The sequence below is a fragment of the Niallia sp. genome (genome assembly GCF_031978665.1).
In the GTDB taxonomy this organism is placed as follows: Bacteria; Bacillota; Bacilli; order Bacillales; family Cytobacillaceae; genus Niallia.
Window position 1 is genome coordinate 25,537 of sequence record NZ_DALZDK010000001.1, and the last position, 57,671, is coordinate 83,207.

Genomic DNA, 57,671 nt, shown 5'->3' on the forward strand with positions numbered 1-57,671 from the left:
AAATACAATCCCTTTTTCTCCACTATATTGGAGTCAAGGGTAGCTACTGGAAGCATTAAACCAGTGATGATAGGTAAAATCAAGGTTATAATCGTTAATCCACGTTTCCACCAGCTATTATCTTCATGGGAATGATCGTGGCCGCAATGCTCACAGGTATCTTCATGAGTCTGCTTATCCTTTTTCACATAGTTATAGACACAAATAATAGTAAAAAGAACAAATATATAGATAGCTGATTCTGAAATATACGAATACTTCATATTAATATATTTCGAGATATCGCCAGTTGCATGTAAATGTAAAAATAAATAAGTAAAGCCGATTAACACAAATATCCGTAGCATGATTTTTCACCTCTTTATAGGAAAATTGTTACAAGAAACACAATGATGGTAATAAGGCTTGTTAGTAAGATAACAAACTTAGCTTTAAACGTGCTTAAAAGCATCAATGTATTCTTTATATCTAACATTGGACCAAACACTAGGAAAGCAAGGATAGAGCCTTCAGAGAAGCTGTTTCTAAAGCTCGCTGCCACAAACGCATCTGCTTGCGAACAAAGACTTAAAATAAAGCCAAGTCCCATCATCACCAAATGAGAAGAAGCCGGACCAGTACCTATTGATACAAGGGTAGAGGTCTTAATAAATGTTTGTACTGCCGCTGCGATAAACGAGCCAATAACCAAATATTTTCCAACAGTGAAAAATTCATCTATAGAGTGTTTAAACATCGCTTCGATTCGACCTTTAAACGAGTGATTGTGGGTATGTTCTGGCACGTGATTTTTTAATGGGGATTGCTTCACCGTTTTTTGCAGAGCAAGTCCAACTAGTATCGAACAAACAAGTGCCACCAAAGAGCGAAGAATCACCATCCTCCAGCTATTCCCAAAGGCAACATAGGTTGAGAAAATAACAACCGGGTTAATAATTGGACCAGTCAGCATAAAAGCGATACTTGCTGGTAGCGGAACACCTTTTAAGATTAACCGTCTTGTAATCGGAATAATACCACATTCACAAGCTGGGATTATACTTCCGATTAATGAAGCAAATAAAATCGCAAGAATTGGGTTCTTCGGCATAATTTTTGCGATAAATTCTTCTGAAATAAAAATTTGGATAATTCCAGAAATAAGAACCCCTATTAAAATAAAGGGCAAAGCCTCAATAATGATACTGATAAAAATTGTATTTAATTGTAATAACGTTTCAACATTCATTGTTAATAATACACCTACTTTTTTGGTAAGAATACATGAGTTCATTATTATAAAAAACAATTATTAAAATTAGATGAGAACAAAAGGAAGCCTCATTATTGATACCATTTATTTATTGCAAACGAATACATTAACCCTTACATTAAATAGTAGAGAAGAACAAATAGAAGGGAAGGTGAATGGAACTGAAAGCAAAGCTTTTACTCTTTGTAATGGGGTTGTTTCTTTTGTTATTGTTCGTTGCATGTAGTTCCCAAAATTCAAAAGAATCAAAAGATCTCAAGCCAAGTGAAACAAATCAAGAACAAAAAAAGACTAATCTACCTTCTAAGTATATAACTAGCCTAGTGGAAGATGCAAAAAAAGGAATGACGGATACAAGTACCTTCAACGTATTTACCAGTACCATGAAAGAAGTAAAGAGCCAGTGGGGAGAGCCGCTTCAAACAGACCATGTAGGGAATGGCTATTACGCAACCTATGAAGATAAGGATACCGTATTTGGATATACGGAAAATGGGGAAATTTATGATATTCGTTCTTACAAAAAGCAATTAAATGCAATCTCCTTATCTGAATTAAAAGAAGAATTAGGGGAACCAGTAGAAATTAGAACAGGAGAAGATGAACAAATAATTGTTTATAACCTTGAAGAAGATATTCAGCTTAAGTTTATTATCTTAAATAAAACAGAAAGAGTGGACCATTTATCTGTTTATAATGAAGAAAGACTCGAGCAACATGATTATGTATTAGATATTAAAGGTAACTCAAATCAACTTACAAATAGTGCCTGGCAAACGATGCAAAATTGGAGGAATGAAATTGTGAAATTTAAAGAAAATCAGCCCAATTTATATATAAATGGACGAAACGAAAAGAAGATTTCTTTAACCTTTGATGACGGTCCTGACGAAATTGTTACACCACAAATTATCGGAATATTACAGAATTACAATGTAATAGGGAATTTTTTCTTTATTGGCAGCGAAGCAGAAAAGTACCCACAGGTAGTCAAGAACGCCTATGAAAATGAAAATTTAATATTAAGCCATAGCTATCACCATGTTGATTTGACTACGTTAAGCAGCACAGCACAAGAAGATGAAATTAATAAAGCAGGACTTGCTATTCAAGCGATTATCGGCAAAGAACCGGCAATGATTAGACCACCGTATGGGGAAACAAATGAAATATTAATCGAAAATGCCAAAGATAAAGGCTACTCTGTTATTATTTGGTCAATCGATACACTTGATTGGTCACAAAAGGATGCAAAAAACATTATCAAGAATGTCACGGATAATTTGCGAAATGGCGATATTATTTTAATGCATTCTGATTCAGAAAAAGCAGAAACAGCTAAAGCGTTACCTACTATAATTGAAGCTGTGCAGGAACGTGGATTTGAAATTGTAGGGTTGGATGAACTGCTGGGAGTAGAGGCATATCAGTAAGCGGCCATGGTCTCTATATAAAGCCTTAGGTTCAGGTGGACAGCTACAAATTCTCATTAACCAAATGCTAAGGTTCCTATCAACTATCATAATATTTGCAGACTATAACATATGAAATTATTAAACGAGTGATAATTTTACAGGTAAGTTACTCAATAAGCATGTAATTAAAGAATAAAAAGGGGGGCGACTATGTTAGAACGAGACAGAAACGGAAAAATCATCATTCTTAATGGTGCTCCTAGATCTGGAAAGTCCAGTATTGCTTCTGCCATTCAAAACTTATTTGAAGGAGTTTGGATGAATCTAGGAGTTGATCAATTCATGTCTACTATTCCAGATAAATATCAACCTGGAATAGGATTACGTCCTGGTGGGGAAAGACCCGATCTTGAACCTCTTATTCTTAAAATGTATCTTACTCTATATAAGACTATTGCTTTATACAGCAAAGCAGGTCTTCATATCATCGTTGATATAGGACATCATAATGGATATTCTCAGCCTTTAGACATTCTTCCAAAGTGTGCTAGAATACTCACGGAACATAAGGTTTTATTTGTTGGTATTCATTGTCCTATCGAAGAAATAATGGAGCGAAGAATGAAAACTGGGTATGCCGCATTCACAAATGACGGTAAAATACCAAAATCGATTTTATTATGGCAACAGGAAGTTCATAAACCTGGTATTTATGATTTAGAAGTAGATACATCTCAGCGTACTGTCGAAGAGTGTGTCAATGTAATAAGAGAGCGACTTAAAGAGGATCTACAACTAGAAGCTTTCAAGTACATAGCGCAAATGAATGAGTAGAGGATGTCTTAATCCTAAAAATCAACTAATAAATAAGTGGGCATACAATCAACTTGTTTGCCCACTTATTTATTAGTTTTAAGGAAATGGGGATCTACACAAGTTTAGACAATTCTTCAAGTGACTCTTTTATTGTAGATAATTTAGTGATTTCTAAATAAGATCATTTGTTCTCAACTCGGTAAATCCGTACTTTTCTGCATTTTTATTATTCGAAGAAATTGACTGATAGTGGAAGAATGTTCCTGATTCTCCTTACGATTGCATAGAAAAACAGGACGTTTTATTTCAATCCCTTTAACTTTTACTATCCCTACTTCATTACGCTTCAAATGCTCCTCCACAGCTAGTGAAGGGGCCAACATCACACCATATCCAGCAATAACAAAACGTATCGATTCACTTATAATATATTAAGGTTAAGTTTAGGTATAATTATTACTGTGTCAGTATACTTTTAGTGATCAAACAACGTTAGCTAAGTATTAAGAAACTTAGTCTAGTATTTTAATAAGCAAAGGAAGACTACATGAAAATGGATTTCTTAAAATTAATTGAGGAAAGACATTCAGCTAATACTTTATAAAAGGGTTAAAAATAACAGCAGAAGATTTAAAACCAATATTTAATGATGTTAATTGGCACCTTCTGCTTTTAATTTACAGTATACAGAATATATCGCAGTCCTAGATGATGTCCTTAAAGAAAAAATTTGAGATGCTGCTTATGGACAATATAAAGTCCAAACAACATCCGGTGTAATACTTGTAGTTGCGGATAAATTAGCATACCGCCAAACGCAGAAAATTCACGAAGGAATGAGAAATTTAGGTATTATTTCTGAGTTCGAATTAGATGCTATGGTGAATAATAATCATCAGTTTTATGAGGGACTAGGCGAAGATTTTAGAAGAAGGACGCAATTCGCAATGCCTCTTTATCATCATCATCGATGCTTTTTATGTTATCTGCAAAGAATCGTTGATCGGATACTTGCCCGATGATTGGATTCGATTCAAAAAAATAAGAGAACTACTTCGAATTCCTGACACACATGAAATAGTTTTAATGATTACCATTGGAAAAGAAAATATAACTAATAGGCGTATACGTGTGTATCGAAAACCGGTGGAAGAATTCGTTCAATTATTTAGGAATAAATTGTATATACTCAGAACTAAAAGGGGCGTTGTTCCAGAAAGAATTAATGGTTTTTATTTATGTTTCTCTGACACTAAGAATACCAGAATCCTGAAAAAAGAGCCATGAAAAAACAACTTTGTGAAGAAATCAACTTAAACCAAAGGGAGTTTTAGTGAAATAAAAGGATTAATTATTATCGATAAAGAGAAAATAGGAATGTCTACAAAATTAAGACATTCCTTAAAATATTCGGGTAGTATTTAATTTTCAAAATAGAATAAATTTTCGTATAATAAATATTAACGCTACAATATTTTCTAATCATAAACGTCTAAAATCTTGATATATAAGGGATTAGACGTTTTCTTTATTATACCATAATTAAGATAAAGAAAGATAAACGCTCGATTTATGAGTTAACGCTTAAAATAGCTTATTATAGAGAATCGTTTATTTATCAAGGAAGGTTAGCATCTAAGAAAATTGTAATTTACAGAAGTAGTGTCAGTAACTTATTTTCCTAAAGATCAACTAAGATATTCCTTAGATAATAATCCTTTTTTATCTAAGTTACCCTCCAACCGTAAGTGGGAAGTGTTTTATCGTTTTATTGATTTATTGATTTGTCAAGATTCTCTCTTAATCGCTTCATATCTTCTTTAGGTGGTAAGCCAAACATACGTGAATATTCCCTGCTAAATTGTGACGGGCTTTCATATCCAACTCGGAATCCTACATCTGCAGCATCTGACGATTCCGATAATAACAAACTCCGAGCCTCTTGTAATCTCAGTTGTTTTTGAAATTGGATGGGACTCATTGCTGCTACTTCTTTAAAATGACGATGTAAAGAAGAAACACTCATGTTTGCTATATCTGCGAGATCCTCAATCTTAAACGACTTTTCATAATTATTCATAATAAATTCAATTACGTCATTTATTTGATTAGTCGAACTTCCTTCTATTGCAATTTGTTTTAGTAATTCTCCATGTTCCCCTTGCAAAACTCTATAAATAATTTCTTTTCTTATCAGAGGAGCAATTACTGGAATATCTTTTGGATTATCTAAGAGCCTCGCTAATCTAGTTACTGCATCTAACAGTGAACACTCTATTTTGCTAACATACAGACCTCGTTTGGCATTTTTTTTCTTTTCAGCTTCCACTTGAAATTCACGTAAAACCTCTAATATTTCACTCGGTGTAAATTCAAGTTTAAGAGCAAGATAAGGTTCTTCAATAGAGGCTTCCGTAATTTGAGCAGTAATTGGTAGGTTAACGGATGCTACAAGGTAATCAGCAGGTCCGTATTGAAAACGCTCTCGCGACAATAAAACTTCCTTCATTCCTTGAACAATAATACATAAAGATGGATTGTAAACTCCGTAACTTGGTCCAATATTGCTAGAGTAACGGGAGAAAAATAAAGAGGGAATAATAGTTTTTTGAGAACCGTCCTTTCCAGTATGACCCTCTATAATTTTTATGAGTTCAATTCTTTGTCTATATATTTGTTCAAACATAACAATTCTCCTTTAATTTCTTCATATCTAATGATCCCATTATAAGACTAATTTGTTTTCTGCGTAAATGGGTATGAGAGGAATAAGCAATCATTTGACAGCATTGTGATATCAGAAGTGTTTTTAAGTGATGCATAATAAGAGTACACAGGAAATTTGCGCCATTAGCAGGTAAACGTGTTTATTTAATAATTCAAGGAACGGAACCTAGTGATGCTATTCCCATTATTAGAAATGTAATAGCGCATTTATGTCATCGTTTTAACATGGAGTACATGTGTTTAGCCACCAGTTCCTGTGATACTGACAAACTGCATAAACTTATCATTAGTTAAAGGAAAGGAAGGGGTAAATATGCAAAAGCGTATACTTGGAAATAGCGGATTAGAAGTCTCAACAATAGGTCTTGGTTGTATGGGGATGAGTCATGGTTATGGACCAGCATCGGATAAGAAAGAAATGATTTCGTTAATTCATGCAGCAATTGATCGCGGCGTTACTTTTTTCGATACCGCCGAAGTTTACGGACCATATATAAATGAGGAATTGGTTGGTGAGGCTCTTAGACCTTTTAAGGAAGATGTGGTCATTGCCACTAAATTTGGAATTCAAATGGAAAAGGGAAAGCAGGTACTTGATAGCAAGCCAGAGACTATAAGGAAATCAGTTGAAGGTTCTCTTAAACGATTAAGCATAGACACTATTGATCTCTATTATCAACATCGGGTTGACCCAAGTGTGCCAATCGAGGAAGTAGCCGGTGTTATAAAAGACCTAATCAATGAAGGTAAGGTTAAACATTGGGGGCTTTCTGAAGCAGGTGTTGAAACGATACGTAGAGCGCACTCTGTTCATCCATTAGCAGCAATTCAGAGTGAATACTCCATGATGTGGAGAAGTCCTGAAGATCAACTTCTGCCTACCCTTGAAGAGCTAGGAATTGGCTTTGTACCGTTCAGTCCTCTGGGGAAAGGGTTCCTTACTGGGAAAATTGAAAAAAATACAATATTTGATAGCTCAGATTTCCGTAGTATTGTTCCACGTTTTAAACCTGAAAATATGGAAGTTAATCAAATATTGGTTGATCTAATAAAGAAGATTGCAGTTGAGAAGGAAGCTTCACCAGCTCAAATTGCATTAGCATGGGTACTTGCTCAGAAGCCATGGATCGTTCCGATTCCCGGCACAAGAAAACTGGAACGTCTAGAAGAAAATATTGGAGCTGCAGAGGTGGAACTGACTTCCCAAGAACTAGTTGATTTGAACGACGCTCTATCAAAGATCGAAATTTCAGGAGAGCGTTACCCATCAGAGTACGCGAATAGAGTGGGAAAATAAAAGAGGCTAAATATTAAATTATTGAGACAAGGAAAAAACATCCCTAACACCTCCTGAATCATATCGTATTAATATAATATGATATGATTCAGGAGGTGTTTTCTATAGGAACGAGAGTCATTAACAAGAAGAAGTGATATTTTATGGGACACTTCACGATTGGCTGTATTTAGAAGATGTTTCTAGTTCTATACTAGTGGCGAGAGAATAAAGGAAGACATGTATTAACTTAACTATGCAGGAACAAGTTTAAACAGAAGGAGTTTTCTTACTTGATACTTCCGATTTTCCATGGTACTTACTACTCCACAGAATAACAAATGAAAGTATGACAAGCAGTAAACATACCAAGTTAACAAAACGGAATCCTATGAATGTGGCGATCAAACCGCCGCCTAGATTCCCCACTAATCTCCCAATAGTAGAACCGTTAGAATAGATTGTTGCTGAAATCCCAGGTGAATTGGGCATTAAATCCGTAAAATAACTAAGTCCATTTCCCATTACGATTGCAACAAAAATAGCTTGAATAAGTTGTGCTGCTATTAAAATCCAAGAATGGGTGGCTATAGTTAGTACAAGAAAGTATATACCGGCTATAAAGCAGCTAATTATCATTAAGGAATGATTTGTTATTCTGCTACTTAATGCACCTAGGGAAATCATAATTGGGATTTCTAATCCTGCACAAACACTGACTACTATCCCCACCTCAGCATAGCTTCCATTGAGTTCATTCACAATAAAAAGAGGCGTGTTTATTGCATTAATAGCATTAACTGCAAAAAGAAGAATAAAGGCAATGAACGGATATTTTACTTCCTTACTTTTTAGTAATGGGACGGATGTTTTTCCGTTATGATTTTTACCTTGAAGAGTATTGTTTTGATTTTGTAAAAAGAAGAATACAAGAGATGCAATAAACAGAAATATAGCAGAGGTACCAAGAAATAGACCACTATAACCGGCTGCGCTTAATATGATTGTCCCAATTAGTGGCCCAATAAGGAATCCTAGTGAAACAAGTGACCGAAGCGTTGATAGCGCAAATGTCTTATCATCCGTTTTGCTTGTATTTGCTGACTCTTGAGCGAATGCGAAGATTTGGGGCATTGCAGCAGCTCCGATCCCGTTAAAAAGAGTGACCATAATTAACAGGAGAAAATAGCTATCAAAAATTAAATAAGAAGAATAGCCTAATGCGGAAGAAAGCATAGCAATAACAATTATCCTTTTCCGATTAATTCCACTATCCGAACACTTAGCAATATATGAGTTCATTAATACACCACTGAGTGAGCTAATAGCCATGAAAATCCCAAATCCTCCCGCACTCATCCCAATTTCTTCAGTAGAATACAAAGATAAATATGGCATTGTAATTGAGATACCACTCCCGACGAGAAGCATACAAATCATAAAAAGACTGTAACCTTTAATTGAGAATAGCTTTTTTATTCGCAGTATCATTGATTTTCGCCACCTTATTTGTTAAAAACTTTTGTGTTGTATCCTTAATACAATGAAGATTTGAGTATTAACACACCACTTCTATTCACTGATGCTTGTATTTTTATTATATAAAAACCAAAAAAGAGAACGTTATCACATTTCTCTCGGATTATTGCCTATTCCTTGCATTAAATAAGCAATCATGATTTTAATGACATTAGAGATGGGTTTTCAATAGTCTCTTAATAGCATTCAAAGACAAAACATAAGGCACTCACTTGAGTAGTTGAAGGAGAAAACACGTGACAGCTGCTTTGGAGTGTTTCAAATGAACGACTTAGAGGAATGTGAACAAGCTATTTATAATGCTATTATGGCTGGTTATCGTCTCATAGATACAGCAGCTTCTTATCAAAATGAAAAAGCAGTAGGAAGAGCGATAAAAAGAAGTGGTATACCTAGAAAGGAATTATTTATTACAACAAAGCTTTGGGTACAAGATACAGGCTATGAAAACACGATGAAAGCATTTGAAAAATCGTTAACTAATCTTCAATTAGACTATTTAGATTTGTACTTAATTCACCAGCCATATGGCGATATTTATGGTTCATGGCGAGTATGGAGGAATTATTTCAAGAAGGAAAAATTCGCGCGATTGGTGTGAGTAACTTCCACTAACTTCCATATGGATCATCTGGCAGACTTGTGATTCCGGCAGTAAATCAAATGGAAACCCATCCGTTCAACCAGCAAATTGAAAGTGCTCACTACATGAAAGAGAACAATGTACAAATACAATCTTGGGGTCCTTTTGCAGAAGGGAAAAATAACATTTTAAAGAATGAGATTTTAGTTTCCATTGCAGAACAATATAACAAATCAGTTGCTCAAGTGATTCTACGTTGGTTGACTCAAAGAGGAGTTGTAGCGATTCCTAAGTCTGTTCGTAAAGAAAGAATGAATGAGAACTTTAATATATTTGATTTTGAATTGTCTCAAGCAGATATGGATAAGGTTACCGCTCTAGACACAAAAGAAAGTTTGTTCTTTTCTCACAGAGATCCTGAAATGGTTAAGATTCATCCTGAAGTCCTTTGGGATTAGAAAGCATAACTTTCGCAAGTCCTCTTAAAAGCTCCCATTATAAACAAATTTTCTAAGGGATTTATAATGTTGCTAGGATTATGTAATTATCTGAGATAATTTTGATACCGTTTGCGAATTGTTTTGTTGAATAATTAAGGTGAATGAACAGAGACCAATGTTGAATGGGGAAAAAGATATTCTGTGTGAAGTACCAATCGATTAAGATTCAGTGTGAAAGGAGGGTTAACTTAAAAAATTCATTACAATGATGATAAGTCTGATACTAGTTATCATTATTATTGCTGCATGTAGTAGTCAAGGTAATTCAGTGAATTCAATTAGAAATGAAAGTGAGGCAATTATGTAAACAGGTAAAACGATATCTATTCCCAAAAAGTATACAACGGTTGCGAATCATGAGGGAACTATAGTAGAAATGAAATACGAGACACTCAATTATTCAAGTGGGAATGAACCCATCACAAAACCAGCATATGTATACTATCCCCTAATGGCATCAAGGGTACTGCTCGGTGTAGGTTTAGGTATATTTGTCGTAACCGCCTATTCTATCTCAGCAAAACTTGCATCACATAGGCAGTTTAAAGTAGTACTAATAGTAATTAATTGCTTCTTTAAATTATGTTTTTTATACTCCACGTGATATCAATTACATTAAGAGGTTTATGCAAATATTTAAGACAAATGTGATACCGGAGTTATTCGGATTTAGTGGATAATTACTGTATGATACAGCTAGATACTATTAATATAATAGATATTAAAAGGAGTAGATACTAATGAAAAAAATATTAGAGGTATCGGAAAAAATTTGGGATGCAATTCAAAGAGAAAAAGTAGATGTCTTAGTTGATTTAGTGCATCAAAATGCCATGTTTGTTCATATGGGAGTTACATTATCACGGGATGAAGAAATAGATATAATAAAAAGAAGAGGAATTATTTATAAAGAAATTGATTTTCAAGAAAGTACCATCAAAGAATTGGATTCAACAGTTGTTTTATTAAATAAATTAAAATTAACAGCTATCGTAAATGGAAATGAAGTAACAAATCCTTTTGTAGTAACAGAAGTATATACCAAAAACGGAGAGATATTTAAATTAGCATCAATGTCTTACACAAGAATAGTTTATTAATAAAATGATGTTTATTTATTTGTTTGTTAATAAATATACGCAGTACTTTTGAATAACGGTAATTAGTAAAGCTGTGTTACTCCGGAGATACTAATTTATCAAATGGATTCAAAATAGAACTGTTAAGGATGGAATGAAGATCTAAGAATAACTATTAATAAATTCAATATGCCAAAAGAATAAATCATAGCAATTTTTTTAATCGAAGTCACAAGATATTTAGTATTTTTGTGTCACTCGTCAATTTAAACTAGAATAAAGAATACACCCCCTAGTTGAAATCTTTATTCTAGTTTACATAATATATATTATACACAGCAATTAAAATCTAATTAAATTCTATCTCATAACAAAGTATACTTTAGATAGTGAGACAAATTGAAAAATTTTTATCTCATATTGTGTATTTCATTATTAATAAATCATTGGCTTCATTTTGAACCAGAAAAAATTTTTATTTACATTTTAAATAATTCTTTAAGATTTTTACTATAACGTAGACTTAGTTTAAATGATCCTTATAAATAGTTTTAACTATGTAGGAAAATTTTGTTTCACAAACGTTTAACCTTTTGAGCTATTTGCATCCAATTTATGCCTTATTACTACTAAACACTTTAAAACGAATTGTCATGATTTTAGAATCAATCACTACTCAGATCAACTTTATCTACATATTATCCATATTGCATTGCTACATTATGTTTTACTTAATATGTGATTAATCCTTTAGACTTTAAAAAACCAGAAAACAGTCTTTTAACACTGCGTTCTGGTTTTTGTCTATAAATTATAATGTTTCTTTTTCTGCGATTAACTTTTGATAAAATGTTGCATTAGACGTATAGATATATGGAGTTAACCATAGGAACCCAATTCCTAATGATAATAGACATAAAATGCCCCAACCGATAAAGCTTAAGTTTAACAGGAAAAACTTCCATTTATAGCCTTTCATTCTTTTTCTGCTTTCTGTAATTGCTTCAAAAACGGAATACTCTGGATGATCTTTTAATATCATGAAGGTTTGTGAATATGCTAGCCCCTTGATAATTCCTGGAATTAATAATAATAAAGACCATAAAAATGTAAATATGCCAACCATAATAGTTGTTCCAATCACTTTTAGTGCTAATTTTGTGTCTTTGTATATCGAAAAAATCTGCGGAACCTCAGGGCTTTTTTTTCTCACAATCTCTAGATAAAACCAACCAATGGATACTGATAAAGGGATTAAAATAACACTAATTATGGTACTTAATGCTGAGGCCAACGGTGGTGTGGAATCTTGATTAAACCAATTCATGATACCTCCACTAGCATAAACCTCTATCGATAAACTTAAAATCGTACTTAAAATGAAATATAAGAATGTTAGTCCGACTACCTTTCCCCATTCTCCTATCAATGATTGTCTTGCTTCATACTTGATTGCTGAAATTTTCAAATCATATCCTCCTCTATGTAAAATGACAGCTGAATTGTAGACTGCCCATTTTATTATATCGATTTTTTTGTAATTATAAAGAATAATTTGATATATTTTCCATAAATTCATAATATTGAAGTAGTTGTCTTTTTGAATTTTCGATTATACGCTGTTTCCCCTCCCATCTCTTCTTTTCCCTCTTGATTAACTTTAAGCTCACCTATACTCAGTACTATTTATACAATGATTTTATTAAAAAGTTTCAACACTTCACATTGTTTAAGTCCATACATAAGGTGTAAAATTAAATAGACATATAAAATTGAGTGTTTTTTATAAAATCAACAGTTAGCATAAGATTGAGTAATAAATAGGTAAAAAAATACAGCATTATTTTAGGGGGATCATACATTGAATATACACATTAGTGATACTGCTTTAACATGGTTTAAGGATGAAGTTGGTTTAAAACCCGGAAGTTATGTGCGCTTTTATCCAATGATATATGGAAATAGTCCTGTCCAAGAGAACTTTTCATTAGGTTTCTCTATTGAGGATCCTGTTGATGCAATTGCTAGTACCGAAGTTGCGGGGATTCAATTCTACGCCGAGGAAACAGACGTTTGGTATTTCAATGGACATGACTTATATGTGAAATATAACGAAGCGATGGATGAAGTGGAATATGATTATAAATTACCAAAATAATAGGTAAGAAACTAGATAACCGTCGGTAGAACTGGCGGTTATCATAAAATTTAACGCTATTTAGCCAACAGTTTATTCTTCAATAAATTCCCCAGGCTGTAAGGTTGGAATACTCGATAGCACAACCGTTTCTGGATACTTAATCCCTGCGCCTGTATTTAAACAAACAACAACTTCTTCTTTTTTAATCCATCCTTCTTTTCTTAACTTTTCAGCAGCTGCAAAGGTTGCTGCTCCTTCTGGACAAATATAATTGCCTTCAAGCTCTGCGACTAGCTTTTGCGCTGCTAATAACTCATTCTCCGATACAGCAACCGCGCATCCATTTGTCTTATACAAACTTTCTAGTACAAGAAAGTCACCTAATGCTTTGGGAACATTTATGCCGAAAGCACAAGTTTCCGAGTTTTTATAAAAGGTAGATTCTGCCTCCCTTTTTTTCCATGCTTGCACAATAGGCGAACACCCTTCTGCTTGTACAGCTACTAATCTAGGAAGCTTGTTATCTGTTATCCAACCGAGCTCTTGCATTTCTTTCAAAGCCTTATAAATGCCGATAATTCCAACCCCTCCACCCGTAGGATATAAAATAACATCGGGAACTTCCCAATTAAATTGCTCCACAATCTCATACCCCATCGTCTTCTTTCCTTCAATTCGGTATGGTTCTTTCAAAGTAGAAGCATCATAAACTCCTTTTTGAGCAACTAATTGCCCAACTATTTTGCCGGCATCACTTATTAGTCCCTCTACTAAATGCAAATCTCCCCCAGCTATATAGACTTCTTTTCTTGTAATAGCAGGAGCATCTACAGGCATCACAATTGTTGCTTTGATGTTTGCCTTTGCAGCATAAAGCGCCCAAGCTGCACCAGCATTACCATTTGTAGGCATAGCAAGCTGTTCTACCCCAAGCTCTTTTGCTTTTGAAATCCCGACACTGGCCCCTCTTGTTTTAAATGATCCTGTTGGGATGATTCCTTCATCTTTTATGTATAAATTAGAAAGCTGATAATGCTCGCCTAATCTTGGCATTTTTTCTAATGGCGTGCATCCTTCCCCTAAAGAAACTACATTTTCTTCTGCTGTGACTGGTAAAAGTTCATGATAGCGCCATAAACTAGTTGGACGTCTTTCGATTGTTTCCTTCGAAAGATGTTCTTTTACTTTCTGTAAATCATAACGAACCAATAAAGGTGAACCACATTCACATAGCTGCTGAATTTTAGTAACCTCTAACGTTGCTTGGCATTTTGGACATTCTAAATGTGACACATAGCTATAAGACATTGTTTTCCTCCAATATAAGATTATTCGGTACATGTTTGTGAGGTAAATAGAATCGATTCCTTAACTAACAAAAAAACCAAAAGAGTCCCAAAATAGGACGCCTTTGGTTTTCCAATCAGCAAGAGTTATCTATCTACCATTATATTAAAAAAATTCAGATTATACCATTTCTTTTCACTAATTAATTCTTTTTAGTTCTTCCATTAGCATTTCATTCGTAATCTCGTCAGAATGATGTAAAGTAATGTTCGCACCAAGGCTATTAAATGCTGCTACTGCATTATCATATCCTCGTTCTATATGTTCAATTCCAGTAATCGTTGTTGTTCCTTCTGCAATGACACCCGCAAGAATAAGGCATATTCCTGCGCGGACATCGGAAGCATTAACTAATGCACCTTGTAAAGTTGATTTCCCTTTTATATGTGCAACACCATTTGTTACCTCTATACTAGCTCCCATTTTATTCAACTGATATACATGATTAAATCGGTTAGGATAAATCGTTTCACGGAGTAAGCTTTTTCCATTCGCTTGTGTTAACAATACGGTTAAAGGCTGCTGCAAATCCGTCGGAAACCCTGGAAACATAGCAGTTCTCACTCTTGTCGCTTTAATTCTACCGTCTAAAAAAGATGTAACATTATTTTCTTTTATTTCGATGCCTACACCAATCTCTTTCAATTTCGCAATACAGGAAGTAAGATGTTCTGGAATAATATCTTTTACTGTAATTATGCCTCCTGTGATCCCAGAAGAAATAAGAAAAGCTCCAGCAATAAGGCGGTCAGGTATCACACTGTAGGTGCAACCATTTAATTGTTTTACACCTTTAATTTTGATTGTATCCGTACCAGCGCCAATGATTTTAGCACCCATTTGATTTAAAAATAACGCAGTATCCGTTACTTCTGGATCACATGCTGCGTTTAATAAAATCGTTTCTCCTTCAGCTAATACCGCTGCTAGCATACTATTAATTGTCGCGCCTGAAGTGATCGTATCAAAATAGATGGTTGCGCCTTTTAATTTAGAAGCCTCTACTTCATAATAGTCTTTGTAAAAGGTGAATGTTGCACCTAATTTTTCTAGCGCCTTTATATGTTGATCAATTGGTCTGCTTACAAAATCATCCCCGCCTGGATAGCCTAGTGATACTTTTCCAAATTTAGCGAGTAATGCCCCAATAAAATAATAGGCTGTTCTAAATTTACCAGACTTTTCAGGTTCAATAATCGTGTTATTTATTTTAGTTGGGTCAATCTGAACATCTCCAAGTATATCTCGCTTCATTATACATCCAATTTCTTCACCAATTTGACGTAATACACCAAAATCTGCGATGTTTGGGATATTCTTTAAAGTTACTGGTTCACTAGCTAAGCATGCTGCTGCAAGAATTGCTAGCGAACTATTTTTCGAACCTGGTACTGTTAAGGCTCCTTCTAGCTTTGAAGGTCCTTTTATGTTCATCCATCTCATTGTAAATCTCCTATTCCATTATTACTAATCAATGTAAATCTGCAAAAATTACTCGCATTCTTTTCTCTTTTATCTCTTGAATCACTTTTTCTGAAGCACCAAGATCTGTTATTAGGATATCAATACCTTCAATCGGTACCGATTGCATAAACATTTCAAGACCTATCTTTTCATGTGGCGCTAGGCAAATTACTTTTTGTGCAACGCTGGAAACTGTCTGAGCAAATGCTGCGGCTTCGGGAGTTGAAGTACTAATTCCTTTTGCATTTATTCCTCCTCCTGTTAAAAAACAAATATCTAAAGAGAATTTACGCATCATTTCCATAGCGAGACAATCTATCATACTACCAGAGGAAACTCCTCTTAATTTTCCTCCGATTAAATAAGAACTTATATTTTCTCTTGTTCTAATATGTTCGGCAATCTTTAAGGAATTTGTGATGATTGTATAAGGGATATCCTTTGGCAAATATTTTATCATCCCATAATGAATTCCAGCTCCTCCAAGAAAAATAGTATCATTTTTTTTAATAAAGGATGCTGCTAATTTGGATATAGCATTTTCATGGGGAGCCCCTACCCCATATCTGATTTCATCTGGTTGTGGCATCGTTCGTACTTTAGGTGTTGGTCCATGAAGAATGGCGCCACCATATGTTTTTTGAAGTAAACCTTGTTCTTCCATAATCGTTAAGTCTCTTCTTATTGAATCAAGGGACATCTCGAATTTGCTTGCTAAATCTTTGGCTATTACTTTGCCATCTCTTACTATGATTTCTAAAATTTTTTTTCTTCTTTCTTCCGCTAACATACTCTTCCCTTTCCCATTAAATGCTAAATTAATATTATTCCGTTTCATTAAGCATTGTCAATCTTATTGTTCATTTTTTTTCATCCTTTTTCCGTTTTATTCATTTTAATCGATAGAAGAACATATGTTCTGTGTTGTATTTTAGTTATCCTTCACACAATCTTCATACAAAAAAGACTGCTGCATATAAGCAACAATCTTAATCTGTGATTTTTCCCTTTATTAAATCTCTATATCATATTCCATCCGTTTTGCTGTTTTTTTAGTAATTTCAGCTCCTACTAATCTCTTTACAATGTGAAAAGACATATTAATACCTGCAGAAATCCCACCTGAAGTAATAATCTTTCCCTCATCAACAAATTTAACATTTTTTACTACACTTACTTGTGGATACTCCTTTTCTAATCTTTCCAAACTTGCCCAGTGCGTAGTTGCTTTCTTTCCGTCTAACAAACCAACTTTCGCTAACAATAAGGCGCCCGTACAAACAGAAGTCATTAATTCAACTACATCCATTTGTTGTGAAATCCATTGAATGACGTTCTCATTATGTACTTCCCGCTCTCTTGCCCCAGGTCCTCCTGGAATTATTAAAATATCAAATTTCGGCATCGTATCGAAGCTATAATCAGGTAATACTTTTAAACCATTTCTCGCATGAATCATTTGGCCATTTTCAGATATAGTTTTGACAAGAAACGGTTTTGTTCCATCTTCTTTCGTTGTGACAGAGAATACCTCAAACGGACCTGCAAAATCTAACACCTCTACATCATTAAATAGAAAAATACCTACTTTCCATTGCATGATTTCCATAGTTCCCCTCCCAGTCATCCTCTTTCCATTTATAAAGAGATAGCTTTTACTCCATCATTATACCTAATAATCTTATAATGTGGACTTGATAAACTTGTAATTTTCTGAAAAAATAAAACTATATAAAAGGAAGGCGGCTTATTTATGAATGGACAAAAAAGAATTAGAGATTACGGGCTAACAATCGGGAAAATGGAAATAGGGCGAAAAAATGCTATTACCGATGTCGATGGAGTTACAGTCGGGCATGTAACATTAAATAATGGTGACGCGCAAACTGGCGTTACAGCCATTTTGCCCCATCAAGGAAATGTTTTTAAAGAAAAAGTAATCGCCGCAAGTCATGTAATCAATGGGTTTGGGAAAACAATTGGTACCATTCAAATAAATGAATTAGGGACAATCGAAACACCTATCCTTTTAACGAATACATTAAGTATCGGTACTGCTGCAGATGCACTAATTGAATATATGCTCGAGCAAAACGAGGAAATTGGCAGAACGACTGGTACTGTTAATCCGATTGTCTGTGAGTGTAATGATATGTTCTTAAATGATGTAAGAGCTCGAAATATTACGAAAGAACATGTATTCAAAGCTATTGCTAATGCCTCTCCAGAATTTGAAGAAGGCGCTGTTGGTGCTGGAAGAGGAATGCTTTGCTACTCCTTAAAAGGCGGAATTGGGACATCTTCACGGCTAATGATGATGGAGCATGGCACGTATACGATGGGCGTTTTCGTCCTCACTAACTTCGGGATATTAAGTGATCTAACGATAGCCGGCAAACCAATTGGGCAAGAACTAAGAGAGTGTCTTCTTCAAGCTGAAAAAGATAAAGATAAGGGTTCTGTCATTATTATCGTTGCTACAGATCTTCCCGTTTCAGAGAGACAATTAAATCGAATTATTAAGCGCGCTGTAACAGGCCTTTCCCGCACTGGCTCGATCATTACAACAGGAAGCGGTGAAGTAATCATTGGTTTTTCAACGGCAAACAAGATTCCCCATGAAAAACCCTCTGCTCATGTTCCTGTTTCCACCATCCATGAAGAGGATATCGATATAGCTTTTCGTGCTGTTGGCGAAGCTACCGAAGAAGCAGTACTAAATTCCTTAATCACTGCAACCCATGTAATTGGCAGAGATGGGAACGAACGCCCTGCTCTTAAAGATTTAATCGAAAAATATGCTATTAGTTTTTAATAAAAAAAACAGACGCAAGTAGTTATACAAAGCGTCTGTTTTATCTTATTTATATTTGCCTGCAAAAATGGATTCGACTAAAGGACGACGATTGGAAGGCTGTTCCCGTGCTTGAAAATCTTCTGGTAATGCTTCCTTATCCCCTTGGTATCCAATGGCGATTGCCACTTGAATATTAAAATCTTCTGGAATATTTAATACTTCGCGAGCTTTTTCCTTATCGAACCCTCCAATTGCATGTGTTTTCAATCCTTCCTTAATCGCCTGCAAGGATAAGAAGCCCCAAGCAGTTCCGCTGTCAAATGCATCCATACGATTTTGCTTATCCGATATAAGCACCGCTAACACAGGAGCATTTTTACACCATTCTAAATTTCTTTCAAAAATAAAAGAGTGGAAAAGTTCACGTTCTGCTTGTGTACGAGCAACAATAAACCGCCATGGCTGCGAATTATTGGCGGAAGGCGCCCAACGAGCTGCTTCGAAAACACGCATTAACACCTCTTCAGGCACTTCTTTTTCTAAAAAGGAACGGGGAGACCAACGATTGATAAAAATAGGATCAATTTCATAATCTGGTTGACGAAATTGTTGTATTTCTTTTTCTTCCATAGACTACCATCCTTAAAAATTTTTTCATTTCACTTTCCATTCTAATTATTTCAAAATTACAAATCAAATAATTGATTTCATTTTTAATTAACAGCTTAGATAAAATTAATCAAAATAAGCAATCTCTCCTGGATTATGTAAATGCTTAAAAGCTAATTGAATTTGTGATTCTGTATTTCTTGGTATAGACAATTTCGGAAGGTCATTTTCTGCAAAAAAACCGACGGAGCTTGTTTCCATTCCTTCTTTCGCTTCTCCCCCTACAATCTCACACTGAATAAACATTTTGTATACATGGTAAGGAGACGGTGGATGAGGATGACATTTCTTATCCACTACCCCAATTAATTTAACTGCTTTCACATCAAAACCTGATTCTTCTTGAACCTCTTTTACTGCAACTTCTGCTGGTGTTAAGCCAATATCTCCCCATCCTCCTGGCAACGCCCACGACTGATCTGTTTTTTCTTTTACCATTAATATCTTCTCATCCTTAAAAACCACCGCTCGAATATCTACTTTCGGAGTAGCATAACCTGTTTCATTTGCAAAAAGTTCACGAATAATAGTTGTATCAACTTTTGTAAATTCCGACATAATTTCCAAACTAATATTTCGAATGGATTCGAATCTTTCCAAATCATATATATCTTTTGAATACGTTAAGCCTGCTTGAGCGATCGCTTGGAGCTGCTTTGCCCAGTTTAACCATTGTTGTTCCATGCTATGCCTCCAATATTATTTTTAGACAATACCGATTATTGCCTTTAACAGCCAAACTACAATGTAAAATAAAATAATGACTAATACAGCTAGAACCAGTATTATCCATGCTCCTCTTTTCCTTGCAGAAAAATAAAAATCACGGTCCATATATTTGTTCATTAATGAATTATACTGGCAGACTTTATTCCATAAAGCAATAAGCCATCCATACATCATGAAGCAAAAACCGATAAAAATCACGATTTTTATCCATATCGGCGGAACGAGAATAACAGCCCATGTTGTACTATTTATTAGCATAAAATAGCCATATAAATAACTTGAATTCCTAACCACAATTTTAATAAATAATTCAATCAAGCCGTTAATCGGAGTACGCTTTTTAAAAATCCGCTTGGAATTCCGGAAAATTAATGGTTTCTTTCTACTAATCACCACGGGCTTTTCTATTTGCAGTGAAGCCATGAAAATATATTGAGTTATACTTGATTTACGTTCTTGCTCCATTTCAATATGTAAGTCAAGCGAGCCTATTTTACTTATTGCTTTCAAACTTAAGATAATCGACAAAATAAGAATCGCAATAGAAATAGCATAAACTGGAAAATGATAACCATTATCTACTATACTATACATCCATTGACTAAACCAATTAAATACCAGAAACAAGCAAAGTATAATAATACTTTTTCGAAAAGTAGAAACAACTTTTCTAATTTGATATTTCAGAAATAGGAGACATGCTTGTAAAGTACTAAAATAAACAAATAAGATGATAATCTCCTGCCAATTTAATAGATAATAATGGAGCAAAAAAGGTAGGAGACAACTAATCCCTGCACACATGACAAGAATTTGATGTAGAAAAGAATAAAGATAAGCCCTTCTTTTTAATCCCCTTATCAAATCAGGCATCTTTACCAAAAATACTTTGTCCGCTTCCGCCATAAAGGTACGTATATTTCCAGTCCATGAAAGGAGGTAAAGTACAAAAAACGGTATGATAAAAGGAATGTTATCAATCCATCCAGGTAGTTCCTTCCACCATGAAAGATAAATTGCTGCACAAAAAATAATAGCAGGGATAAGAATATATAAGACTACCGTCCAATCTACAACCGAGCGAAAAACCTGACTTTGAAACCTCCAATTTTGTATTACACGATTATAAAACAACTGGCTACTTTTCATTTTCAGCACCTTCAGCTAGCATATGAAAACAATCATACAAGGAGCCATTAGGCAATTGGCACTGTCTTCGTATATCCTCTATCGTTCCTTTTGCAACGAGATGACCATCATGAATCATAAGAAATCGATCACATATTTTTTCTGCTGTATCTAATACATGTGTAGACATCAAGATTCCAGCTCCACGATTTCGTTCCATTTCAATTGATTCTAGGAAAAGCTTCATCGCATTTGGATCAAGTCCCATAAATGGTTCATCGATAATATATAATAAGGGATTAGTTATCATCGCAAGAACGAGCATCGCTTTTTGCTGCATTCCTTTTGAATATTTTGTTGGGTTTTCATGTGCATGTTCCGATAGCTTGTACTTATCCAATAACGTATTTGCCTTTTCCTTAAATACTTTTTCTTCTAAACCTTCCACTGCAGCAACAAAATCAAGATGTTCCCATAAAGTTAATTCATCATAAAAAATTGGCCTTTCTGGTAAATAGGAATAATTGATATCATTGATGTAAGAAATCTCACCATCTAAAAATTCCATTAGACCTAGCAGACTTTTAATCGTTGTACTTTTGCCAGCGCCATTTGGTCCTATTAGACCAACCAATTCACCTTTTTTAATTGTGAAGTTAATATTCTGAATGATTTCTTTCTTTTTCTCATAGCCAGCTGATTGAATGGCTACTTTTAGAAGAGACATCTGCCCATCCTCCCTCTCTCATTACTATTACATACGAAAAAAGAAGAGAGAAAGTTTCTTTATTTATATAAAATAGTCACAATTTCTTCCAAAGAAACAACTAAAAAAAGGACTACCATATGTAGCCCCAGAGAAAATTTTATCCTTTAATCTAGTTTTGAAAGAGATAACCAGATTAAAGTTCTATTACCTCTTTTTCTGCAATAAGGTTATGATAAAAAGCTGCATTAGAAGTATACACGTAAGGAACTAACCAAAGAAATCCAATTCCGAGGGAAATAATACAAAGAATCCCCCAGCCAATAAAGCTTAGATTCAACAAAAAGTACTTCCACTTGTATCCACTCATTCTTCTTCTACTTTCTGTGATTGCTTCAAAGATTCCATACTCTGGATTATCCTTTAATAAAAACATCGTTTGGGAATAAGCTAACCCTTTAATAATCCCAGGTATAAGTAACAATAAGGACCATAAAAATGTAAATATACCAATCATGATATTTGTGCCAATAAGCTTCACAGATAGGGAAGCATCTGTATAAATTCTAAACGCTTGAGAAACTTGTGGGCTTTCTGAACGTACCAAGCTTAAATAAAACCAAAGAATTCCTATGGACAATGGAATATACAGGAGATTGATGATAAAATTTACCAACTCAGCTCCAGCAGAAGGAGATTGCTGATAAAGCCAATTATGTATTCCACCACTAAATAGAATATTAATTAGTGTCGTAAGAACCAGACCAATAAGGAAATATATGATGGTTAATAAGACACCTTTTCCCCAAGATCCTTTTAAAGCTTGCCTTGCTTCTGATTTAATTTGTTTTATTTTCATTTTCATTCCTCCTCTAAGCTATTTAAATGAACACTGTCCTCCTTTCATTCCTAAATATAAATATGCGTGATATTCCCATTTATGAGGAAGAATTATCATGAAAATACGATAAAAAAAAGATAGATGCAGATAGGCAAATTACCTTTCTCCATCTATCCTTTTATTAACTAAACTGGCTTTTATTTATACAGCTTGACTATCCATTTCTACTCGCATTTTGCTACCGACAAGCTTTACCAAATCAACCACTCGATTAGAATAGCCCCATTCATTGTCATACCATGCAAGTATTTTCACTTTATTTTGCCCGATGACCATTGTAGATAAAGCATCAATCGTTGCAGATTGGGTCGTTGTATTAAAATCAACAGAAACTAAGGGTTCCTCAGTGATACTAAGAATTCCTTTCAGTTTTCCTTGTGAAGCCTCTTTAAATGCTCGATTAACGGCTTCTGTCGTTACGTTTTTCTCTAAATCAACGACTAAATCGACTAAAGAAACATTCTGCGTTGGTACTCTTAATGCCATTCCATGAAGTTTTCCTGCTAGGTGTGGAAGAATCTGTTTTAAAGCTTTGGCAGCGCCTGTTGAAGTTGGGATAATATTTTGCCCACAAGATCTTGCCCGGCGCAAATCCTTATGTGGATTATCAATATTGTTTTGATCATTTGTATAAGAATGAATTGTTGTCATTAAACCATTTTTTATCGTAAAATGCTCATCAATAACTTTCGCGACAGGTCCTAAGCAATTGGTCGTACAAGATGCATTCGAAATGATATGATGTTTATCAATATTTAATGCATCCTCATTCACGCCCATTACAATGGTTGCATCGGCATTAACCCCAGGAGCTGTAAGCACAACTTTTTTCGCGCCAGCTTTTAAATGCAGTACTGCTTTGTCTCTGCTATTAAATTTCCCGGTAGCTTCTATCACGATATCAATATCTAGTTCATTCCATGGTAATTTTTCAGGATTGCGGTTATTCACTAACAGAATCTCTTGGCCATCTATTAGAATGGAATGATCTTTAGCCACAACTTCACCAGAAAATTTCCCATGAATTGTGTCATACTTTATTAAATGTGCTATCGTTTCAGAAGGATAACTGGCATTAATAGCAATAATATGTATATTGGGATCATTAACAGCATTCCTAAGTACCATTCTTCCGATTCTCCCAAAGCCATTAATTGCAACTGATATTGTCATATAATCCGCTCCCCTTTTAAATATGTTATACTATTTAATAAATCATCAAAATAAGTATAACACATTAAAAATAAAATACATCTTATTTAGAGAAGAAAATAAGATGTATTTTTCATACTAATATGGTTTTAAAAGGGCTAACGATACTTTTCCATGTCTATAAATCGCTCGGCATAGTAGTTTTTTTCTTGTTTGAAACGAACCAAGATATAATAGTTGTGCTATCACACACGTTTTTATTTTTAATATCCTTTAACAAATAATAGACACTTTCTTGATTAGATAATGTTTTAAATCCATTAAAGATTGGTTCCATCAGATGATAATCAGAATTAGGACATTCGGTTAGACCATCTGTAGTGAGAAATATATGTGATTTGCCCAGTCTTAATTCTTTCACACCTAGATTATATGAGGGTACGCCTTGATGAAAGGTGCTGTTTTGCCCAATCCATTCATAGAAGCTTCGATGATTTTGCTGGTATTCTCCTAATCTAGCAAGCTCTGGATGATGTAATGTGAGTAAGCAGTCGCCAATCGATAGCCACCATAGATAGTTTTCTTTTCTTACAACGATTAAGCATGCTGTTTCTCCTTGAATCGTTTTGCATTTTTCTAAAAATGCCTTGCTAGAAAAATGGTTCAAGAAAAAGGAAGTCATTTGCGGAAACAGTTGATTCAACGGTAATTGTAGAAGCGTTTTTATCTCTTTTCGTTTTTCATCTATACTTTTTATGACTAATTCTGCACTCTGGGCTGTATCATGTGCATCTAAGAGGGTAGCTAATTCCCAATCTTCTTGTTCGTCTATCCAGATCAAGCAACCGTCTTCATTTTTATATTGACCTGCAGAAGAGTTTCCTCCAAATCGTCCAAGCACAAGATTATTTTTCAGCTGAAGAATGTTCATTTCATCGACAAAATGCTTTTCTGAACCTACCCACTTAAATTCCATATTTCACTTCCTCAAATATAAAGCAGCCATTAGCCAATTTCTATTCCCCCTATGATAAAAAAAACTATTTTCTCCCTGTAAGAGTCATTAACTCTTTTGAAACAATTTCCGATGAACGAGTTTTTTATCCTTAACCATGAAGATCTTTTCCTGATACTTTTGATATTTTTCTAAAAAATATGGTTTGCCTACCTGTTCAAAATGTTTATTCCAGCGAAACATCTTAAGAAAAATTTTAAAGGTAGGCCGATAATGTACTGGTTCAAGACCAAGTTTTTGCTTAATAAATCTTTTTATAATGCGATAGGTTCGAATATGATAGTCAGTGTCCAAGAAAACAATCATATCTGCTTGTTGGAAACTACTATTCACCCACTCTTCATTATGTACTCCTTCGATAATCCATTTATCCGTTTCTACGATTGAGTGTAGAAACCGCTCTCTTTCCTCTACTGTTCTTCTGATATCATCATTTTCCTTTCGCAGCCAAACAACATTATCGAGTTCATAATACGGAATTTCTAGTTTAATAGATAATTCCTTCGCTAATGTTGTTTTTCCACTACCTACGGAACCAATGATATGAATTTTAGCTGGAGTAGCTTTCACATTTAACACCTCAATTATAGTAGCCCACATATTATGCGTGAGAGGTCAGTGGGAAAAGGATTGGTTGGATCGTTTCATTCATTTTTGCAGGACGCATAAATAAAACATCCTCACTCTCAACAAGTGTACAAACACTTTTGTTGTTTAATACATCTGGAATAAAATGAAATACCACTCTTTTAGTTTCATCCGTAACAATGACTGACAAGAGGGCTTCTATGTCTATTTCAGATGTACTGATTACATCATATAGATGAAGCTCGTCGTCAATTTTTTCATAGAGAATAATTGCATCTTCTTTTTCCAAATAATAAGTCATTTCATTAAATGCTTCAATTAAATAAAAGAATAGCAAATATTTATTCCGTTTGACTCCACATATAGTAGAAACAGGAATTCGATTTTCAGCAAATCTTTTCATCAGAAGAAAGTCATCGCTTTTATCTACATCTAATTTCCGAATAATGGAGATGTTCTCTTGCTGTATAGGAAAATTAGACAAGCTCATTACCAACCTAGTTTCTTGTATTCGTTCAAACCCAAATTTCGGATAAAAATCAAGAACAGATGGATTGGCGAATAAGTAGATAAAGTCATATTCTTTTATATATTTTCCTAAAACATGGTTGATCAATTTTACAGCTAATCCTTTATTTCGATAGTCTGGATGTGTCATTACCGTCCCAAGCTGAAGTGCTTTATACTCTTTATGTTGAATGATAACATTCATCTTATTGATGGAAACATTGGCTACCACTTTATCTCCATCCAAATAGGAATAACAAATATAATCATCATTCCAGCAACCAAGTTTATCCCATTTTGTAAAATCAATATGAAATACTTGCTTAGCTAATCCTATAAAACTCTTTTTATATATTTCATTTTCTTTGTAATCTGATATTAATTGCAAGGAGTTCATAATATTACTCCTTTCTTATTAGTTTTCTATGCTCAAAGATAACTTTCCACTATCACGGAAAGAAGCATCTGCTACTTTTTCCACCATTATTTGATCTTCTTTTACGAGAATAACAGATACACAGCAATTGTCATGGTGTGGAAATCCATCACTGTTTAAAAGGGATTTCATCAAATAACCAATGGTTACTCCATGGGAAAAGACTGCTATATTCCCGCCTTTTTCTTTATGTGCTGCTATGATATCAGCAATAGCTGCATTTGTTCGATTTAATAATTCAGTAAAAGATTCTCCATCTTGAACCTTACTTTCCACATCTGTAAAGGAAAATAGTCTTTCAAGAATATCGCCATGTTCGGTAATAATATCTGTCTTCAGCATTGCCTCTAGCATACCAAAATTCATTTCCTTTAATCTCACATCTTTGGTTATTTCAATATTTCTAGTACCAAGTGCAAATTTGGCAGTATCTAATACTCTCTGACTATCACTTGCATAAACTGCTTCAAAGGGAATGTCTACTAACCCAGCACCTACCGATTTCGCTTGTAGTATCCCATTTTCCGTTAAAGGGGAATCACAAAACCCTTGCATCCTTTGCTCGATATTATATTGTGTCTCCCCATGTCTAATAAAATATAGCCTTAATTCCTTTACCATTTTGAACATCCTTTCCCTAGTTTATTTTTCACAGGAGAATATCAAGAAAAGCGGGATCCTCGTTCTTCTTTTGTATTCTTCTTCCTCATGAAAGTTCTCTTGTTTAGGCATTCCTTCTCGTAAATCTGTCACTTTAAAGCCTGCTTGTTTTAACAGTCGAAAATATTCCTCAATCGTACGATGATATTTTACTACATTCTTACCTATCCAAGGCTCGTTTCTTTCTCCCATTGAAAAATAGTCATCTACAACCCAATTAGTTCTTTTTCCCGATGAATCGGCACTCTCACAAGTAGAAAGCAACAGTGGGTGTTGAACAGTAAAAACGAATTTCCCATTATCTTTTAACGTATGGTATACACCCTGAAAAATCTTATGTAAATCTTTTATATAGTGAAATACTAATCTTGAAACAACCACATCCATCTCATGATTAGTAAAGCTCCAATTTTCTAGTGTGGAATGATAGACGGTAGCATTTGTGCCAGTTAAATGCCGGGAAGCTTCCTCATACATTCTTTTTGAACCCTCCACACCTACATAGTTTTTCGCACCTTTTTCTAATAGTTCGATACCGAAATTTGCATCTCCGCATCCTAAATCAAGAATTGACTTGCCTTTGATTTCCGCTAATAATTCATATAAAATCGGTCTTTCTATCCTATTATTAGGACTTGATTCTCGATTTCTTCTTGCTCGGTAATTCTCAAAAAATTGCTCATTATCATACACAGAGGAACCTCTATATGCCATTTATTCACCCCTTTTGAATTTCTCGTATTTTTTTCACAATCAATTCTACTAAAATATCATATCCATCTTCCCCAAAATGTAGTCCATCATTATGTATGCCTTTTAATTTCTTCTGATAATCTTTCATAGAAAGCATTTCTGTATAAAAATCAATAAAATGCGCTCCTGTTTCGACGGCAACTTCTTTAACAGCATTCGCATAACTCGCTAATACTTCATTTGTTCTAGCAAACTGAACCGACTCGTCGACTGGAGCTGGAGTGATAAGAATAGTCTTGGCTGTACCAATTAATTGGACCATTTTTCTTATATTATTTTGATAGGTTGATAAATCAATCATTTTATGAAAGGCTGCATCATTTGCGCCAAATAAAACCGTTACCAAATCAGGCTGCTTATAGATAACATCTTTTTTTATCCGATTTAATGCATCGACTGTGTTATTTCCACTAACTCCTGCATTAATTATTTCGTAGTTACCGATTTTATCTGCCATCTTTGCTGTCAAAACAGCTTCTTTTCTATTTTCTACCCCTGCAGTAATACTATCGCCAAAGCATATTAAAACAGACATTTATTCACCACCTTACTATAAGAATATTCAAGCTACTTGTTTTCTTTCCTATTTTATACCATTTAGATGAATTCGTCTTTTTCTTTTAATTAATTGGATGAAAAAGAGATACTTGTTGAAACTTTTTTATAATAATAGCAATAAGTCGGATAACTTATTAATACTTGGGTATTTTGAACTTTTTTGAGAGTTTGGTTTTGATAGTATTAATATTGACTGTATCCCCATATAAGAAGCACTATCTAGATTTTTTTCATAATCATCAATAAATAAGGTCTCATTTGCTGGTAAATTCATTACTTTAAGTGCGTTTTCAAATATACCTGAACTAGGTTTGTTCTCCCCAATTTCAAAATTAAAAGTCATATTATCAAAATAATCATAAAACCCTTCATTTTTTAGAACTCTTACGATAGATGGATCTGTATCAGATATAAGTCCAATTTTATACTTTTCTTTTAAACATTCAATTGTCTTTTTGGCATCATCATAAAACACATAATTAGAATTATTATATACTCTATCATAAGCAATAATCTCAGCTTGTTTCTCTGATAATTTAAGTTCAGGTAACTGTTTAGCTATTATTTTATAATAATTGCTGTACCTGACAAATTCCTCGGCTTCTTTCTTGTAAATTTCCGTTTTTAGACATTCATTTGCTTTAATAAATGCTGTATTGCGTCTATCCTTTGGTATGGAATGTAGAATATCCAAATTAATAAATTCTAAAGCCTTTTCAGTTATTTTCCAATCACCTGTAGAGGGACGAAATATTGTCCAACCAAGGTCAAAAAATATCCCGCGAATCGGTTTTTTTATCATCATAATCGAACTCCTTGATAAAAGAATGAATACAAAGTTTTCATAACCTACTAATGTCCCATTTCTTTTAAACGATTTTATTGTTTTGTTCTATAAAAAACAATAAATTTTCATTTTTTAGCATTTTATATACACTTTAAGTCCTTACGTTAAAATCTTCGAAAATCCTGTACTTGCTGCGTCATATCCCATTTTATTATAAAATTGATGCGCATTTGCTCGCTCTGGACGATTTCCGCTATTTAATCCGATTCCCACTACACCAAGTTCTTTTGCAAATCTTTCAACTTCGGCAAGTAACATCCTTCCACCCCCTCTATTTCTATAGGTAGAATCAGCTACAAAGGCTATTATTCTAGCATAAATACCATCTTTGTTATAAAGAAAATCTGTATGAAACCCAATCCTTCCAACCACTTTCTTTTCATCGCAAGCAACTAAAGTATAATGATTGGGGCTTGCATCAATAGCTGCTAATCGAATTTCCATTTGCTCAATGGAAGTCTGGTAACCAAGTTGTTCCATTAATACAGCTAATTCTTCTCTATCATTAGAAGTTGCTTTTCTTATCTTCATCTCTCACTCCTAACAAGATTTTAAATGGTGAATATACCTGAATAAGAGCCCACATTCAATGAAAAAGTAGTAGGACCATTAACAAGTTGATTTATATAAAAAAAAGCAGACCACTGACATAATTATTTGGTCTACCACATTTAAAAAATTTAAATAATATTAACTTTTTCTCCCCTCTAATCGTTGTTCCACCCGTTGAAATCCCCATTTCATAATAATTGGCACACAAAACAAGATAAATAATAAGCGAAACAATTGATAGGTTGTAATTATAGGCAAGTTCGCATGAACAGATTGTCCTAACACTGCCATTTCCGCCATTCCCCCTGGTGCTAAACCAATAAATGCAGTCAATAAGGAAATATCACTGTCTAAGCTAATTAAAATATAACCAAGTACTAAAGAAAAAAGCACAAGTAAAGAAGAAGTTATAGTGACGACACTTAAAAACTTAGCCTTATTTTCGATATTCCCAAACTTAATTTGCATACCAAGATGAATGCCTATTAATGTTTGAGCAATACAGGTTAATGTAGTTGGGATTGCTGGCACATCCATCCCAGCTATAGAAATAGTCGCAACGAGAAGCATTGGGCCAATCATAAATGGTGCAGGAAACTTCCACTTTTTCACTAAGCTTGCGATAAGAAAGCAAAAGAAAAGGAGCAGAAAAATCACCCAATGATAGCTTGCACTTTCTACATTAGCAGTCACGATAGTAGTTGCTTGGTTTCCATACAATATTGGACTATAAACAAGAAGCGGCACGAGAATGATAACAGATAATATTCGGCTGATTTGTATAACGGTTACGACTGTAAGATCAATTCCTTTAATTTCAGAGCTAATCGCAATCATTTGAGATAGACCACCTGGAATACTACCTGCAACAGTTGATTTTAAATTACTATGTGTCAATTTCGAGGTGATAAATGCAAGAATTAAACTAAAAGCAATCATGATAACAGTCATTAAGAGCATAGAGGGCAAGTGGCTCCCCATTTCCAATAATGTCTGTTTGGTGAATTGCTTTCCGATGAGGTATCCAATGACAAGAAGTCCGATATCTCGAAAAGAGAAAGGTAATTTAGGAGAATGTTTTGCAAGCCGAACATAAAGTATCGTACCGAACATGGGGCCAAGTAGCCAAGAAAGGGGAAGTTGGCATACTTGAAACACCCATCCTCCAAGTACGGCGGTTAAACATAAGAAAAGTAATGACATAATTTCGATCCCTTCTAAAAAAATAAGTACTCTAATTATACTACTTATTTTCCCTTAAAATGAAGGATCTTTTTATATTTCGGTAATCATTAGCTGCTTTTATAGCTAATCTCCTTCACTTTTACTTTTTGCAGTACCCATTCTTGCTTATTCCAGGTCCACCAAGTTTCCAAGTAACCGATTGTGTCTACTGCAGCTAATCCACTTATTTTTTGTTTTCCTTTAATAGCCGTTTGATTATTGAATCTAGTCATCTTTATCTCGGAAAACGGGGAAAGAATTAATTCTGTTGGTTCATTTAATCTTCCTTTATGATAAAGACCCAGTTTTTCATAATGATGTCTACGATCATATAAATCAAAAATATACGTTTTTTCTTTATTTATTTTTAATTCTGCCTTATAGGCATCCTTAAACTGACTTTCAACCGATGCTAACTCTGGTTTTTGTAATTCTACTAAATTATTTTCCTGCAATTGAAAGAAATAAAAATTTTTTTCTGATCCTCTTTCATTGGCAGAAACAGTAAGCACCAATTCTTTATGGTGATCATCATTTATATCCACTATATGTAATTTTGGATCAAAGCCACCTTCAACTGCCAAAGTTGCAGTCTTATCTTTCCGTATAGTTACATTAAGAAACAATTCCTTGAAGAAATTACTATTTTCAGGTTGATCGGAAGCATCCCCCTTTAATTGAATCACTTCTTCTTGATCATCATTTGTAATATCCGTCTTTTCTTCCACGATTAATTTATTCGTTTTCTCATCCTTCTCCATTGCATATACACCAGTAATAGCAGTTAAAGTCATTAAAAAGAAAGCACTTAAAGCAACAAGTAATTCCCTTCTCATGCTAAAACCTCCTTACATCATAATAGTGTTAGTATGACCTTTTTTGGAAAAATCATGTAAGTAAGGAAAAGAAATTTATAAAATAACGGGGATATTTGTTGTTTTAGAATTTAAGGGATGGATAGTTGCATTGGGACGAAGAAGGGATGAACGCCACTTTTTCCCTCATTCTTACCAAAAGTGGCTTTCATTCGCTTAAGCAACTCTCTTTTTCCCATCGTTCTTATCCAAAATGCATTTCATTCACTTACTCTATGTATACCTCACAATACTTCCTAATCCAAACCAAAGCAAACATGCTCAAAAAAAAGATTCCCAATCGCAAGTACACTTTGCAAATTGGGAACCCCTTAAACTTATACTATTTATGCTTCTTCGTGGGTAACTCTTTCTTCCCACAATTCTACAATCTTACCTGCCTCTGTTTCATCGATAACAAAGGAACCATTTGAATAGCGATCATTAAAGCGGAGGTCTGCAACTTTTACAGATTCCATCTCCCCTTTTTCGGTCTGTATATAAACTGTATCTTGTGATTTAACTACAGTCATACCAACAACACGATGTGGATTCGCTTTTAATTCACGAAGCGTGATTAAACCTCGTTTTGCTCTTCCTGAGAACTCAAATTCGGATAGCTTCATTTTCTTAATGGAGCCACGTTGCGTAATAATAACAACACTTTCCTCTTGCGGATTAGTAATTACTTTACCAGCAACGACATAATCGTTATCTTTTAGATTAATGCCTTTAACACCAGCTGCTCTTGCGCCAACTATATTAATCTCTTCCTCATGGAAACGTAAAGAGTAACCGAAATGTGTCGCAATAATCACTTCTTGTTTGCCGTTTGTAAGGTGAACATCGACTACTTTATCGTCACCTTTAAGATTAATTGCAACTAATGGCTTCGAGTAACGCTGTGCTTTATAATTAATCAATTCTGTTTTCTTTGCCATTCCATTTTTCGTAAAGAAAAGCAGATATTGAGATTGTTCAAAGTCCTTAATTGGCATAGCTTTCATAATCGATTCATCACGATCAATTGGAATAATATTCGAGATATGCTGCCCTAGGTCTTTCCAGCGTATATCCGGCAATTCATGAACAGGTAAATATAAATAGTTGCCTTTATCCGTGAATAACAATACTACATCTGTAGTGTTCACATCAATTTTAGCAAGAATTCTATCTGTATCCTTCATTCCAAAATCTTGGCCATTGCTGGCTGCATAAGAACGTTGACTTGTACGCTTAATATAGCCATCTTTTGTGACTGTTACAATAACATCTTCGCTTGCTACTAATACTTCAAGATTAATTTTGATTTCTTCAATTTCATCTTGAATCAGTGTACGTCTTTCACTTATGAAACGCTTTTTAACGTCTTTAAGTTCTTTTTTGATAACCGAAAGCAATTTCTTTTCACTTGCAAGAATGGCAGTCCATTCTTCAATTTTTTCCGCTAAATCTGCAGCTTCTGCTTCTAATGCTGTTATATCTGTATTCGTTAAGCGATATAACTGTAAAGAAACGATTGCTTCTGCTTGTGGCTCTGTAAATTGAAAAGCAGCGATTAAGTTATTTTTCGCATCTCGTTTATCTTTGGACGCACGAATAGTTGCGATTACTTCATCCAATATCGACAATGCTTTTATTAAACCGTCTACAATATGCTCTCGATCCTTTGCCTTTTCTAGGTCAAATTCCGTTCGGCGTTTAATCGTATCTTTTTGATGGTCAATATAGGCATCAAGTAAAGCAATAATCCCCATTAGCTTCGGACGTTTATTATGGATGGCAACCATATTAAAGCTATAAGTAATCTGTAGGTCCGTGTTTTTAAATAAGAAATTTAAAATTCCGTTTGCATCTACTTCTTTCTTTAGCTCAATAACAATACGTAAGCCCGTACGATCTGTCTCATCCCTTACTTCAGCAATTCCTTCTACTTTTCGATCTAATCGCAATTCGTCTATTTTTTTAACAAGATTACTCTTATTTAGCTCATATGGAACTTCTGTAATGACGATTTGTTGTTTGCCGCCTCTTAATGTTTCAATTTCTGTTTTCCCGCGGACAATTATTTTCCCTTTACCTGTTTCATATGCCTTTTTAATACCGTCTAACCCTTGGATAATACCGCCAGTTGGGAAATCTGGCCCTTTTATATGCTTCATAATATCTTCAACCGTACAATTTGGTGAATCCATTCTCTCCATTACACCATCTATGACTTCCCCTAAATGATGGGGTGGTATATCTGTTGCATATCCAGCTGATATCCCTGTAGAACCATTGACTAAGAGATTCGGGAATTTGGCTGGCAAGACAGTTGGTTCATTGGAAGTATCATCAAAGTTTGGAATAAAATCAACGGTTCTTTTTTCAATATCACGGAGTAATTCAGCCGAAATAGCAGAAAGCCTAGCCTCTGTATAACGCATTGCTGCTGGCGGATCACCGTCGATGCTACCGTTATTTCCATGCATTTCAATTAAAACGTTACGAACCTTCCACTCCTGACTCATTCTGACCATTGCTTCATAAACGGAAGAATCTCCATGTGGATGATAATTACCGATTACATTACCTACTGTTTTGGCTGATTTTCGGAAATGTTTATCATGTGTATTGCCTTCTACATGCATAGCATAAAGGATACGGCGCTGTACAGGCTTTAATCCATCCCTTGCATCAGGAAGTGCACGCTCTTGAATAATGTATTTACTATACCGTCCAAAACGGTCACCGATTACATCCTCTAGGGGTAAATCACGGTATTGCTCTAATGAACTCATGATGGACTGCCCTCCTCTGCGACCGTAATATTTTCATTTTCTAAAATATTACCTTCATCTTCTAAGCCGAATGCAACGTTTGATTCAATCCATTTTCTGCGTGGCTCAACTTTATCACCCATCAATGTTGTTACACGACGTTCTGCACGTGCAAAATCATCTATTTTTACACGGATTAGAGTTCTTGTTTCTGGATTCATTGTAGTTTCCCATAATTGATCCGCATTCATCTCACCTAGTCCTTTATATCGTTGCAGGATATAACCTTTGCCGACTTTTTTTATCGCATCCTGCAGGTCATCGTCACTCCATGAGTATTCGATGACTTCTTTTTTTCCAGAACCTTTACTTACCTTGTATAAAGGTGGTAGGGCGATGTATACTTTACCAGCTTCTAAAAGTGGCTTCATATAGCGATAGAAAAACGTTAGTAATAGAACTTGGATATGGGCTCCATCGGTATCAGCATCTGTCATAATAATGACTTTGTCATAGTTAGCGTCTTCTACATTAAAGTCGGCTCCAACGCCTGCACCGATTGCATGGATAATCGTATTAATCTCTTCATTCTTAAAAATATCTGCAAGCTTTGCTTTTTCGGTGTTGATTACTTTCCCTCGAAGAGGCAGTACTGCTTGGAAACGACGATCTCTACCTTGCTTTGCGGATCCGCCAGCTGAGTCCCCCTCCACTAAATATAGTTCATTTTTCTGTGGATTTTTTGATTGCGCCGGTGTTAGCTTACCAGAAAGAACGGCTTCCCCACGCTTACGCTTTTTGCCACTTCTTGCTTCTTCTCTAGCTTTTCGAGCCGCTTCTCTTGCTTGCGCTGCTTTAATCGACTTTTTGATTAACAGGGTACTAACTTCAGGATTTTCCTCAAAGAAATAGGCTAAATGCTCGGATACAACTGCATCTACAGCCGATCTTGCTTCGCTTGTACCTAATTTCCCTTTTGTTTGTCCCTCAAATTGCAGTAAGTCTTCCGGTACTCGAACAGAGACTATCGCAGACAGTCCTTCACGTATATCAGAACCATCTAAGTTTTTATCTTTTTCTTTTAAGAGACTGACTTTACGAGCATATTCATTGAACATACGAGTCATTGCTGTTTTTGCACCAGCTTCATGGGTACCGCCATCTTTTGTGCGGACATTATTAACAAATGACAAGACATTTTCTGAATATCCATCGTTGAATTGAAAGGCATATTCCACTTCAATTCCATTGCTCTCTCCCTCTAGGCTAACTACAGGATGAAGCGTATCTTTCTCTTCATTTAAATAGCCAACAAATGCTTCGATTCCATTTTCATAATGGAAAACACTTTGCTCATTATTTCTTTCATCAATAATTTCAATTCGCAATCCTTTTAATAAAAAAGCAGATTCTCTTAACCGCTCACAAAGCGTTTCATAATTATACGTTGTTGTTGAAAAAATCGTTTGATCTGGCTTAAAGTGAATCGTTGTACCAGATTGATTCGTTTTCCCGATTTTTTCTAATGTTGTAACAGGTTTTCCGCCGTTTTCAAAACGTTGTTCATAGACAAATCCATCACGCTTAATGTTTACGACAACCCATTCTGATAGCGCATTAACTACAGATGCACCTACACCATGCAGGCCACCACTTGTTTTGTAGCCACCCTGTCCAAATTTTCCTCCAGCATGAAGAATGGTAAAGATAACTTCAGGAGTTGGCTTTCCAATCTTATGCATTCCAGTTGGCATTCCACGTCCTTTATCCTTGACACTTATGGAATTATCACGATGGATTTTTACAATGATAGTATCTCCAAATCCAGCCAGTGCTTCATCGACTGCGTTATCTACAATTTCATATACAAGATGATGCAAACCTCTAGAATCTGTACTCCCAATATACATACCAGGACGTTTCCTTACAGCTTCTAATCCTTCTAACACTTGAATCGCATCATCATTATATTCGAATGCTTGCTGATCCTTTGCCACTGACATACCCCTTTCACTTCTACAAATCCGACATATTATCTTTCTATGTATCATGTCGAACAATTGTTTATGTATTCGTCTAAAAAACGAATTATCCTCTAAAATCCCAAAATTTTATAGGAGAACTACTTTTCTTAAGGCTGTAATCTAAATGATTGGTGCTTATCAATTGGAAATCTTATTTAGAGTTCCTGAGCTTCCTGAATACACACGTAGACTCATGGGGAATTTAGCGCCACCCAGGCTATGCCTGGGAGGTTCTCCCCTCGTACCACGGAAAGTGAAGTGCATTTGAGCAGCAGATTAAATTAGCAAAAAAGCCTTTGTTTATTAGACGAGTTTAAAAGAAGGCTATTCTTCCAACCTTCTTTTTTTTCAAATATATTGAAATTTTATAAACAGTTGTTGATACTAATTTCAAAAAATAGAACAATTGTTCCCACATCGTATTGTAGCACATAATCTCATCTTTTACGTTCATTTTTCAAATTTATCTTTTGATTTTATCTTTCGATTTTTTCCCGGCAAAACCAATATTATACCAATCACCGCAAAAGCAAAAGAAATTTTTTAAGAGGATTTCCTCTTTTTATCTATATTATGTTAACACAGATTCTTTGGAAAAACGAATAAGTTTACAAAAACAGTTGGCATTTCCAACGAATAATAGCGTTTTATCCTAACAAATTACAAGAATGTAAAGCGTATTGAAAATGAAAAAGCAGAATGATTTCTTTCAAATCATTCTGCTTTTCCATCCTATAATTTTGTTCAAAAGTTCCTATTTAGTCATTGCATGCTCGACTTTGATGCAACGATCCATAATTACCGTATAGCCTTTTTCTTTTAATAGGTTGAATGTTTCTTCGTGAACTAGTCCTAATTGTGCCCAAAAAACATCTGCATCTATTTTTTCAAACTCTTCTGCAACCTCTGGCAAATATTCAGATCTTCTAAACACATTGACAATATCAATATGTCCTTCAATATCGGTTAATTTCTTTACCGCTTTTACACCAAATACTTCATCTACCGTAGGATTAACAGGAATAATTTCATAACCTGCATTTTTCATAGCTTCTGAAACCATATAAGAGGTTCGCGAAGGATTATCGCTTAAACCAACCACTGCAATTTTCTTTGCCTTTTTTAAAATTTCCCCAATTTCTTCTCGACTTGGATTATTAATAGCCATTGTACCTGCTCCTTTTCCAATCATTTTTTTATACGTTTCCCCAAAAGGAGGAAGAAAAAACAATAGAAAGCAATTTATGTTTCCGTACTTTTACAATAGCAAATTTTTCTATTTTTCTAAAGAAAGATGTATATATTTTATATATATTTACTCCCTTCACGTACGCTCAGCTTAGGCAGTGGATGTTCCTGGATAAATTGTCTAACTGATATGGGATTCGTTTTCGAGTATTCCCTTAACGCCCATCCAATTGCCTTTTGTATAAAGAATTCCTTGCTTGTTGCATTTTGGACAATATATCGATACAAACGAATTTCTTCCGTCATTCCTTTAAATTTCAGCTGGTATAAGATTGCCGCGCGGCGCAGCCATAAATGGTTACCATATGCCCAGTACTCGATTACTTCGTCTTTCACTACTGGATAATCTTTAGCAAGCTGTCCTACAGCATTAGGAGCAAGGCTATCCACCGTATCCCACCAAGATTTTGTAGTAATCAGCTTTTGCAATAAAGTGAGATTATCTTTCGTTAATATCTTCAAAGATTTGTTTATATAATCTAACGCGGCATATTGATATTCACGCTCCTCCTTTTCCCATAAACCTTCAACAAAAGACTGTTGAAAATCTAATTTTAAAAGACCACTTTCTACATAGAACTGCTTCATAAGCATTCTTCTTTCTGGTGTTTTAATACCTAAAAACGTGAAATGATTCTTCAAATATTTTTCCATCGGAATCGCTTTTTCTCTATCCTGATTTTTTTCAAATATAAATGAAAGCTGTTCTACTAAATTTCTAGTTAAATTCATGTTTGATTGATTCATAACGATCATCCTTTTTTTCAAATTTTGGTTTTTATCTACATAATCTTAGTTTTAGAGTATGAGTATATAATGTTTATTTCTTACTAATCCAACTTTTTACATTCAATATTTTCCGTTTCCGGGCCGATATATAAGTGTAAATTTACAATCTATATAAAAGGGGAAATCGACTTGAAATTGCTGAAGAATTTAACTATTTCCAAGAAACTTTTAGTCTTCATTTTATTAAGCATCATTGCACTTTGTACAATCGGTTTTACAGGTTTATTTTACATTAAAAGTATGGCACAAAATACAAAAGAGATGTACGAAAAAAGCCTAGTTCTTATTACAAACATGATGCAAATTAGAGTAAATAATAGAGCAAGTGATGCTTATACACTAGAACTCTTACTAACTACGGATCAAGCAAAAAATAATGAACTGAATGAGCAATTGACATCTGTTTGGGAAGAAATGGATAATTTACTTTATGAAATTGAAAAGGGAAATTTAACAGAAGAGGAACAAGAGCTAGTTAGTGACTATAAAACAGAAGCACAAGAATTAGATATAGCCCGAAAAAATGTCGTAGATCTTGCTTTAGAAAATAAAAATGAAGAAGCATATGCACTCTTTAAAGAGGACGTCGATGAACGTCGAAAAACTGCTAATAATAATCTCAAAGAGCTTCAAAGTATAAAAACTGCTTCTGCAGAAAAGAAATACAAAGCAAATCAAAATCGATTACAAACTGTAACTACTATTGTCTTTTCTATTATCGCTGTTTCACTTATTCTATTGTTGTTAATTAGCTATTTTATTGGTCGTATGATAACAAGACCAGTAAAAGAAATAAAAAACTTGCTAATGAAGGCTGAAGCGGGAGATTTTACTGTAAAAGGAGCTTATCAATCAAAAGATGAGATAGGAGAACTTACTTCTTCTTTCAATCATATGACAGAAAAACTTCAGTCTGTGTTTAGCACTGTTCAAGACTCTTCCCAACAGGTTGCCTCTGCATCTGAAGAGCTTAGTGCAAGCTCAGAACAAAATAGTCGTGCAAGTGAACATATAAGCTTAACAATCCAAGAGCTAGCAACAGGCTCAGATGCACAAGTAGCAAAGGTAAAAGAAAGTAATAAAGTTATTACAACAATTACGGAACACACAAAATTAATAGCATCTCATACAGAAAAGATGTCTGAAAACGTAAAACATGCTTCTGATAGGGGTAGCGTCAGGAAAATGCGGATTTACAACGTTAGGGAATTACACATATAAAAAAAGCTTAATCTCTCGGTGTTATGAGTTATTAGGCTTTAATAATTTGATTCAGCTACTAGTTATAAATTGATTAGTATCTTACAAACGTAGTCACACTTCGCTTAGAAGCAATAGTCCGTCTCACCAGTTCTTCTTTCCACTTTTTTTCACTTAACTGATATTCACCATATTGATCCTTATAAGTCTTTTTTAAAAGATTTATCGTTCTTGCTTCCTCTGGGTAATTAAAAGACAATGCTTTGCCATGACGGCCCTCTTCATAAATATATAGCTCAATAACGTCACCAATTTCCATTATTTTATCTAAAAAGGTTATAAATTCAAAGTCTTCTCCACCATATTCATAAACATACGGCAGTGTAAATGGTAAATGCGCCTTATAATTTTCACCACTAATAAATGGGAAGTTATTATCCTCCTGATGGAACTCTTGTATCGGTCTTAAACTTGCAATAAAATAATGACTGGTCATTTCATCACCTACTATAAAATTGGTAATTTGAATATAAATAAGAATAAGGCAATTTACGACTAAAAAATGCCGTAAATTGCCTTGGATTAAAGGCTGTTTTTGTATTATTGTGGACTACCAAAGAATGCATGTGCGCCTTCTAATCTGATAGATTTTCCGTATTCATACCCAATAACAGGATCGTAATGATATAACTTCCCACTACGGTTACCACCATCAATTTCAGCCCCCACAGCTTTTCCAAGCGGACTAGCCTCTTTCGCGATTGAAGATGCATTTGAAGAAGATGTAGACCAAGTACTAGTACCTGATTTTAATCGGGATACTGCTTTTGATCTTGAAAGCCCATTACCAACCCAGAAAGGAAATAGTCTTTAAAAACGAAGTGGAATGGAGCGGAAAACACTCGACTCCTGCGGGAAATAGAGGACGCTTTAGACCCCGCAGCGCAGCAGCAGGAGGCTCAGCTTCCTCCCCGACACATCGAGCGTTTGTAGCGCAATGGAACAAAATAGTTTTTACACTTGACTATATTTAAAAACATAAATAACCATTGTATAAAAGGAACCTTTATTTAAGAGCTAAATTAGAGATTGTTCGTCTCTACAGAGTGGCTATTTACTTTTGTCCCAGCCTTTTCTACATTTTTTATTTAGTAAGTTTCTCTGCGATTTTTTTATAGCTCATTTCATTTGTTAAGCGAAAACTGCCAACTTGAATTTTCTTATGGTAGTCATTATCGATTAAGTATGTTTCAAATTCTTCTTGATCTTCAACAATTTTATTTTTATATAATAATGTTGCAATGGTTGAAATACTCATTCCGCTTTTGACTTTTAGCGTATAGGCATAGCTCTCTTGTTCTTGTTCTTTAGACTCTTCCTGTTTCTTCTCATTTGCTTCAGCAGCAGTTTTTTCTTGGGATTGTTTCTTTTCCTCTATGCTTTTCTGTAAATCCTCATATTCTGCATCACTTAATACGATAAAACCTTTTTGTTGCAGATATGTACTCGCATCGGTGACATTTAGGACGGTTTCAGCTTGATCCTTCTTTTCCTGATAGAAGTAAAAACTACCGATTATACTTGCTGTAATAAGCATTCCTATTGCAAATGAACGTAAGCTTTGTTTCTTCATCTAGTTACTTTCCTTCCCTTTCATTTATAATTTGCTGAACTTGAGAAATGGATAGGGAAGATTGATTGGCAATCTGATCAACTGGAACTCCACTTGCTGCAAGCGTCCAAACTTGGTTTTTAATAATAGCATGAATCGATTGTGTATTTTCCGTCTGGATAGGATTTGTCTCATATATGGGAGAAGACTTGAAAGAAAAATCTTCTTCACCAATTAATAATTCCTCTTCTAATACTTTTAATTTCTTTTTTATTTTATATAGTTCTTGTACTTGTTGAATGGAAAGCTGATCTATTTCCTCTCGTAAGTCTTTTATAGGATCACGAAGAAAAAAAGATAGGATCAGCAGGAATAAGGAAATTCCTAATATAACTAGCATTACAATTAACATAATTCACCTCAGGACAAATTCTTAATTTTTGACTGTCTTCAAAGAAAAGTAATCATAAAAGCTACAGAAAACAGTTCATACTATAGCTATTCTATCATTTTCAATCCATAATTCCTATTGCATCAGAGCTCAACTATGAAAGGAAGAGAGGAATAAGTGATCAGACGAAGGATTTATTTTATGAGTCAGTCAGGAATTCCATTATTTTTTCGTGAAAAAGGAAGACAATATTCGAATTTGTTTGCGAAACATTTAGGAATATGTCGTAATTCAACTTGTTTTTTAGAAAGCAAATGTCGAAACTAGGTTACTAGAGCAAAAGGATAGCAGGGAGAAAAAATTTTTTGCGCCTTTAAGATAAACGTACGTAAGATTAAGCATAATCCGACAAAATCTGTTCGTTGTGGCATCAACCATTCAGTGGTAACATAATAGTATAAATAGGGAACTAAAAGGAATCTTGTAGACATATACTAGTAATTTGCGATACATACTTCAAAAGAATTTCATAAAAAGATAATCAAAATTTAGAAAGAGGTGCTATTTCTATTGATTGAACAAATTGTAAGTTTAAGACGTAAAGGACTTTCTTTCCGTAAAATTGCCATTGAGCTAAATTCGACTGTAGGTAAAGTTCAATACCAGTGGAAAAAGTACGTGAAAGAACAAGAGATGAATGTACCAGTTGAAGAGGAAAAACTAAAACCTCAATCACAGCTAAAGAATCCTTATGTGTCTGAACATTTTTGGACAAGTATTGATTTATTAACAAAGAAAAATGGCATGGAAGCTTGGTTAACAAGTGAAAACACTGCACTTGTTTTTTGGAGAATACCTGAAGGGAAATGGCAGCTAATCTCAACATATTACGATCTTGACCCGGAAACTTGCTCTTTGGCAGTAAAGATTAATGATATAACGAGCATTATTTATAATGGAAGAAATGCGCATAGTTTTCGTCTTCTTCCTGTAGAGAATAGACAGGAATCAATTGTATTGCAAGACTTGATACCAAACAGAAGTTTTTGCTTTGAAATTGGCGTTCTTGATGTTTATCAATCCTTTTTGCCCATACTACAGTCTAATCCATTGCATACTCCTAGAACTTCACACGATCAAGCGGGTACTATGGAAAATGAGCTACAGAAGTGGGAAAAAGGGGACATTGCTATCCCAAATTGGATTGAGCATGTAAGCACCTATAGCTATTATGAATTAGAAGAGCAAGAGGATGTGAAAAAGAAATGACTGGTTCGTATTTCCAATTGATAGTAATAAATAATATTCCTTTTATGAGCTTTTTTTCAGAAGATAAGAGCAAAAAAAGAGAATTTTATGAACATACAATCCAATTTATTAACTTTCTTTTCCTTACTGAAAAAGAGAATCCCCCATATATCATTCAACTTGTGGTACCACCAATATATTTGGAAATGCTTGATATGCCGTCGTTTCGCGAGGAAATAACAGAATTTTTAGAAAAAGAAGAACGGAACTTTGAATTACTCTCTTATTGGCAACAAAAGGATAGGAATTTATTAAAAGTGCTTAAGTCGCTCATTCAAGAAAATCGAATAGAATTACTTGCAAGTCCAGCTTCCTTTTCTCATTTATCAAATGTCTCAACAAGTACAGGGGTTCAATTACAAATTGAAATGGGCTTATCGATTATAGATGATTATTTAAACTATCGACCAAAAGGATTTTGGTTCCCAGAAGGATATTTTTCACCTGGGTTGGACTTATATTTGCAAAAAGAAAAATTAAGTTACAGCTTTCTTAACAGTGCGACCATTTATTATAGTGACCCTTTGCCAAGTGATGTTGGAATAGCGGTTGAATCTCCTCATCATGTTGTCTTTTTTCCTGTTGAAGAAAAATTGTATCAGATTTTTCAAGATAAGAAAGTACAAAAGCAAGTATGGGATAAAGCGATTATGGACGTTCTTGAATCGTATAATCATTATACGAATGAGTCGATTTTGTCACTGCCAATTGATTTAGTTAGTTATACAAGGGTAATGGAGGAGTTACATAAAAGTATCCGTTACTTAAACGATGAAGGCTACATGGTTCCTATTACACCTAAAACGTATATGAAGCAATTTAGTCAAGGGATGGATCATGTGCATCTTTGTTCTTCCTTTTTGAATCGTCAAAGAGAAAGCTATATGCTTAAACAAAGTTCTCCATATGCCTCTTTAGCTTTTTTGGAAAGAGAACTTCATCAGTGGAGACAAGTTGCTTTAGAGGATGATGTCCAAAGAGTCCAAAGACACATGGAGAAAGAATGGTTATTGCTGAGTGCTTTACTTTATCAAGATAATTGGACGAGCGAAGAAGTAACAGCTAATCTTGAAGCAGCAAATCAGTTAAGTGGCTATATGAAAGGACCTATTGATAAGGAATGGATGTCATTAAGAGAAAAGATGTATCCAATTTTAAATACAACAATTCAAATAAACAATCATAAAAAAGTGGAGCAGGAGCCGACAAATAAAAAGAAGGTACTCATTTTATCATGGGAATATCCGCCGAATATAGTCGGTGGTCTTGGTACACATGTAGTAGGATTGACGAATAGTTTAATAAAAAATGGATATGAAGTGCACCTAATTACAGCACAGGATATGAAAAAAAATGTAGAAGATGTGGAAGAAAAGGATGGCTTATTTGTTTATCGAGTTAAACCAATTTATAGCATAGACCAAAACTTCATCCATTGGATTGGCGGTTTAAATCTAGCCATGTGGGATAAAGCGATTGAAATAGGAAAGAAAACTACATTTGATTTAATTCAAGCACATGATTGGTTAGTTGGAGCTGCTGCAATTTCTTTAAAGGATCAATTAAATATTCCATTAATAGCAACCATTCATGCGACAGAACATGGAAGAAATGGTGGTATCTATACGGAAATGCAAAAATTTATCCATGAAAAAGAAAGACAGCTCGTACATGCCGCTGATTCTTTAATTGTTTGCAGTGAATATATGCAAAATGCGGTAATGAATATTTTTGAAGTAGAGCAATCAAAAATTCATGTTATCCCAAATGGCGTAGAATCTACGCAAATAGAAACAGTTTCGATAGCTCCTTTAGAACCCTTTTATTTGGATAATAATAAAAAAATTATTTTTGCAATGGGAAGAATGGTAAAAGAAAAGGGCTTTGGAACTTTGCTGGAAGCAGCCAAGAAATTACTTAATAAGCGATCCGATTTACATTTTATTATCGCTGGAGTCGGTCCTATGTACGATGAGTATCAAAAATTTATTGAGAGAAACCAATTATCGGAAAGTATTCGATTAATAGGATACTTACAGGAAGAACAAAAAAATGCATTTTATGCTCATTCGGATATCGTTGTTATCCCAAGCTCTTATGAGCCATTTGGAATTGTAGCACTGGAGTCGCTTATATTTGCCATCCCAACGATTGTTTCTCGTACAGGTGGCTTAAAAGGAATTATTCAGGATAATGAAACAGGTCTCTTTATGGAGCCAAATAATGCAGATAACTTAGTAAAGAATATAGAGTATTTATTGGAGAATCCATCCATAGCTAAAGAAATTGGAGAAAACGGAAAAAAATTAGTGAGTAAACTTTTCAGCTGGAATCGGATTGGAGAAGAAACAAAAAGAGTTTTTGATGAACTGCTCGTAAATGCAAAGGTAAAAGAAACTATATCTAACTAAAAATAGTAGAGTAGGTGAAATAAGAATGAAGATTGAGGCGAACTTACAAAAGGATTATCAAAGTGCTAAAAAAAAGTTATTTATGAAAAAATTAACGACAACACCAGGAATTTGGATTGATGGAAAAACATATTGGATTCAAAATGGCTATGAAAAATTAATACCAGAACATGCGATTTCGGTTCATGTAAAGCAAATACACAAGCATTCTAAAATTCAATATAACGAGATTTACGTTAGAAATCATTCTCAACAGATGAAAAAAATGAAAATTTTAGTATTAAATTATTTTTCAAAAGCTTGTCTAGAACATCTTTCTTTCGTTTCACCTACGGAAAATGTTATCTATCATTCCATCGATGAGCAGCTATATTTAGTAAATGGGGAACATAATGCTAATAATATCGAGCAGCGAACCGTTCAGCCTATTTGGAATGTACACACAGAGCATATATGGAGCAATAATCAAAAAGGCATACTTAAATATCAGCCAATGGCAAAAGGGTCAAGCGTAAGCATTTTTTCATTAAGTATGGAGATTAAGCCCCAATCGATTGGGATTAGCCGTGCTTGGTCTATCACTGGAACGGAAAAAAAAGATATTTTAGATTTGAATTCCATTCTAATGAAAACAAGTACTAGCATTTCCTAACAAAAGATGTTATCATATAAAAGTCGTATGCACGAACTAGCAACCAATAGTTTGGAGGGAAATAAACATGCGTGTAAACATTACGTTAGCTTGCACTGAATGTGGTGATCGTAACTACATTTCTAAAAAAAATAAACGAAATAATCCAGATCGTCTTGAGCTAAAAAAATATTGTTCAAGAGAAAAACGTACTACGGTTCACCGTGAAACAAAATAAGCAGAAGGGATATCCCTTCTGTTTTTTTCTTATGTAAAAACAGAAGGCAAGGATGGTGTATACATAAATGCAGGAAAAGAAACAGTTCCGAACAAATATGATCAAACAACTACAAACAATTAGTAAACCTCAATATGAGCAAATGTCTTATCAGATAGCTCTCCAATTATATAATAATGCTTCATTTACTTCTGCTTCTCATATAGGCATTACAATTTCCAAATTTCCTGAAGTTGATACATACCAAATTATTCGTACTGCATGGCAATTAGGAAAAAAAGTAAGTGTGCCAAAGTGTATTCCTGAAAATAGACAAATGGTCTTTCGTCAGTTAGAGCAATTTGATCAGCTAGAATCTGTTTATAGCAATCTGTTCGAACCAATTGTGGAAAAAACGGTACAAACTGATTCGGCAGAAATTGATTTACTCCTTGTCCCTGGACTAGCCTTTTCGAAAAAAGGATACAGATTAGGATTTGGAGGAGGATATTATGATCGATTTTTACAAAATTATAAGGGGAATACAATTTCCTTAGCATTTGCTATACAGCTTCAAGAAGAAATACCATTACAAAACCATGATTTGGCTGTACAGAAAATTATTACAAATGAAGGGATAATCTGTATAAATGAGTAGTATAATGTATGCCATTATCATTTTATTTGTCTCCTATTATGCATATAAACGCAGGTCTTTAACAATGAGTGGTGCAATCGCAGCTTTTTTTGTCGGTATTGGAATCGCATTAGGATTTGGCTATAAAGGACTGCTTATTTTAGGAGCATTTTTTGTGTCCTCTAGCATGCTTTCAAAATACAAAAGCATAACAAAACAATCAATGGAGAAAAAAACACAAAAAGGCTCTACGAGAGATTGGTTACAAGTAATGGCGAATGGCGCATTGGCTGCAATTGTGGGTGTTATTTATTTTTTTACAAAAGAGTCGGTGTGGATTATGGTATTTGCCATATTGCTTGCAGCAGCTAACTCGGATACATGGGCATCCGAAATTGGATCACTAAGTAAAAAAAGACCTTTATCTGTTCGAACATTTAAGCAGGCAGATACAGGCACTTCAGGAGCAATCAGCATATTAGGGACATTTGCTGCATTAGCAGGTTCCTTAGTGATTGCCTTCGTAGCCATGCTATTATTTCCAATCCAGCCATGGGGAATTTTTCTCATTTTTCTTTTTGGTTTTTTAGGAAATGTGATTGATACCCTCTTAGGTGCGTTTATTCAGGTTGAGTATAAATGTCCAGTTTGTGGTCAAATAGTGGAAACGAAATTGAAATGTCATAAGACCGTTGTGAAGATAAAAGGCTTTACACTCTTTAATAATGATATGGTGAATGTGCTATCTGGCTTTTTTGCAGTATTGGGATATCTTTATTTTCATTGGTAATCTTCCATATTAGTCGTATATATTGAGAAAAAATACGGGAATATTTTCACTTAGTCTATACGGATAAAAAATAATATAATCACCAAACTAATAATTAGGAGGGATGGATAAAATGTCAAGAGTATTCTCCATTTTACTAATTGCTTTAGGTGGATATTATTTATTTCAAAAACGATATCGTGTTGTAAATACCGTTTTGAGAAATCCGTTTATCCGGAAATATGCAGTAAGAATATTAATGAGTGTTCCAAGTGTAAAAAGAATGATGATGAATTCCGTTTTTGGACGTTCTAGAAATACTATTTATCAATAGGTTTTCAAAAAAGCAATCTAAATCCCTGTGAAGTCATAATAAGCTCACAGGGTATTTGGATTGCATTTTCTTAATAATGTTTCTAATCATTTTAAAAAGGGAATAATCAAATGGTTTAAAGTAGCTATATGTGCGCAGTGAATTGGACTTATCGAAATTTTGAGCTTAGTTTCCATACATAATAGAATTATGCAAATAGTATTTAAGCGTAAAAAAGGAAATTATCTACAATTTATAGTATTGTTAAGAAAAGGTAATCTCCGAAAATGAAGAGATTCCTTATTTATAAGAACTGGCAGAATAAAAGGAGAAGTCTATTATATAAGCGTTCGAAAGAGTAGGAGAAGACAGATGGAGTTAGAACCTTATAAGTATTGGAGAATAATTCATTTTTTAATAATGGAATGTCATTATAAATTAATCTACTTATCAGAAAATCAACAAGAAATGTGGTTAGAAGGAGGAGGGGATTCGACTAACCTACCAATTATTCGATTATTTCAAGTAGACCTTGACTGGAGTAATTGGTTAAGCAGAGATATGGAACGGACAGCATTAAATGCAGAGAAAATAAGACGTACATTGCGTAAACGCTCCCTTCATGTAGAGAGCCTTTATATAACACCCTTTCCGCCTGTAGATTCCTATGATCATATAGTAAATCGATCATTCATTAGTTCGGATAAAAAAGTACAAATAAATACAAGCCTTCTCGAACGATCTGTTCAAGAGTGGGAGATAGCAGGACATAAAATAACAGACTTAAATGTCATCCCTAAAACGGCAGAAGAACGAGACGATCAAATACAAAATTATAAAGAGGAAATCTTTGCTCTAATAAGACAAAATGAAGAAGAAGAAAAACAGCTACTTAATTTTGGGAAACCGTTTATCTCTTATCTATGTATTGGTGTTCAAGTTATGCTGTTTTTCTTAATGGAAATGAGTGGGGGAAGTACCAATAGTGAAACGTTAATTAAATGGGGAGCAAAAATAAATTATTTAATCGCTGATGGGGAATGGTGGCGATTAATAACACCGATTTTTTTACATATTGGTTTATTGCATTTAGCATTGAATTCGATTGCGCTTTATTTTGTGGGTCCATTAATAGAGCGGATTTTTGGGAATACTAGATTTTTTATTATTTATCTATTTGCTGGATTTAGTGGAGTATTTGCAAGTTACTTATTCAGTCCATCCTTATCAGCTGGCGCAAGTGGCGCGATTTTTGGATGCTTTGGCGCTCTTCTTTTTTTTGCATGGCAATTTCCAAAGCTTTTTTTTCGCGTGATGGGTTGGAATGTCATTATCATTATCATTATGAACCTGATTTTTGGCTTTACTATACAAGGAATCGATAATGCTGGACATATTGGTGGATTAGTAGGCGGTTTTTTAGCAACAGCTATTGTATATTTTCCAAAGAAAAAAAGCTGGAAAATCCAGCTTGGTGCAATACTTACTACAGCATTCCTTTTAAGTATTGGAATTATCTACACTTCAAGTCCAGGTGTTTTACAAAAAGGTGATCAATCTGCATTAATAATGGTTAATAATTATATAAATAATGAAAAATACGATAATGCTGAAAAAGCTTTGAAGACAATGGAATTTAAAAATAATGAAGAATATTATTTTTTACTTTCTTATATCCAGCTTAAAAAAAAGCAACTAGCAGAAGCGGAAAAAAATCTTCAAAAAACAATCACTTTAAATCCGCAATTTCATGAGGCATATTATAATTTAGCGGTTGTCAGCTTATACGATAAAAAACTAGAAAAAGCAAGAGAATATATTCAAAAAGCATTAGAGTTAGACCGGGAAAATCCGAAATATCTTCAATTATGGGATAAAATTAAAGAGTAGAAATTTGCTGTCTTAAAACAATTGGTTCACCGTCTTTTGTCGTAAACAATACAAGAAGATGATTATTATTCACTAATAATACAGGGATAGAACTTCCGATGGGATCAGCGATGGTTCCATCTTCTTTTATAATTCCAAGGAAGTAGTTTTTATAGAGTCCTTCTGTTAATTGTCCGATTATTTTTGCGCTTTGTTCCTTTGAAAATGATGGAAGCGGTGAATCGTTATATTGCGTTAATTCTGTGAGTAACAGTTTTGTATCATATTGCTCTTCTGATATATGGAATTTCTTTAACACTTGACGATAGGAATACTCAATATAATCTCGTGTTTGCTTATCCAAGGTTGTTGCCCAATCTTTTTCTACTAAGTTATTCGGAATATGAAAGGATAAAGGTGTATTTTCAAACTTTGAATTGATGACATATAGGTTGTCTGCAGAAATTTTTTGTGAACTGAAAATTCTTTCACTAGTATCATGTATTTCTGCATAATGGAATGTAATTGCTTGTAAATAATTGCTTTCTCTTTCCACGACTGTCTTTTCCTCTGAAAGTTCTAATGTATTTTGTTTCCATTCTCCCATTGTGCTTATCAATTTTCCATTGGCATAAAGGAAGCTCATATCTTGTCGCAAATAGGCCCGTTTGTTAATAGAAGAGTTGCTTTCCCAAAGAATGCTGTACTCATCGAATCTTTTTTTACTAAATGTGAGGGTAGTGTTTGCCTTAGGAAACGTTACGGTTGGATCAATGGGAAAATAGGTGATACTTTCCTTTGCAATCTGTTTTTGCTGAAAAATATAAAAAATAGCGATAAGGATAATAAGAGAGATACTTAAACGAATAAAATCTTTTTTCATTATTTTCACCGCTCCGTCTAATGGAAATAATAAATGACCATCTAATTACATGCCTGTCTTATATACACTTTTTTAAATATATGAAGTAAATAGAGAAATATGATAAAAGGGGGAATTAAGACTTAAATTTGGCTAGGACCCAATTATTATTCTTTTTTCTTCCTTATAAACGATTCTAATAGGAGAAATGAATCTGCTGTTGAGGAAACGGTTTATTTCCGATATACTTAATTTGAAAACGATTAATCTATCGCTTTATGCAAACCTTTGCAGTGAGTGGAAAATGTATGAAATCGAGGGGTACCATGCAAACAATTTATGATGTGCAGCAGTTTTTAAAAAAATACGGAACGATCATCTATGTTGGTGATCGAATAGGCGACTTGCAATTAATGAAATTCGAAATAAAAGAATTATATCAATCTCAATTAATAAAAGAACAAGAATTCGACTCTGCGATGCGATTGCTTAATCAGGAAATTCAGCATTTAACGAAAACAGAATAATAGGGGGAATATTAACAATGCATGAAAAATGGGTAGCTGGAATAGACTTGGGTGGAACTACGGTAAAAATTGCTTTTTTATCCTTAAATGGAGATTTAATTGACCATTGGGAAATACCAACAGATAATTCAGAAGAAGGAAAAAACATTACATCTGACATTGCTAAATCAATTGATGCTAAATTGCAAGAATTAGGTCATTCGAAGAAAGATGTTTTAGGTGCGGGAATGGGTGCGCCAGGACCATTTGATTATGAAACTGGGGTTATTTTTAATACAGTTAACTTAGGTTGGCCAGATAATTTCCCGCTAAAAGCTCGTCTTGAGGCAGATTTAGGATTGCCTGTTACAATCGACAATGATGCAAATTGTGCAGCACTAGGGGAAATGTGGAAAGGAGCTGGAGAGGGATCGAAGGATTTAGTTTGTGTGACGCTCGGTACAGGTGTAGGTGGCGGAGTTATCATTAACGGTGATATAGTCCAAGGTGTTAAGGGAGCTGCTGGTGAAATAGGTCATTTAACGGCAATAGTTGAAAATGGTGCTCCTTGTAACTGTGGGAAAACAGGCTGTTTAGAAACGATTGCTTCTGCAACTGGAATTGTTCGTTTGGCAAAAGAAAGATTAGCGGAAAGACATACATTAAGTGTACTTCATTCGGTTTTAGATCAAGAGGGAGCCATTACAGCAAAAGATGTATTTGATGCGGCAAAGAAAGGGGACGAATTAGCAAGTGAAGTTGTGCAATTCGTAGCATTTCATTTAGGCTTAGTATTAGCTAATATTGCTAATACTTTAAATCCTGAGAAAATCGTCATTGGTGGCGGTGTTTCAAAAGCTGGGGATGTATTATTGACTCCTGTGAAAGAAAACTTCTTGAAATTTTCTTTCAAAAGCGTAGCAGAATCAACGGTAATCGATGTCGCAACGTTGGGGAATACAGCGGGTGTGATTGGTGCTGCGTGGCTGGCAAAAAATTAATCTAATAATGTGGTAGAAACAAAACTATTATCGTTTAGGATAAACTAATTCCAAATCAATTATTCTTCTATACCTTTTAAAATCTTCTTCAATATGAGGAAGATTTTTTTACTTTTTTAAGATTGAATATTCAGAAGAAATATACTTTAAAAAAATATTATTTTTTTGAAACTTTTTGTCTGATTGGACGTTTAAAAAAGTGTAATTATTAATAATAAAACAAAAACATGAAAATTAGATTAAAATTTCATAAAGATTGGCTTTATATAATAAAAATATTGTAAAATGTGTAAAGTGATCATAATAGAAATTTTGTTTGATCAATAGTAAGGAGGATTCATTATTGTTTAAGATAAAAAAGAATATGTCTAAGCTATCCCTTATAACGGTTGCAACATTTTTACTGTGGGTTAAAACAAATATTGCATATATTACTAGCTTTGATATTAAAATTGAAAATTTAGTTCAACAATTTATATTGGTTATTAATCCATTAAGCTCTTTGTTGTTTATTTTTGGGATATCCATGTTTTTTTCAGAAAAAAATCAAAAAAGATATCTATTCATCTCAAGTTTCATTCTTTCTTTTGTATTATACGCAAATGTTGTTTTTTATCGAGTCTATACAGACTTTTTAACACTACCACTTTTATTTCAGACAAGTAATATGGGTGATTTAGGGAGCAGTATAAGAGAGTTAATTCATGTGAAGGATATACTTTTCTTTGTTGATATTATTCTACTTGCAGTAATTATTAAAAAGAAACCATCTTTTCTAAAAATTCCAAAATATACAAGAATTCAGCAAAGTATTTTTTATTTATTTACAATTAGCTTAGCGTTTTTTAATTTGAGTTTAGCTGAAACTCAGAGAACTCAACTGTTAACGAGAACATTTGACAGAGAGCTTTTAGTGAAAAATATTGGGACATATAATTACCAACTATATGATATTTTTCTTCAAACAAAGGCTACAGCACAAAGAGCATTTGCAGACGGCAGTGAATTAACAGACATGGTTAATTATAATCAGGCGAATTATACTGAACCAAATAAGGACATGTTTGGAATTGCCAAAGGAAAGAATGTTATAATGGTAAGCTTAGAGTCAACACAGACCTTTACAGTAAATCGTGAAGTAAATGGGGAAGAAATCTCGCCGTTTTTAAATGAATTTATTAAAGAAAGCTTTTATTTTGGAAATTTTTACCACCAAACTGGACAAGGTAAAACATCAGACTCTGAGTTTATTGTAGAAAATTCATTGTATCCATTAAGCAGAGGGGCTGTTTTCTTTACTCATTCTGGAAATGAGTATCAAGCATCACCAGAAATTTTGAAAGAAAATGGTTATTTCACTGCTTCTCTTCATGCAAATAATAAGAGCTTCTGGAATCGCGATATTATGTACCAAAGCTTAGGATATGATCGTTTCTATGAAATAAATGATTACGAGGTGAAGGAAGAAAATTCTGTTGGATGGGGACTGAAGGATATTGATTTCTTCGAACAATCTATCGCTCATTTGAAAGAAATGCCTCAGCCTTTTTATAGTAAATTTATTACGTTAACCAATCACTTTCCTTTTGAGCTAGAAGAAGAGGACAAATTTATAGATCCTTTAACAACAGGGAGCCGAACATTGAATAACTTTATTCCAACTGTTCGATATCAGGATGAAGCTCTGAAAGTCTTTATTGAGAGATTAAAAAAAGAAGGCCTCTATGAAAATAGTATTATCGTATTGTATGGAGATCATAATGGAATTTCTGAAAATCATAATAAAGCAATGAGTGAATTTTTAGGGGAGGAAGTGACTCCTTTTGTAAGCACACAATTACAAAGAGTTCCTTTTGCTATCCATATTCCAGGAATGAAAGGGAAAACAATGACAACCGTATCAGGTCAAATGGATATTAAACCTACGCTTCTTCATTTGCTTGGTATTGAAACCAAAAATGATATTCAATTTGGTTCCGATCTTTTCTCAGAAAACAATAATCAATTTGTTGTATTGCGAGATGGCAGCTTTATCACAGAAGATTATGTGTATACGAAAGATGTTTGTTATGAGCGAGCAACAGGAGAAGTGGTCGACTCAAATGGGTGTGAACCGTACGTTGAACAGGCGAATTTAGAATTGCAGTATTCTGATAGTATTATTTATGGAGATCTTTTGCGTTTCTATGATAAAGAAAATGGAATGCTTGATATAATAGGAGAACCAAATTAAAAGAGTAAGATGATAGCTTTGTGCCATACTGGAAATTTTAGTGTGTCACAAAGCTTTTTCTATGGCTATTCTAAATAATTCATGGAATATCGCTGCTAAGCATGTTTTTTAAATGGGATTCATATATAAATAGAGAGAGGAGTGATCACATGGAAATAAAATGGAGACCAGGAGATACACTTTGGTACTATAGTCAGCTTTTTATGGTTCCCCTAAATCTAATTTTAGACAGTAATCCTAACATAAATTCTAATAAATTAGCAGTCTCTGAAAGCTTACAAATTCCTGGATTTGAATCACAAGTCCATAAAATAAAGCAAGGAGATACACTATGGAAAATTGCAGGTGCTAGAAATATTTCTGTTGATAGTATTTTATTGTTAAATCAGGAAGTAAATCCAAATAACCTTAAAGTAGGCGATAAGATTTCCGTTCCGAATCGTATTATTGGAAGACTAGTTCGAGGAAAGAAAAAATATGATTATACAACCTTGCAAACAGATATGAATCACTTAAAAGAAGTTTTTCCATTTATTAAAATGCATACAATCGGCAAAAGTGTTTTAGGACAAAATATTGATGAAATTAGAATAGGCAATGGAAAGAAAAAGGTTCATATTAATGCTTCCTTTCATGCGAATGAATGGATTACTACTTCTGTCTTAATGACATTTTTAAATGACTTTTTATTATCATTAACGAATGGAACAAATATGCGTAATGTTCGTACGATGCCACTGTATCAACAAGTAGATTTATCCCTTGTACCAATGGTTAATCCAGATGGTGTAAATTTGGTTTTAAACGGTCCACCAGAAAGAGAGAAGGAAAAAATTATAACTATAAATGGAGGAGATAGTGATTTTACTGGCTGGAAGGCAAATATACGTGGTGTAGATTTAAATAATCAGTTCCCAGCTAATTGGGAAATTGAGAAGGAACGGAAAGAGCCAAAAGCTCCAGCTCCAAGAGATTATCCAGGAGATACCCCATTATTGGAACCAGAGTCTCAGGTAATGGCAAAACTGGCAGAGAAAGAAAAATTTGATCGATTATTGGCTTTACATACACAAGGAAAAGAATTTTATTGGGGATATGAAGGATTGGAACCTGCAGAATCGAGGGCATTAGCAGATGAATTTTCAAGAGTGAGTCGGTATAAGGCCATACAAAATGTAGATAGCCATGCAGGCTATAAAGATTGGTTTATTCAAGAATTTAGAAAGCCAGGATTTACAATCGAGTTAGGAAAAGGGATTAATCCACTTCCACTTTCTCAATTTGATGAAATTTATCATGATACAGCTGGAATTTTCTTAGCCTCCTTATATATGTAGGATACAGTTATTTCATAAAAAGAATGGACCAAATAAAAAATAAGAGAAGTAAGGAATTTTATTATAGACTGTTTTCTAAAAGATTAATGCTTTTCAATAGGGATATTTATATTTAGTAGCCTTAATACATGTAGACGCCACGGGGATTAGTGAGACAGTCGTGATCCGCAGGTAATTCGTAACCCAAGGAAAAGCGATGATATTTAGGCTGTGGGAAATAGCAATAAACTTTACGAAAACTGCCTTTTTATAAAATCTCAGAGCGGATTTGAAAAAAGCCGAAAAAAATCGGCTTTTTTGTGTTACTATTCTATAGTGTGAACAAAAAAATGAACAGTATATAGGGGTGTGGAAAATGTTTCTATTAGGTAAGAGAAACACACTAGGAATAGTTCTTCTCTGCACTTTTTTCACACTTATTCTGACTAGCTGTGCCCCTAGGCAGAATGATTCAGCCAGTGAAAATGATACGAAGGACAAAAATGTAGATAGTAATGACACGATGCTTCCGCCTATAAGTCCAATTGAAGGAGAGTTTGAACAAGTATATGGCTGGATTAAGAAAGATACGATTTGTTATTCGTCTAAGCTTGAGGGTGTATATAAAATTTATTCCTATAACATTTATACAGGAAAGCATATCCCTCTATATGAGTCGGAAGCAGAGTTATCTAATGTGATTATAAATAAAAAACAACTTTTAATTTTCAGTGCTCTTTCTGAAGAAGAAGGAGAAATTCATATAATTGATTCTAAAGGAAACGAAATACTTTCTAGAAGGCTTGAAAGCTATGAAACGGACTTTGCATGGAATCCTCATAATGAAAATGAATTGCTTATTACTACCTTAACCAAGGAGTGGGAAAGTAAAGTATTTACATTAGATATACAAGAAAACGTATTAATTGATTTCTCTGTTACTACACCTTTTCCACAATGGCTATCAATGGAAGAGGTAATGTATCTTGACTGGGATCAAAGTAATCCTTCCTTATATGCACCGCTTAAACTATTTAATTTGGAAACAGAAGAAGAAAATGAGGTGGACTTGCCTAATATTTACTTTATTGACCAGAAAAATGATTATCTAATTACCATTTCTAGTACGGTTAAGGAAGAAGAGGCAGTTTATACCTTTTATCATACAGATTTAAGCAAACAAGGGAGTATTCATGTTCCTAGATTATCTAAATTCGCTAATTGGTTAGTACCAAACTATACGATATATAAGGATAACTTCCTTACTTTCAGTCCTAAAAGAAATGGCAATGCAGAAACGTATCAAGATAGTTTTGAGCTTATTGAAGTAGATATGGAATCAGGGCAAAATAAAGAGT

At 34.2% G+C, this 57,671-nt stretch carries 55 protein-coding genes and 2 pseudogenes (1 of these 57 running past the window's edge); 22 read left to right on the top strand and 35 right to left on the bottom strand.

Going from position 1 to position 57,671, the window contains the following annotated elements; genetic code table 11:
* Together RTL21_RS00125 and RTL21_RS00130 are read right to left on the bottom strand one after the other, a co-directional pair.
* Window positions 1-347, bottom strand: a 347-nt coding sequence (locus RTL21_RS00125) for a DUF1980 domain-containing protein (RefSeq protein ID WP_312092106.1), incomplete at its 3' end; no start/stop codon positions are given.
* Between the two features lie 14 nt (window positions 348-361).
* On the bottom strand, window positions 362-1,228 hold the full coding sequence (locus RTL21_RS00130) for a permease (RefSeq protein ID WP_312092108.1): 867 nt from the start codon (window positions 1,226-1,228) through the stop codon (window positions 362-364).
* Window positions 1,229-1,407: 179 nt separating this feature from the next.
* Here RTL21_RS00130 and RTL21_RS00135 point away from each other — a divergent pair, with 179 nt between their 5' ends.
* Together RTL21_RS00135 and RTL21_RS00140 are read left to right on the top strand one after the other, a co-directional pair.
* Entirely contained in the window at window positions 1,408-2,685 is a 1,278-nt protein-coding gene (locus tag RTL21_RS00135) for a polysaccharide deacetylase family protein (protein WP_312092110.1), read from the top strand.
* 192 nt (window positions 2,686-2,877) lie between these two features.
* Window positions 2,878-3,501, top strand: a complete 624-nt coding sequence (locus RTL21_RS00140; protein WP_312092112.1) for a chloramphenicol phosphotransferase CPT family protein — start codon at window positions 2,878-2,880, stop codon at window positions 3,499-3,501.
* 173 nt (window positions 3,502-3,674) lie between these two features.
* Here the strand turns inward: RTL21_RS00140 and RTL21_RS00145 are convergent, their stop codons facing one another.
* Window positions 3,675-3,911 carry a LysR substrate-binding domain-containing protein gene (locus tag RTL21_RS00145; RefSeq protein ID WP_312092466.1) on the bottom strand — a complete coding sequence of 79 codons (237 nt, stop codon included), beginning with the start codon at window positions 3,909-3,911 and terminating at the stop codon, window positions 3,675-3,677.
* 125 nt (window positions 3,912-4,036) lie between these two features.
* On the opposite strand from RTL21_RS00145, the pseudogene RTL21_RS00150 reads away from it, so the two are divergent.
* A pseudogene (locus RTL21_RS00150) lies at window positions 4,037-4,647 on the top strand (nitroreductase family protein); the annotation flags it as partial.
* Between the two features lie 604 nt (window positions 4,648-5,251).
* Here the strand turns inward: RTL21_RS00150 and RTL21_RS00155 are convergent.
* Window positions 5,252-6,169: an AraC family transcriptional regulator gene (locus RTL21_RS00155; RefSeq protein WP_312092114.1), complete on the bottom strand. Its 918-nt coding sequence runs from the start codon at window positions 6,167-6,169 to the stop codon at window positions 5,252-5,254.
* A 354-nt stretch (window positions 6,170-6,523) separates the two neighbouring features.
* Here RTL21_RS00155 and RTL21_RS00160 point away from each other — a divergent pair, with 354 nt between their 5' ends.
* On the top strand, window positions 6,524-7,507 hold the full coding sequence (locus RTL21_RS00160; protein ID WP_312092116.1) for an aldo/keto reductase: 984 nt from the start codon (window positions 6,524-6,526) through the stop codon (window positions 7,505-7,507).
* Window positions 7,508-7,756: 249 nt separating this feature from the next.
* On the opposite strand, the gene RTL21_RS00165 is transcribed toward RTL21_RS00160, so the two are convergent.
* A complete protein-coding gene (locus RTL21_RS00165; RefSeq protein WP_312092117.1) occupies window positions 7,757-8,977 on the bottom strand; it encodes a sugar efflux transporter in 1,221 nt (406 codons plus the stop codon).
* A 268-nt stretch (window positions 8,978-9,245) separates the two neighbouring features.
* On the opposite strand from RTL21_RS00165, the pseudogene RTL21_RS00170 reads away from it, so the two are divergent.
* Both RTL21_RS00170 and RTL21_RS00175 read left to right on the top strand, forming a co-directional pair.
* Window positions 9,246-10,066: pseudogene (locus RTL21_RS00170) on the top strand (aldo/keto reductase).
* Between the two features lie 782 nt (window positions 10,067-10,848).
* A complete protein-coding gene (locus RTL21_RS00175) occupies window positions 10,849-11,208 on the top strand; it encodes a nuclear transport factor 2 family protein (protein WP_312092119.1) in 360 nt (119 codons plus the stop codon).
* 790 nt (window positions 11,209-11,998) lie between these two features.
* Here RTL21_RS00175 and RTL21_RS00180 read toward each other — a convergent pair.
* Window positions 11,999-12,655, bottom strand: coding sequence for a DUF975 family protein (locus RTL21_RS00180; RefSeq protein WP_312092121.1), 657 nt, complete (start codon window positions 12,653-12,655; stop codon window positions 11,999-12,001).
* A gap of 393 nt (window positions 12,656-13,048) precedes the next feature.
* Between RTL21_RS00180 and RTL21_RS00185 the strand changes: the two genes are divergently transcribed.
* Window positions 13,049-13,345, top strand: a complete 297-nt coding sequence (locus RTL21_RS00185; RefSeq protein WP_312092123.1) for a HesB/YadR/YfhF family protein — start codon at window positions 13,049-13,051, stop codon at window positions 13,343-13,345.
* Between the two features lie 72 nt (window positions 13,346-13,417).
* Here the strand turns inward: RTL21_RS00185 and RTL21_RS00190 are convergent, their stop codons facing one another.
* The 4 genes from RTL21_RS00190 to RTL21_RS00205 form a co-directional block, all read right to left on the bottom strand.
* Window positions 13,418-14,635, bottom strand: a complete 1,218-nt coding sequence (locus RTL21_RS00190; protein WP_312092125.1) for a threonine synthase — start codon at window positions 14,633-14,635, stop codon at window positions 13,418-13,420.
* Window positions 14,636-14,812: 177 nt separating this feature from the next.
* Window positions 14,813-16,117, bottom strand: a complete 1,305-nt coding sequence (murA, locus tag RTL21_RS00195; RefSeq protein ID WP_312092127.1) for a UDP-N-acetylglucosamine 1-carboxyvinyltransferase — start codon at window positions 16,115-16,117, stop codon at window positions 14,813-14,815.
* Window positions 16,118-16,145: 28 nt separating this feature from the next.
* Entirely contained in the window at window positions 16,146-16,928 is a 783-nt protein-coding gene (locus tag RTL21_RS00200) for a DeoR/GlpR family DNA-binding transcription regulator (RefSeq protein ID WP_312092468.1), read from the bottom strand.
* 222 nt (window positions 16,929-17,150) lie between these two features.
* Window positions 17,151-17,747, bottom strand: a complete 597-nt coding sequence (locus tag RTL21_RS00205) for a DJ-1/PfpI family protein (RefSeq protein WP_312092129.1) — start codon at window positions 17,745-17,747, stop codon at window positions 17,151-17,153.
* A gap of 144 nt (window positions 17,748-17,891) precedes the next feature.
* On the opposite strand from RTL21_RS00205, the gene RTL21_RS00210 reads away from it, so the two are divergent.
* Window positions 17,892-18,953, top strand: coding sequence for a DmpA family aminopeptidase (locus tag RTL21_RS00210; protein WP_312092131.1), 1,062 nt, complete (start codon window positions 17,892-17,894; stop codon window positions 18,951-18,953).
* Between the two features lie 45 nt (window positions 18,954-18,998).
* Here the strand turns inward: RTL21_RS00210 and RTL21_RS00215 are convergent, their stop codons facing one another.
* The 20 genes from RTL21_RS00215 to RTL21_RS00310 form a co-directional block, all read right to left on the bottom strand.
* Window positions 18,999-19,565 (bottom strand): nitroreductase family protein, encoded by a 567-nt coding sequence (locus RTL21_RS00215; protein WP_312092133.1) that lies wholly within the window; start codon window positions 19,563-19,565, stop codon window positions 18,999-19,001.
* A gap of 105 nt (window positions 19,566-19,670) precedes the next feature.
* A complete protein-coding gene (locus tag RTL21_RS00220; protein ID WP_312092135.1) occupies window positions 19,671-20,288 on the bottom strand; it encodes an NUDIX hydrolase in 618 nt (205 codons plus the stop codon).
* A 21-nt stretch (window positions 20,289-20,309) separates the two neighbouring features.
* Entirely contained in the window at window positions 20,310-21,482 is a 1,173-nt protein-coding gene (locus tag RTL21_RS00225) for an ABC transporter permease (protein ID WP_312092137.1), read from the bottom strand.
* A complete protein-coding gene (locus RTL21_RS00230; protein ID WP_312092139.1) occupies window positions 21,472-22,188 on the bottom strand; it encodes an ABC transporter ATP-binding protein in 717 nt (238 codons plus the stop codon). Before RTL21_RS00230 ends, RTL21_RS00225 begins: the two co-directional genes overlap by 11 nt.
* A 175-nt stretch (window positions 22,189-22,363) precedes the next feature.
* Complete coding sequence (locus RTL21_RS00235; protein ID WP_312092141.1) at window positions 22,364-23,026, bottom strand: DUF975 family protein; 663 nt, start codon at window positions 23,024-23,026, stop codon at window positions 22,364-22,366.
* Window positions 23,027-23,209: 183 nt separating this feature from the next.
* On the bottom strand, window positions 23,210-24,241 hold the full coding sequence (locus RTL21_RS00240; protein ID WP_312092143.1) for a glyceraldehyde-3-phosphate dehydrogenase: 1,032 nt from the start codon (window positions 24,239-24,241) through the stop codon (window positions 23,210-23,212).
* Between the two features lie 157 nt (window positions 24,242-24,398).
* Window positions 24,399-25,196, bottom strand: a complete 798-nt coding sequence (locus RTL21_RS00245; protein WP_312092145.1) for a PP2C family serine/threonine-protein phosphatase — start codon at window positions 25,194-25,196, stop codon at window positions 24,399-24,401.
* Window positions 25,197-25,283: 87 nt separating this feature from the next.
* Window positions 25,284-25,835, bottom strand: coding sequence for an AAA family ATPase (locus tag RTL21_RS00250; protein WP_312092147.1), 552 nt, complete (start codon window positions 25,833-25,835; stop codon window positions 25,284-25,286).
* A gap of 1 nt (window position 25,836) precedes the next feature.
* The gene (locus tag RTL21_RS00255) at window positions 25,837-26,727 is read right to left on the bottom strand and encodes a GNAT family N-acetyltransferase (protein WP_312092149.1); all 891 of its coding nucleotides are present in this window, start codon (window positions 26,725-26,727) and stop codon (window positions 25,837-25,839) included.
* Between the two features lie 18 nt (window positions 26,728-26,745).
* Window positions 26,746-27,387, bottom strand: a complete 642-nt coding sequence (locus RTL21_RS00260; RefSeq protein ID WP_312092151.1) for a histidine phosphatase family protein — start codon at window positions 27,385-27,387, stop codon at window positions 26,746-26,748.
* A gap of 21 nt (window positions 27,388-27,408) precedes the next feature.
* The gene (locus RTL21_RS00265; RefSeq protein WP_312092153.1) at window positions 27,409-28,140 is read right to left on the bottom strand and encodes a class I SAM-dependent methyltransferase; all 732 of its coding nucleotides are present in this window, start codon (window positions 28,138-28,140) and stop codon (window positions 27,409-27,411) included.
* Between the two features lie 4 nt (window positions 28,141-28,144).
* Entirely contained in the window at window positions 28,145-28,714 is a 570-nt protein-coding gene (locus RTL21_RS00270; RefSeq protein ID WP_312092155.1) for an SGNH/GDSL hydrolase family protein, read from the bottom strand.
* Window positions 28,715-28,840: 126 nt separating this feature from the next.
* Complete coding sequence (locus RTL21_RS00275) at window positions 28,841-29,539, bottom strand: HAD family hydrolase (protein ID WP_312092157.1); 699 nt, start codon at window positions 29,537-29,539, stop codon at window positions 28,841-28,843.
* A gap of 144 nt (window positions 29,540-29,683) precedes the next feature.
* Complete coding sequence (locus RTL21_RS00280) at window positions 29,684-30,115, bottom strand: GNAT family N-acetyltransferase (protein WP_312092159.1); 432 nt, start codon at window positions 30,113-30,115, stop codon at window positions 29,684-29,686.
* Window positions 30,116-30,274: 159 nt separating this feature from the next.
* A complete protein-coding gene (locus tag RTL21_RS00285; RefSeq protein ID WP_312092161.1) occupies window positions 30,275-31,339 on the bottom strand; it encodes an AbrB family transcriptional regulator in 1,065 nt (354 codons plus the stop codon).
* 89 nt (window positions 31,340-31,428) lie between these two features.
* Window positions 31,429-32,196: a hypothetical protein gene (locus RTL21_RS00290; RefSeq protein ID WP_312092162.1), complete on the bottom strand. Its 768-nt coding sequence runs from the start codon at window positions 32,194-32,196 to the stop codon at window positions 31,429-31,431.
* Between the two features lie 365 nt (window positions 32,197-32,561).
* On the bottom strand, window positions 32,562-34,997 hold the full coding sequence (parC, locus tag RTL21_RS00295) for a DNA topoisomerase IV subunit A (RefSeq protein ID WP_312092163.1): 2,436 nt from the start codon (window positions 34,995-34,997) through the stop codon (window positions 32,562-32,564).
* A complete protein-coding gene (gene parE / locus RTL21_RS00300) occupies window positions 34,994-36,973 on the bottom strand; it encodes a DNA topoisomerase IV subunit B (RefSeq protein ID WP_312092165.1) in 1,980 nt (659 codons plus the stop codon). The genes parC and parE overlap by 4 nt, the downstream gene beginning before the upstream one ends.
* A 781-nt stretch (window positions 36,974-37,754) precedes the next feature.
* On the bottom strand, window positions 37,755-38,168 hold the full coding sequence (locus tag RTL21_RS00305; protein ID WP_312092470.1) for a CoA-binding protein: 414 nt from the start codon (window positions 38,166-38,168) through the stop codon (window positions 37,755-37,757).
* A gap of 137 nt (window positions 38,169-38,305) precedes the next feature.
* Window positions 38,306-38,995: a DNA alkylation repair protein gene (locus RTL21_RS00310; protein ID WP_312092167.1), complete on the bottom strand. Its 690-nt coding sequence runs from the start codon at window positions 38,993-38,995 to the stop codon at window positions 38,306-38,308.
* Between the two features lie 171 nt (window positions 38,996-39,166).
* Here RTL21_RS00310 and RTL21_RS00315 point away from each other — a divergent pair, with 171 nt between their 5' ends.
* Window positions 39,167-40,258 carry an MCP four helix bundle domain-containing protein gene (locus RTL21_RS00315; RefSeq protein WP_312092169.1) on the top strand — a complete coding sequence of 364 codons (1,092 nt, stop codon included), beginning with the start codon at window positions 39,167-39,169 and terminating at the stop codon, window positions 40,256-40,258.
* Window positions 40,259-40,331: 73 nt separating this feature from the next.
* On the opposite strand, the gene RTL21_RS00320 is transcribed toward RTL21_RS00315, so the two are convergent.
* From RTL21_RS00320 to RTL21_RS00335, 4 genes are all read right to left on the bottom strand, one after another.
* A complete protein-coding gene (locus RTL21_RS00320) occupies window positions 40,332-40,733 on the bottom strand; it encodes a hypothetical protein (protein ID WP_312092171.1) in 402 nt (133 codons plus the stop codon).
* Between the two features lie 104 nt (window positions 40,734-40,837).
* Window positions 40,838-40,966 carry a hypothetical protein gene (locus RTL21_RS00325; RefSeq protein ID WP_312092172.1) on the bottom strand — a complete coding sequence of 43 codons (129 nt, stop codon included), beginning with the start codon at window positions 40,964-40,966 and terminating at the stop codon, window positions 40,838-40,840.
* Window positions 40,967-41,381: 415 nt separating this feature from the next.
* Entirely contained in the window at window positions 41,382-41,870 is a 489-nt protein-coding gene (locus RTL21_RS00330; protein ID WP_312092174.1) for a hypothetical protein, read from the bottom strand.
* A 4-nt stretch (window positions 41,871-41,874) separates the two neighbouring features.
* On the bottom strand, window positions 41,875-42,261 hold the full coding sequence (locus tag RTL21_RS00335) for a hypothetical protein (RefSeq protein WP_312092176.1): 387 nt from the start codon (window positions 42,259-42,261) through the stop codon (window positions 41,875-41,877).
* 549 nt (window positions 42,262-42,810) lie between these two features.
* Here RTL21_RS00335 and RTL21_RS00340 point away from each other — a divergent pair.
* From RTL21_RS00340 to RTL21_RS00375, 8 genes are all read left to right on the top strand, one after another.
* The gene (locus RTL21_RS00340; protein ID WP_312092178.1) at window positions 42,811-43,509 is read left to right on the top strand and encodes a DUF4912 domain-containing protein; all 699 of its coding nucleotides are present in this window, start codon (window positions 42,811-42,813) and stop codon (window positions 43,507-43,509) included.
* On the top strand, window positions 43,506-45,959 hold the full coding sequence (locus RTL21_RS00345; RefSeq protein ID WP_312092180.1) for a glycosyltransferase: 2,454 nt from the start codon (window positions 43,506-43,508) through the stop codon (window positions 45,957-45,959). The genes RTL21_RS00340 and RTL21_RS00345 overlap by 4 nt, the downstream gene beginning before the upstream one ends.
* A gap of 25 nt (window positions 45,960-45,984) precedes the next feature.
* Window positions 45,985-46,611: a hypothetical protein gene (locus RTL21_RS00350; RefSeq protein ID WP_312092182.1), complete on the top strand. Its 627-nt coding sequence runs from the start codon at window positions 45,985-45,987 to the stop codon at window positions 46,609-46,611.
* A 67-nt stretch (window positions 46,612-46,678) separates the two neighbouring features.
* Window positions 46,679-46,828 carry a 50S ribosomal protein L33 gene (gene rpmG, locus RTL21_RS00355; protein ID WP_016204868.1) on the top strand — a complete coding sequence of 50 codons (150 nt, stop codon included), beginning with the start codon at window positions 46,679-46,681 and terminating at the stop codon, window positions 46,826-46,828.
* Window positions 46,829-46,895: 67 nt separating this feature from the next.
* Window positions 46,896-47,465 (top strand): 5-formyltetrahydrofolate cyclo-ligase, encoded by a 570-nt coding sequence (locus RTL21_RS00360; protein WP_312092189.1) that lies wholly within the window; start codon window positions 46,896-46,898, stop codon window positions 47,463-47,465.
* On the top strand, window positions 47,458-48,234 hold the full coding sequence (locus RTL21_RS00365; protein WP_312092191.1) for a DUF92 domain-containing protein: 777 nt from the start codon (window positions 47,458-47,460) through the stop codon (window positions 48,232-48,234). The genes RTL21_RS00360 and RTL21_RS00365 overlap by 8 nt, the downstream gene beginning before the upstream one ends.
* Before the next feature lie 112 nt (window positions 48,235-48,346).
* A complete protein-coding gene (locus RTL21_RS00370; RefSeq protein ID WP_312092193.1) occupies window positions 48,347-48,547 on the top strand; it encodes a hypothetical protein in 201 nt (66 codons plus the stop codon).
* A 351-nt stretch (window positions 48,548-48,898) separates the two neighbouring features.
* Window positions 48,899-50,416 carry a rhomboid family intramembrane serine protease gene (locus tag RTL21_RS00375; RefSeq protein ID WP_312092195.1) on the top strand — a complete coding sequence of 506 codons (1,518 nt, stop codon included), beginning with the start codon at window positions 48,899-48,901 and terminating at the stop codon, window positions 50,414-50,416.
* On the opposite strand, the gene RTL21_RS00380 is transcribed toward RTL21_RS00375, so the two are convergent.
* A complete protein-coding gene (locus RTL21_RS00380) occupies window positions 50,406-51,278 on the bottom strand; it encodes a hypothetical protein (protein ID WP_312092197.1) in 873 nt (290 codons plus the stop codon). The two genes, RTL21_RS00375 and RTL21_RS00380, sit on opposite strands and share 11 nt — an antisense overlap.
* Before the next feature lie 305 nt (window positions 51,279-51,583).
* Here RTL21_RS00380 and RTL21_RS00385 point away from each other — a divergent pair, with 305 nt between their 5' ends.
* The 5 genes from RTL21_RS00385 to RTL21_RS00405 all read left to right on the top strand — a co-directional run.
* Window positions 51,584-51,784, top strand: coding sequence for a YqgQ family protein (locus RTL21_RS00385; protein WP_312092199.1), 201 nt, complete (start codon window positions 51,584-51,586; stop codon window positions 51,782-51,784).
* Window positions 51,785-51,801: 17 nt separating this feature from the next.
* Window positions 51,802-52,764, top strand: coding sequence for an ROK family glucokinase (locus RTL21_RS00390; RefSeq protein ID WP_312092201.1), 963 nt, complete (start codon window positions 51,802-51,804; stop codon window positions 52,762-52,764).
* Window positions 52,765-53,128: 364 nt separating this feature from the next.
* Complete coding sequence (locus tag RTL21_RS00395; RefSeq protein WP_312092472.1) at window positions 53,129-54,997, top strand: LTA synthase family protein; 1,869 nt, start codon at window positions 53,129-53,131, stop codon at window positions 54,995-54,997.
* Window positions 54,998-55,146: 149 nt separating this feature from the next.
* The gene (locus RTL21_RS00400) at window positions 55,147-56,334 is read left to right on the top strand and encodes a M14 family metallopeptidase (RefSeq protein ID WP_312092203.1); all 1,188 of its coding nucleotides are present in this window, start codon (window positions 55,147-55,149) and stop codon (window positions 56,332-56,334) included.
* A 355-nt stretch (window positions 56,335-56,689) separates the two neighbouring features.
* Window positions 56,690-57,671 carry the 5' portion of a YqgU-like beta propeller domain-containing protein gene (locus RTL21_RS00405; protein ID WP_312092205.1) on the top strand. Its footprint extends 146 nt past the window's final position, so the window shows 982 of its 1,128 coding nt (coding positions 1-982); it begins with the start codon at window positions 56,690-56,692; its stop codon lies off the right edge, out of view.

Excerpts from the sequence above, each read along its gene's own strand:
- RTL21_RS00130 (WP_312092108.1), bottom strand. The coding sequence starts at position 1,228 with ATGAATGTTGAAACGTTATTACAATTAAATACAATTTTTATCAGTATC.
- RTL21_RS00135 (WP_312092110.1), top strand. The coding sequence starts at position 1,408 with ATGGAACTGAAAGCAAAGCTTTTACTCTTTGTAATGGGGTTGTTTCTT.
- RTL21_RS00140 (WP_312092112.1), top strand. The coding sequence starts at position 2,878 with ATGTTAGAACGAGACAGAAACGGAAAAATCATCATTCTTAATGGTGCT.
- RTL21_RS00155 (WP_312092114.1), bottom strand. The coding sequence starts at position 6,169 with ATGTTTGAACAAATATATAGACAAAGAATTGAACTCATAAAAATTATA.
- RTL21_RS00160 (WP_312092116.1), top strand. The coding sequence starts at position 6,524 with ATGCAAAAGCGTATACTTGGAAATAGCGGATTAGAAGTCTCAACAATA.
- RTL21_RS00165 (WP_312092117.1), bottom strand. The coding sequence starts at position 8,977 with ATGATACTGCGAATAAAAAAGCTATTCTCAATTAAAGGTTACAGTCTT.
- RTL21_RS00175 (WP_312092119.1), top strand. The coding sequence starts at position 10,849 with ATGAAAAAAATATTAGAGGTATCGGAAAAAATTTGGGATGCAATTCAA.
- RTL21_RS00190 (WP_312092125.1), bottom strand. The coding sequence starts at position 14,635 with ATGTCTTATAGCTATGTGTCACATTTAGAATGTCCAAAATGCCAAGCA.
- murA (WP_312092127.1), bottom strand. The coding sequence starts at position 16,117 with ATGAGATGGATGAACATAAAAGGACCTTCAAAGCTAGAAGGAGCCTTA.
- RTL21_RS00200 (WP_312092468.1), bottom strand. The coding sequence starts at position 16,928 with ATGTTAGCGGAAGAAAGAAGAAAAAAAATTTTAGAAATCATAGTAAGA.
- RTL21_RS00205 (WP_312092129.1), bottom strand. The coding sequence starts at position 17,747 with ATGGAAATCATGCAATGGAAAGTAGGTATTTTTCTATTTAATGATGTA.
- RTL21_RS00210 (WP_312092131.1), top strand. The coding sequence starts at position 17,892 with ATGAATGGACAAAAAAGAATTAGAGATTACGGGCTAACAATCGGGAAA.
- RTL21_RS00215 (WP_312092133.1), bottom strand. The coding sequence starts at position 19,565 with ATGGAAGAAAAAGAAATACAACAATTTCGTCAACCAGATTATGAAATT.
- RTL21_RS00220 (WP_312092135.1), bottom strand. The coding sequence starts at position 20,288 with ATGGAACAACAATGGTTAAACTGGGCAAAGCAGCTCCAAGCGATCGCT.
- RTL21_RS00225 (WP_312092137.1), bottom strand. The coding sequence starts at position 21,482 with ATGAAAAGTAGCCAGTTGTTTTATAATCGTGTAATACAAAATTGGAGG.
- RTL21_RS00230 (WP_312092139.1), bottom strand. The coding sequence starts at position 22,188 with ATGTCTCTTCTAAAAGTAGCCATTCAATCAGCTGGCTATGAGAAAAAG.
- RTL21_RS00235 (WP_312092141.1), bottom strand. The coding sequence starts at position 23,026 with ATGAAAATAAAACAAATTAAATCAGAAGCAAGGCAAGCTTTAAAAGGA.
- RTL21_RS00240 (WP_312092143.1), bottom strand. The coding sequence starts at position 24,241 with ATGACAATATCAGTTGCAATTAATGGCTTTGGGAGAATCGGAAGAATG.
- RTL21_RS00245 (WP_312092145.1), bottom strand. The coding sequence starts at position 25,196 with ATGGAATTTAAGTGGGTAGGTTCAGAAAAGCATTTTGTCGATGAAATG.
- RTL21_RS00250 (WP_312092147.1), bottom strand. The coding sequence starts at position 25,835 with ATGTGGGCTACTATAATTGAGGTGTTAAATGTGAAAGCTACTCCAGCT.
- RTL21_RS00255 (WP_312092149.1), bottom strand. The coding sequence starts at position 26,727 with ATGAACTCCTTGCAATTAATATCAGATTACAAAGAAAATGAAATATAT.
- RTL21_RS00260 (WP_312092151.1), bottom strand. The coding sequence starts at position 27,387 with ATGGTAAAGGAATTAAGGCTATATTTTATTAGACATGGGGAGACACAA.
- RTL21_RS00265 (WP_312092153.1), bottom strand. The coding sequence starts at position 28,140 with ATGGCATATAGAGGTTCCTCTGTGTATGATAATGAGCAATTTTTTGAG.
- RTL21_RS00270 (WP_312092155.1), bottom strand. The coding sequence starts at position 28,714 with ATGTCTGTTTTAATATGCTTTGGCGATAGTATTACTGCAGGGGTAGAA.
- RTL21_RS00275 (WP_312092157.1), bottom strand. The coding sequence starts at position 29,539 with ATGATAAAAAAACCGATTCGCGGGATATTTTTTGACCTTGGTTGGACA.
- RTL21_RS00280 (WP_312092159.1), bottom strand. The coding sequence starts at position 30,115 with ATGAAGATAAGAAAAGCAACTTCTAATGATAGAGAAGAATTAGCTGTA.
- RTL21_RS00285 (WP_312092161.1), bottom strand. The coding sequence starts at position 31,339 with ATGTCATTACTTTTCTTATGTTTAACCGCCGTACTTGGAGGATGGGTG.
- RTL21_RS00290 (WP_312092162.1), bottom strand. The coding sequence starts at position 32,196 with ATGAGAAGGGAATTACTTGTTGCTTTAAGTGCTTTCTTTTTAATGACT.
- parC (WP_312092163.1), bottom strand. The coding sequence starts at position 34,997 with ATGAGTTCATTAGAGCAATACCGTGATTTACCCCTAGAGGATGTAATC.
- RTL21_RS00305 (WP_312092470.1), bottom strand. The coding sequence starts at position 38,168 with ATGGCTATTAATAATCCAAGTCGAGAAGAAATTGGGGAAATTTTAAAA.
- RTL21_RS00310 (WP_312092167.1), bottom strand. The coding sequence starts at position 38,995 with ATGAATCAATCAAACATGAATTTAACTAGAAATTTAGTAGAACAGCTT.
- RTL21_RS00320 (WP_312092171.1), bottom strand. The coding sequence starts at position 40,733 with ATGACCAGTCATTATTTTATTGCAAGTTTAAGACCGATACAAGAGTTC.
- RTL21_RS00330 (WP_312092174.1), bottom strand. The coding sequence starts at position 41,870 with ATGAAGAAACAAAGCTTACGTTCATTTGCAATAGGAATGCTTATTACA.
- RTL21_RS00335 (WP_312092176.1), bottom strand. The coding sequence starts at position 42,261 with ATGTTAATTGTAATGCTAGTTATATTAGGAATTTCCTTATTCCTGCTG.
- RTL21_RS00345 (WP_312092180.1), top strand. The coding sequence starts at position 43,506 with ATGACTGGTTCGTATTTCCAATTGATAGTAATAAATAATATTCCTTTT.
- RTL21_RS00350 (WP_312092182.1), top strand. The coding sequence starts at position 45,985 with ATGAAGATTGAGGCGAACTTACAAAAGGATTATCAAAGTGCTAAAAAA.
- rpmG (WP_016204868.1), top strand. The coding sequence starts at position 46,679 with ATGCGTGTAAACATTACGTTAGCTTGCACTGAATGTGGTGATCGTAAC.
- RTL21_RS00360 (WP_312092189.1), top strand. The coding sequence starts at position 46,896 with ATGCAGGAAAAGAAACAGTTCCGAACAAATATGATCAAACAACTACAA.
- RTL21_RS00365 (WP_312092191.1), top strand. The coding sequence starts at position 47,458 with ATGAGTAGTATAATGTATGCCATTATCATTTTATTTGTCTCCTATTAT.
- RTL21_RS00370 (WP_312092193.1), top strand. The coding sequence starts at position 48,347 with ATGTCAAGAGTATTCTCCATTTTACTAATTGCTTTAGGTGGATATTAT.
- RTL21_RS00375 (WP_312092195.1), top strand. The coding sequence starts at position 48,899 with ATGGAGTTAGAACCTTATAAGTATTGGAGAATAATTCATTTTTTAATA.
- RTL21_RS00380 (WP_312092197.1), bottom strand. The coding sequence starts at position 51,278 with ATGAAAAAAGATTTTATTCGTTTAAGTATCTCTCTTATTATCCTTATC.
- RTL21_RS00385 (WP_312092199.1), top strand. The coding sequence starts at position 51,584 with ATGCAAACAATTTATGATGTGCAGCAGTTTTTAAAAAAATACGGAACG.
- RTL21_RS00390 (WP_312092201.1), top strand. The coding sequence starts at position 51,802 with ATGCATGAAAAATGGGTAGCTGGAATAGACTTGGGTGGAACTACGGTA.
- RTL21_RS00395 (WP_312092472.1), top strand. The coding sequence starts at position 53,129 with ATGTCTAAGCTATCCCTTATAACGGTTGCAACATTTTTACTGTGGGTT.
- RTL21_RS00400 (WP_312092203.1), top strand. The coding sequence starts at position 55,147 with ATGGAAATAAAATGGAGACCAGGAGATACACTTTGGTACTATAGTCAG.